This window comes from Acidobacteriota bacterium (genome assembly GCA_004299485.1).
In the GTDB taxonomy this organism is placed as follows: domain Bacteria; phylum Acidobacteriota; class Terriglobia; order Terriglobales; family SCQP01; genus SCQP01.
On the sequence record SCQP01000001.1, the window covers coordinates 402,586 to 458,445 of the forward strand.

The 55,860-nt window shown below is 66.3% G+C and carries 56 protein-coding genes and 1 tRNA gene (3 of these 57 running past the window's edge); 29 read left to right on the plus strand and 28 right to left on the minus strand.

What is annotated here, in order from left to right; genetic code table 11:
• Position 1, minus strand: partial view of an ABC transporter permease gene (locus tag EPN33_01820; GenBank protein ID TAN24524.1) — a 1-nt sliver only. Its footprint begins 2,627 nt before the window's first position; just 1 of its 2,628 coding nucleotides falls inside the window; only part of the start codon is in view: it crosses the left edge, with 1 base visible at position 1; the stop codon falls past the left edge of the window.
• Positions 1–330, minus strand: the 5' portion of a protein-coding gene (locus EPN33_01825) for a PadR family transcriptional regulator (GenBank protein ID TAN24525.1). It extends 3 nt beyond the left edge of the window; only the first 330 of its 333 coding nucleotides appear in the window; it begins with the start codon at positions 328–330; its stop codon lies off the left edge, out of view. Before EPN33_01825 ends, EPN33_01820 begins: the two co-directional genes overlap by 4 nt.
• 46 nt (positions 331–376) lie before the next feature.
• The gene (locus EPN33_01830; protein ID TAN24526.1) at positions 377–1,216 is read right to left on the minus strand and encodes a cobalamin-binding protein; all 840 of its coding nucleotides are present in this window, start codon (positions 1,214–1,216) and stop codon (positions 377–379) included.
• Positions 1,209–2,630, minus strand: coding sequence for an aspartate aminotransferase family protein (locus tag EPN33_01835; protein ID TAN24527.1), 1,422 nt, complete (start codon positions 2,628–2,630; stop codon positions 1,209–1,211). Before EPN33_01835 ends, EPN33_01830 begins: the two co-directional genes overlap by 8 nt.
• A 134-nt stretch (positions 2,631–2,764) precedes the next feature.
• Between EPN33_01835 and EPN33_01840 the strand changes: the two genes are divergently transcribed.
• Positions 2,765–4,843: a PAS domain S-box protein gene (locus EPN33_01840; GenBank protein TAN24528.1), complete on the plus strand. Its 2,079-nt coding sequence runs from the start codon at positions 2,765–2,767 to the stop codon at positions 4,841–4,843.
• Between the two features lie 6 nt (positions 4,844–4,849).
• Complete coding sequence (locus EPN33_01845) at positions 4,850–7,999, plus strand: PAS domain-containing sensor histidine kinase (protein ID TAN24529.1); 3,150 nt, start codon at positions 4,850–4,852, stop codon at positions 7,997–7,999.
• Here the strand turns inward: EPN33_01845 and msrB are convergent.
• From msrB to EPN33_01885, 8 genes are all read right to left on the minus strand, one after another.
• Positions 7,996–8,403 (minus strand): peptide-methionine (R)-S-oxide reductase, encoded by a 408-nt coding sequence (gene msrB, locus EPN33_01850; GenBank protein TAN24530.1) that lies wholly within the window; start codon positions 8,401–8,403, stop codon positions 7,996–7,998. The genes EPN33_01845 and msrB overlap by 4 nt on opposite strands.
• Positions 8,382–9,128: a uracil-DNA glycosylase gene (locus tag EPN33_01855; protein TAN24531.1), complete on the minus strand. Its 747-nt coding sequence runs from the start codon at positions 9,126–9,128 to the stop codon at positions 8,382–8,384. Before EPN33_01855 ends, msrB begins: the two co-directional genes overlap by 22 nt.
• Positions 9,073–10,269, minus strand: a complete 1,197-nt coding sequence (coaBC, locus tag EPN33_01860) for a bifunctional phosphopantothenoylcysteine decarboxylase/phosphopantothenate--cysteine ligase CoaBC (protein ID TAN24532.1) — start codon at positions 10,267–10,269, stop codon at positions 9,073–9,075. The genes EPN33_01855 and coaBC overlap by 56 nt, the downstream gene beginning before the upstream one ends.
• A 10-nt stretch (positions 10,270–10,279) precedes the next feature.
• Positions 10,280–10,513, minus strand: a complete 234-nt coding sequence (rpoZ, locus tag EPN33_01865) for a DNA-directed RNA polymerase subunit omega (GenBank protein TAN24533.1) — start codon at positions 10,511–10,513, stop codon at positions 10,280–10,282.
• Positions 10,514–11,167: a guanylate kinase gene (locus tag EPN33_01870; protein ID TAN24534.1), complete on the minus strand. Its 654-nt coding sequence runs from the start codon at positions 11,165–11,167 to the stop codon at positions 10,514–10,516.
• A 58-nt stretch (positions 11,168–11,225) separates the two neighbouring features.
• The gene (locus EPN33_01875) at positions 11,226–12,125 is read right to left on the minus strand and encodes a YicC family protein (protein ID TAN24535.1); all 900 of its coding nucleotides are present in this window, start codon (positions 12,123–12,125) and stop codon (positions 11,226–11,228) included.
• Positions 12,126–12,129: 4 nt separating this feature from the next.
• Entirely contained in the window at positions 12,130–14,379 is a 2,250-nt protein-coding gene (locus EPN33_01880; protein ID TAN24536.1) for an APC family permease, read from the minus strand.
• Positions 14,380–14,600: 221 nt separating this feature from the next.
• Complete coding sequence (locus EPN33_01885) at positions 14,601–15,350, minus strand: hypothetical protein (GenBank protein TAN24537.1); 750 nt, start codon at positions 15,348–15,350, stop codon at positions 14,601–14,603.
• A gap of 77 nt (positions 15,351–15,427) precedes the next feature.
• Between EPN33_01885 and EPN33_01890 the strand changes: the two genes are divergently transcribed.
• Genes EPN33_01890 through EPN33_01900 form a run of 3 tightly spaced genes read left to right on the plus strand, consistent with a single transcriptional unit; the run spans position 15,428 to position 17,821 of the window.
• On the plus strand, positions 15,428–16,579 hold the full coding sequence (locus EPN33_01890) for a citrate synthase (GenBank protein TAN24538.1): 1,152 nt from the start codon (positions 15,428–15,430) through the stop codon (positions 16,577–16,579).
• 52 nt (positions 16,580–16,631) lie between these two features.
• Entirely contained in the window at positions 16,632–17,120 is a 489-nt protein-coding gene (locus EPN33_01895; protein TAN24539.1) for a Cys-tRNA(Pro) deacylase, read from the plus strand.
• A complete protein-coding gene (locus EPN33_01900) occupies positions 17,117–17,821 on the plus strand; it encodes an SDR family oxidoreductase (GenBank protein ID TAN24540.1) in 705 nt (234 codons plus the stop codon). The genes EPN33_01895 and EPN33_01900 overlap by 4 nt, the downstream gene beginning before the upstream one ends.
• Here EPN33_01900 and EPN33_01905 read toward each other — a convergent pair.
• The 3 genes from EPN33_01905 to EPN33_01915 form a co-directional block, all read right to left on the minus strand.
• A complete protein-coding gene (locus EPN33_01905; GenBank protein TAN24541.1) occupies positions 17,797–18,276 on the minus strand; it encodes a 6-carboxytetrahydropterin synthase in 480 nt (159 codons plus the stop codon). The two genes, EPN33_01900 and EPN33_01905, sit on opposite strands and share 25 nt — an antisense overlap.
• Before the next feature lie 9 nt (positions 18,277–18,285).
• Entirely contained in the window at positions 18,286–18,567 is a 282-nt protein-coding gene (locus EPN33_01910) for a GlsB/YeaQ/YmgE family stress response membrane protein (protein ID TAN24542.1), read from the minus strand.
• Positions 18,568–18,676: 109 nt separating this feature from the next.
• Positions 18,677–19,684, minus strand: a complete 1,008-nt coding sequence (locus EPN33_01915) for a peptidylprolyl isomerase (protein TAN24543.1) — start codon at positions 19,682–19,684, stop codon at positions 18,677–18,679.
• 268 nt (positions 19,685–19,952) lie between these two features.
• Between EPN33_01915 and EPN33_01920 the strand changes: the two genes are divergently transcribed.
• The 3 genes from EPN33_01920 to EPN33_01930 all read left to right on the plus strand — a co-directional run bounded on the left by EPN33_01920 (position 19,953) and on the right by EPN33_01930 (position 21,934).
• The gene (locus tag EPN33_01920) at positions 19,953–20,390 is read left to right on the plus strand and encodes a MarR family transcriptional regulator (GenBank protein TAN24544.1); all 438 of its coding nucleotides are present in this window, start codon (positions 19,953–19,955) and stop codon (positions 20,388–20,390) included.
• A gap of 75 nt (positions 20,391–20,465) precedes the next feature.
• Positions 20,466–21,593, plus strand: a complete 1,128-nt coding sequence (ribB, locus tag EPN33_01925; protein TAN24545.1) for a 3,4-dihydroxy-2-butanone-4-phosphate synthase — start codon at positions 20,466–20,468, stop codon at positions 21,591–21,593.
• Entirely contained in the window at positions 21,590–21,934 is a 345-nt protein-coding gene (locus EPN33_01930) for a DUF971 domain-containing protein (protein TAN24546.1), read from the plus strand. The genes ribB and EPN33_01930 overlap by 4 nt, the downstream gene beginning before the upstream one ends.
• On the opposite strand, the gene EPN33_01935 is transcribed toward EPN33_01930, so the two are convergent.
• From EPN33_01935 to EPN33_01950, 4 genes are read right to left on the minus strand one after another with little or no spacing between them, the layout of a single operon-like run.
• Complete coding sequence (locus EPN33_01935; GenBank protein ID TAN24547.1) at positions 21,891–22,727, minus strand: NAD(+)/NADH kinase; 837 nt, start codon at positions 22,725–22,727, stop codon at positions 21,891–21,893. The two genes, EPN33_01930 and EPN33_01935, sit on opposite strands and share 44 nt — an antisense overlap.
• Before the next feature lie 3 nt (positions 22,728–22,730).
• On the minus strand, positions 22,731–23,465 hold the full coding sequence (locus EPN33_01940; GenBank protein ID TAN24548.1) for a TlyA family RNA methyltransferase: 735 nt from the start codon (positions 23,463–23,465) through the stop codon (positions 22,731–22,733).
• Positions 23,465–25,378: a 1-deoxy-D-xylulose-5-phosphate synthase gene (gene dxs / locus EPN33_01945; protein TAN24549.1), complete on the minus strand. Its 1,914-nt coding sequence runs from the start codon at positions 25,376–25,378 to the stop codon at positions 23,465–23,467. Before dxs ends, EPN33_01940 begins: the two co-directional genes overlap by 1 nt.
• A 46-nt stretch (positions 25,379–25,424) precedes the next feature.
• Positions 25,425–27,875 carry an ABC transporter permease gene (locus tag EPN33_01950; protein ID TAN24550.1) on the minus strand — a complete coding sequence of 817 codons (2,451 nt, stop codon included), beginning with the start codon at positions 27,873–27,875 and terminating at the stop codon, positions 25,425–25,427.
• Positions 27,876–28,057: 182 nt separating this feature from the next.
• On the opposite strand from EPN33_01950, the gene EPN33_01955 reads away from it, so the two are divergent.
• On the plus strand, positions 28,058–28,924 hold the full coding sequence (locus EPN33_01955; GenBank protein TAN24551.1) for a polyprenyl synthetase family protein: 867 nt from the start codon (positions 28,058–28,060) through the stop codon (positions 28,922–28,924).
• Between the two features lie 20 nt (positions 28,925–28,944).
• The gene (locus tag EPN33_01960) at positions 28,945–29,139 is read left to right on the plus strand and encodes a hypothetical protein (protein TAN24552.1); all 195 of its coding nucleotides are present in this window, start codon (positions 28,945–28,947) and stop codon (positions 29,137–29,139) included.
• A gap of 277 nt (positions 29,140–29,416) precedes the next feature.
• On the opposite strand, the gene EPN33_01965 is transcribed toward EPN33_01960, so the two are convergent.
• The 3 genes from EPN33_01965 to EPN33_01975 all read right to left on the minus strand — a co-directional run bounded on the left by EPN33_01965 (position 29,417) and on the right by EPN33_01975 (position 31,058).
• A complete protein-coding gene (locus tag EPN33_01965; GenBank protein TAN24553.1) occupies positions 29,417–29,842 on the minus strand; it encodes a response regulator transcription factor in 426 nt (141 codons plus the stop codon).
• A gap of 273 nt (positions 29,843–30,115) precedes the next feature.
• Complete coding sequence (locus tag EPN33_01970; protein TAN24554.1) at positions 30,116–30,802, minus strand: hypothetical protein; 687 nt, start codon at positions 30,800–30,802, stop codon at positions 30,116–30,118.
• 166 nt (positions 30,803–30,968) lie between these two features.
• A tRNA-Ser gene (locus EPN33_01975) sits at positions 30,969–31,058 on the minus strand.
• Between the two features lie 39 nt (positions 31,059–31,097).
• On the opposite strand from EPN33_01975, the gene rsmD reads away from it, so the two are divergent.
• Positions 31,098–31,679: a 16S rRNA (guanine(966)-N(2))-methyltransferase RsmD gene (gene rsmD / locus EPN33_01980; GenBank protein TAN24555.1), complete on the plus strand. Its 582-nt coding sequence runs from the start codon at positions 31,098–31,100 to the stop codon at positions 31,677–31,679.
• Between the two features lie 105 nt (positions 31,680–31,784).
• The gene (locus tag EPN33_01985; GenBank protein TAN24556.1) at positions 31,785–32,075 is read left to right on the plus strand and encodes a hypothetical protein; all 291 of its coding nucleotides are present in this window, start codon (positions 31,785–31,787) and stop codon (positions 32,073–32,075) included.
• Between the two features lie 19 nt (positions 32,076–32,094).
• On the opposite strand, the gene EPN33_01990 is transcribed toward EPN33_01985, so the two are convergent.
• The 3 genes from EPN33_01990 to EPN33_02000 are packed head-to-tail and all read right to left on the minus strand — an operon-like array spanning position 32,095 to position 33,307.
• Positions 32,095–32,292 (minus strand): hypothetical protein, encoded by a 198-nt coding sequence (locus EPN33_01990; GenBank protein ID TAN24557.1) that lies wholly within the window; start codon positions 32,290–32,292, stop codon positions 32,095–32,097.
• A gap of 29 nt (positions 32,293–32,321) precedes the next feature.
• Positions 32,322–33,047, minus strand: a complete 726-nt coding sequence (locus tag EPN33_01995; protein TAN24558.1) for an HAD family hydrolase — start codon at positions 33,045–33,047, stop codon at positions 32,322–32,324.
• Between the two features lie 59 nt (positions 33,048–33,106).
• Entirely contained in the window at positions 33,107–33,307 is a 201-nt protein-coding gene (locus EPN33_02000) for a twin-arginine translocase TatA/TatE family subunit (protein TAN24559.1), read from the minus strand.
• Positions 33,308–33,521: 214 nt separating this feature from the next.
• Between EPN33_02000 and EPN33_02005 the strand changes: the two genes are divergently transcribed.
• From EPN33_02005 to EPN33_02015, 3 genes are all read left to right on the plus strand, one after another.
• Positions 33,522–33,815: a co-chaperone GroES gene (locus EPN33_02005; protein ID TAN24560.1), complete on the plus strand. Its 294-nt coding sequence runs from the start codon at positions 33,522–33,524 to the stop codon at positions 33,813–33,815.
• Positions 33,816–33,845: 30 nt separating this feature from the next.
• Positions 33,846–35,483, plus strand: a complete 1,638-nt coding sequence (groL, locus tag EPN33_02010; GenBank protein ID TAN24561.1) for a chaperonin GroEL — start codon at positions 33,846–33,848, stop codon at positions 35,481–35,483.
• 105 nt (positions 35,484–35,588) lie between these two features.
• Entirely contained in the window at positions 35,589–35,843 is a 255-nt protein-coding gene (locus EPN33_02015) for a hypothetical protein (GenBank protein ID TAN24562.1), read from the plus strand.
• 137 nt (positions 35,844–35,980) lie between these two features.
• Here the strand turns inward: EPN33_02015 and pgsA are convergent, their stop codons facing one another.
• Complete coding sequence (gene pgsA, locus EPN33_02020) at positions 35,981–36,679, minus strand: CDP-diacylglycerol--glycerol-3-phosphate 3-phosphatidyltransferase (GenBank protein ID TAN24563.1); 699 nt, start codon at positions 36,677–36,679, stop codon at positions 35,981–35,983.
• Between pgsA and EPN33_02025 the strand changes: the two genes are divergently transcribed.
• Positions 36,579–37,871 carry a hypothetical protein gene (locus EPN33_02025; GenBank protein TAN24564.1) on the plus strand — a complete coding sequence of 431 codons (1,293 nt, stop codon included), beginning with the start codon at positions 36,579–36,581 and terminating at the stop codon, positions 37,869–37,871. The genes pgsA and EPN33_02025 overlap by 101 nt on opposite strands.
• On the opposite strand, the gene EPN33_02030 is transcribed toward EPN33_02025, so the two are convergent.
• Positions 37,819–38,487, minus strand: a complete 669-nt coding sequence (locus EPN33_02030; GenBank protein ID TAN24565.1) for a response regulator transcription factor — start codon at positions 38,485–38,487, stop codon at positions 37,819–37,821. The two genes, EPN33_02025 and EPN33_02030, sit on opposite strands and share 53 nt — an antisense overlap.
• 103 nt (positions 38,488–38,590) lie before the next feature.
• On the opposite strand from EPN33_02030, the gene EPN33_02035 reads away from it, so the two are divergent.
• From EPN33_02035 to EPN33_02090, 12 genes are all read left to right on the plus strand, one after another.
• Positions 38,591–39,613: a hypothetical protein gene (locus EPN33_02035; GenBank protein ID TAN24566.1), complete on the plus strand. Its 1,023-nt coding sequence runs from the start codon at positions 38,591–38,593 to the stop codon at positions 39,611–39,613.
• Between the two features lie 22 nt (positions 39,614–39,635).
• Complete coding sequence (locus tag EPN33_02040; GenBank protein TAN24567.1) at positions 39,636–41,801, plus strand: hypothetical protein; 2,166 nt, start codon at positions 39,636–39,638, stop codon at positions 41,799–41,801.
• Between the two features lie 3 nt (positions 41,802–41,804).
• Positions 41,805–42,209 carry a hypothetical protein gene (locus EPN33_02045; protein ID TAN24568.1) on the plus strand — a complete coding sequence of 135 codons (405 nt, stop codon included), beginning with the start codon at positions 41,805–41,807 and terminating at the stop codon, positions 42,207–42,209.
• A 206-nt stretch (positions 42,210–42,415) separates the two neighbouring features.
• A complete protein-coding gene (locus EPN33_02050) occupies positions 42,416–42,991 on the plus strand; it encodes a sugar transferase (GenBank protein TAN24733.1) in 576 nt (191 codons plus the stop codon).
• 4 nt (positions 42,992–42,995) lie between these two features.
• Positions 42,996–44,525, plus strand: coding sequence for a hypothetical protein (locus tag EPN33_02055; protein TAN24569.1), 1,530 nt, complete (start codon positions 42,996–42,998; stop codon positions 44,523–44,525).
• The gene (locus EPN33_02060; GenBank protein ID TAN24570.1) at positions 44,389–45,339 is read left to right on the plus strand and encodes a UDP-glucose/GDP-mannose dehydrogenase family protein; all 951 of its coding nucleotides are present in this window, start codon (positions 44,389–44,391) and stop codon (positions 45,337–45,339) included. Before EPN33_02055 ends, EPN33_02060 begins: the two co-directional genes overlap by 137 nt.
• Before the next feature lie 11 nt (positions 45,340–45,350).
• Complete coding sequence (locus EPN33_02065; GenBank protein ID TAN24571.1) at positions 45,351–46,472, plus strand: glycosyltransferase; 1,122 nt, start codon at positions 45,351–45,353, stop codon at positions 46,470–46,472.
• Entirely contained in the window at positions 46,450–47,787 is a 1,338-nt protein-coding gene (locus EPN33_02070; GenBank protein TAN24572.1) for a glycosyltransferase, read from the plus strand. The genes EPN33_02065 and EPN33_02070 overlap by 23 nt, the downstream gene beginning before the upstream one ends.
• Positions 47,784–49,004 (plus strand): colanic acid biosynthesis glycosyltransferase WcaL, encoded by a 1,221-nt coding sequence (locus EPN33_02075; protein ID TAN24573.1) that lies wholly within the window; start codon positions 47,784–47,786, stop codon positions 49,002–49,004. Before EPN33_02070 ends, EPN33_02075 begins: the two co-directional genes overlap by 4 nt.
• Positions 49,001–51,709: a glycosyltransferase gene (locus tag EPN33_02080; GenBank protein TAN24574.1), complete on the plus strand. Its 2,709-nt coding sequence runs from the start codon at positions 49,001–49,003 to the stop codon at positions 51,707–51,709. The genes EPN33_02075 and EPN33_02080 overlap by 4 nt, the downstream gene beginning before the upstream one ends.
• 56 nt (positions 51,710–51,765) lie before the next feature.
• Positions 51,766–52,785: a GNAT family N-acetyltransferase gene (locus EPN33_02085; protein TAN24734.1), complete on the plus strand. Its 1,020-nt coding sequence runs from the start codon at positions 51,766–51,768 to the stop codon at positions 52,783–52,785.
• Complete coding sequence (locus EPN33_02090; protein ID TAN24575.1) at positions 52,782–53,594, plus strand: polysaccharide deacetylase family protein; 813 nt, start codon at positions 52,782–52,784, stop codon at positions 53,592–53,594. Before EPN33_02085 ends, EPN33_02090 begins: the two co-directional genes overlap by 4 nt.
• 203 nt (positions 53,595–53,797) lie before the next feature.
• Here EPN33_02090 and EPN33_02095 read toward each other — a convergent pair whose 3' ends face one another.
• Entirely contained in the window at positions 53,798–54,646 is an 849-nt protein-coding gene (locus EPN33_02095) for an FkbM family methyltransferase (protein TAN24576.1), read from the minus strand.
• 102 nt (positions 54,647–54,748) lie between these two features.
• On the opposite strand from EPN33_02095, the gene typA reads away from it, so the two are divergent.
• A protein-coding gene (gene typA, locus EPN33_02100; protein ID TAN24577.1) for a translational GTPase TypA crosses the window boundary here: on the plus strand, positions 54,749–55,860 show its 5' portion. The gene runs 712 nt beyond the window's last position; 1,112 of the gene's 1,824 nt are visible here — the first part of the coding sequence; its start codon is at positions 54,749–54,751; the stop codon falls past the right edge of the window.

Here is a 55,860-nt window from a genome sequence, read left to right on the forward strand (position 1 = left end):
TAGCTCTTCCCTGCTCGCGCGCAAAACCGCGCCCATGGCTTCCACCAACTGCTCCCAATCGGCGGTCTCCTCGCGCAGGCGTTTGCGGCCGGTGGCGGTGAGGGCATAGAACTTGGCACGCTGATTATTATCCGAGACGCCCCAGCGGGCGGTGAGCCAGCCGCGGCGGACGAGACGATAGAGCGCGGGATAGAGCGCGCCCTGCTCGATGCGCAGCGCGCCGGCGGAGATTTGGCCGATGCGCACCAGAATGCCGTAGCCATGCTGCGGCTCGAGCGAAACGGCTTTGAGAATGAGCAGGTCGAGGGTGCCGGGCAGGAGTTGCGCCATATGGTCCTAATTTGCTTAGGACTATAGCGCCGCGGCGCAAAAGCTGTCAACCCAAGTCGGGATCGCAGCGCTCTTCGGGGTGCAGCGCGGGCGGCACGTCGGCGCCGGCAACGCGGGCGAGAATGCGATGAAGCTGGCGGACGCCTTCGGTGAGTGAGGCCGGGCCGGGCTGGAGAATATAGGTGGACTTGATCTCGTAGATATGGCCGGCGCGGACGGCAGCGGTCGCGTCCCAACCGGAGCGTGCAGCGATGGCGCGCTTGTTCACCTTCTGGCCGCACCAGGAAGCGATGACGACCTCGGGGTTGCGCCAGGCCGCTTCTTCCGGTGCAACGATGCGCTCGGTAGCGCTGGATCGATGGCGCAGCTCCGGAAATATGGGTTCGCCACCGGCGATTTCGATCAGCTCTTCGACCCAGCGGATGCCGGTAATGAGCGGCGCTTTCCATTCTTCAAACAGGACGCGAGGGCGGTGCGGGAATTTAGCGGCGCAAGCGGCGATCGCTTCGAGATTGGTGCGCAACTCCGTTTCGAGGGCGCGGCCGCGCGCTTCCGCGCCGACCAGGCGAGCGAGCGTGGCCATCATGGCGAAGATTTCTTCGACGCTGCGCTGGTTAAAGTTGAAGACGGTGGCGCCGCGGCGCACCAGCTCGCGCGAAATATCCGCCTGCAGGTCGGAAAAGGTCAGCACCAAGTCGGGCTGCAGAGCGAGGATGGCGTCGAATTTGGCGTTGATGAAGGCAGAAACGCGGGGCTTTTTGCGCGCCTCCGGCGGCCGGACGGTGTAGCCGGAAACGCCTACGATGCGGTCGCCTTCGCCGAGGCGATAGAGCGTCTCCGTCGTTTCTTCCGTCAGGCAAACAATGCGTTGGGGCCAATTAGGCAAGACGGCCACCCTCTTCCTGAATGCGGCGCCAGGCGGCGGTGACGTGTTTCTCTTCGGTCTCCATCTGGCCGATGCACATGCGCAGGACGTAGCGGCCGTTCAGCTTGGTGTGCGTCAGGAAAAGCGCGCCGCTGGCGTTGAGGCGCTGGAGCAGCTTCTCGTTCACTTCGTCGCTGCCGCGCAGGCGGAAACAGACGAGGTTCAGCGGCGCCGGCGCGGCCAGCTCAAAGTGCGGATCGCTGCGCACCCAGCGGGCAAACTCCTGCGCCAGGGTGACGTGGCGGCGCACGGCCTGGCGCAGGCCTTCAACGCCGTAGGCGCGGATGACGAACCATAGCTTCAGGGCGCGGAAGCGGCGGCCGAGCGGAATCTGCCAGTCGCGGTAGTCGATGACGGCGCCACTGGCGCTGGCGGCATTGCGCAGGTACTCGGGCAGGATGCTGAGAGCGGCAATGAGGGCCGCACGCTCGCGTACCCAGAGGCAACTGCAATCGAAGGTGGTGAACATCCACTTGTGCGGGTTGAAGTTGTAGCTATCCGCCAGGTCGAGGCCGGTGAACCAGCGGCGGAACTCGGGACACAAGGCGGCGGTGCCGCTCATAGCGGCGTCGACATGCAGCCATAGGCCGTGTTGACGGGCGATACGGCCGATGGCGGCGAGCGGGTCCATGGCGTTGGAGGAGGTGGTGCCGATGGTCGCGGCCACAAAGCAGGGCTGGAAGCCGGCCTGCTGGTCGGCAGTAATCTGCGCCTCGAGCGCGGCCGGATCGAGAGCAAAGTCCTTGTCGACCGGGATCAGACGCAGGTGCTCGCGGCCGAGGCCGGCGATGGTCACCGCCTTTTCGACGGAGGAGTGGGCCTGCGTCGAGGCATAGGCGGTAAGGCGCGTACCGGCCTCCCCAAGCCCCTTCTGGTTTCCGCTGCCCGCGGTGGCGCGTTCGCGCGCGGCCAGCAGGGCGCAGAGGGCGGAGCTGGAGGCGGTGTCCTGGATGACGCCACCGCCGGCGCTGGTCGAACGGAAGGCCTCGGGCAGGGCCAGCATCTCCACCAGCCAGTCGAGAACGTGGGTTTCCAGTTCGGTGCAGGCGGGCGAAGTAGCCCAGAGCATGCCCTGCACCCCCAGGCCGGCGGATAAGAGCTCACCGAGGATCGAGGCTCCGGAACTGTTGGAGGGGAAATAGGCGAAAAAGTTAGGTGACTGCCAATGGGTAATGCCGGGCAGAATAATCCGGTCGACGTCGGTAAGCACGGCGGAGAAATCCTCGCCGCGCTGGGGCGGATGCGGCGGCAAGGCCGCCCGGATATCGCCCGGCTGGGAGCGGGCCAGAACCGGGCGTTCGGCGATGGATTGACGATAGTTAGCCAGCCAATCCACCAGAGCATGCGCCTCGCGGCGAAAGTTTTCCCAATCCATGCCGATATTATCTACTAGGCTTCCCGGCAGACCGCACGGCGCGGGTTTTGCTTGACGTCGCTAGCCGTTGTGGGCAGACTGACAGCAATTCCCCCCAGGCTCGCGCGGGCCGCCGGACCGAGCGGTGTGCACGCATGGGCTCGTTGTCCCAACACGAAACCGACATGAGCGAGCTCACGCATCGCCTGGCCACGGAGTACGCCGTCAGCCGCATTCTCGCCGAAGCGGGTGATCCGGCGGAGAGTCTCGCGCGGGCGCTGCTGGTGATGGGGCAGGAACTCGACTGGGACTACTGCGTCTGCTGGCGGCTGCAGCCGGGAAGCGAGACGATGCGGCTGCTCGCCAGTTGGCAGCGGGATTCCGGACGGTTGCGCGAGCTCGAGGAAGCGGTGCAGGCGGCGACGCTGCGTCCCGGCCTGGGGCTGGCCGGACGAGTGTGGGCGAAGGCGCAGACCGAATGGGTGGAAGATGCCGGCCAGCCGGGAAACTTTTTTCTGGCCGCCGAGGCCCACCGTGCGGGCATCGATCGCGCGGTCTGCTGCCCGATCTTATTCCAGACCAAGATCGTCGGTCTGCTGGAATTGCTGACCGGCCGGGAGACCCAGCCGCACCCGGTCTCGCTCACGGTTTTGGAGAATCTGGCGGGACAGATCGGGCACTTCCTGAACCACACGACCATGGCGGAGGCACTGCGCGTTTCCGAAGCCCACTTCCGGGCCTTGTTTGACGCCAACATCGCCGGCGTGCACTGCAGCACGCTCGACGGCCGCCCCTTGGCGGTGAACGCCTCGTTTGTCAAAATGTTTGGCTTCCAGTCCGCGGCCGAGGCCATGGCGGTCAACAGCACGGATTTTTACCTCGACCCGCGCGAACGGGACGAGCTGATCGAGCATCTGCGCCGGTACGGCCGGGATGTGAACCGTGAGCTGCGGCTACGCCACCGCGACGGCCACACCCTCTGGGTGCTGTGTAACACCGTGATGATTCCCGGGCTGGAGGGCCAGCCCGACGGCAACGAGAGCACGCTGCTGGACATCACGGAGGCGAAAGACCGCACCCGGAGGCAGTGGCAAGTCTCGAAGCTGGAAAGCATGGGGCGGCTCGCGAGTGGTCTGGCGCACGATTTCAACAATTTTTTGGGCGTCATCAATGGCTATGCCGATCTGGCGCTGAATGCGCTCGAAGCGAACCATCCCGCGCACGAGGCCCTGGAAAAATTGCGGGCGGCGGGGGACAGCGCGGCCGCGCTGACGCGTCAATTGCTCGCCTTTGGGCACCGGCCGGAGAGTGAACCGGAAGCGCTCGATCTGGTGGCCACGGTCCGGACCTCGCTGGGGATGCTGGCGGAAACGCTGGGCCCCGGGGTGCGGGTCCGCATCGAGGCGGCCCCGGAGCTGGCGCCCGTGCGCGCCCAGGCGGCCGGCATCCACCAGATCGTCATGAACCTGGCCATCAATGCACGGGATGCCATGCCCGGCGGCGGCGACCTGCTGGTGCAGATTGATCCGGTCACCATCGATGCCGAGTACACGCGCCACCACGTGCAGGCGCGGCAGGGCGAATACTTGCAATTGGCGGTGAGCGATACGGGCGAGGGGATGGACGCGGACACGCGCCGCCACGTCTTCGAACCGCTGTTCACTACCAAACCTGCCGGCAAAGGCACCGGGCTGGGGCTTTCCAGTGTGTACTCGCTGATGAATCAGCACCGGGGCTGGATCGAACTGTACAGCGAACGCGGCCATGGCACCACGTTCAAGCTCTATTTTCCCGTGGCCGGCGCGACGGCAAGGCTGGCGGCGCCCACGGTGGCCAGCGCTGCCGACCCAGCGGACACGGGGGCTACGGTCGTGCTGGTCGATGATGAGCGCAATCTGCTGCAACTGATGCGCGACATCCTCGAACAGAAAGGCTACCGCGTGATCGCGGCCAGCAGTGGCCAAGAAGCCTTGAGCCGGGTGCGGGCCGCGGGCCGCTCGCCCGAGCTGCTGATTACCGACCTGGTGGTTCCCGGCGGCGGTCCGGTGCTGGCCGCGCAACTGAGTGTTGCCACGCTGTATGTTTCCGGATTTACGCTGGGGGCGGCCACCGCACAAGGCTTGCTGCCCGCCAGTCACGATCCCGGCGCGTTTCTGCAAAAGCCATTTTCTCCCTCCGCCTTGCTCGAACACGTGGCCGTGCGCTTGCAGCAGCACCGGGCCGCAGGAGCTTAGGCGCCCATGGCACGGCCACCGGAGCTGCAGCGCTTCCCGTGGCATTATCCGCCTTCCCCGCGCCTGGAACGGCGCTGGCACATTGTATGCCGGGCGACCGGTGGGCTGGCGGCGCTGACCGCGCTGCTGTCGCTGGCAGGCGCTCTGGGCCACGCCGCGCGAGCCGCGGAAGCGGCCCAGCTCGGGGCCTGGCTGCACCCGGCCGCGGCCATCGCGGTTTTGCTGCTGGCGATCGCCGCCATGCTGGCGCCGCACCAACCGCAGGCCACGAAATGGCTGGCCGCGGCAGCTCTCCTCTGGTCGTTGGTCGCGCTCGGCCACGTGTGGGCCCGCCAGGCGGGCGCCGGAGCGGCGCGTCTGGATCCGGCGCTGGCCTTACTCGCCATCCTGGCGCTGGCGCTGGCGCTGCCGGAGGCCGCGCGGTTCGTGGCGGCCCTGTTGGCGCTGTTCGATCTGTTTTCCGGCTTCGTTACCGTCACGCGAACGCTGACAGGCGGAACGTGGACGCCGCTGGGATCGCATACCTCCGTGCTGGGAACTACCGCGGGCGCGTGCCTGTGCCTGCTCAGTGTCGCCTGGCTGGCGGCCGATCCCCACCTGCGCCCGATTTCGTACTGGCATGAGGCAACGTCGTCGGGTTGGTTGATGCGGCACGTGCTACCGCTGGTATTGGTCTTCCCGTTGCTGTTGACGTGGCTGCAAAGTTACGCGGCCCACCCGCTCGAAGCCAAAATCATTGCGCTGCTGCTGGTGGCCGGCAGCTTTGTATTCTTTTTGACGTTGCTCTGGAAAGCGTCCAGCCTGCTGGACGCGAGCGACCGCAACCGGCTGGAGCGCCAGGCCTACGCCAGCGAGATCAGTGATCTGTACGATCACGCGCCCTGTGGCTACTACTCGCTGGACCCGGGCGGCCGCATTGTGAAAATCAACGAGACAGCGCTGCGCTGGCTGGGCTACCAGCAACGCGATATCGTGGGCCGGGTGCTGTTTGCAGATCTGCTGACCCCGGCCAGCCGGGTGGCGTTTTTGCGCCATTTTCCCATGGTGCAACAATCCAACGCAGTACAAACGCTGGAGCTGGAGCTGCGGCGCGAAGATGGCAGCTTGCTGCCGGTGGCGATCAGCGATGCCGGCGTGTTTGGCGCGGAGGGTGAGTTTCTGCACACCCGTTCGACGCTTTTCGACGTCACCCAGCGCCGCCAGACCGAAAGCGCGCTGCGCATGTCGGAGGCGCGCAACCGCGCCATTCTCGCCTCGGCCGCCGACGCCATCGTCACGCTGGAAGAGAGCGGCGCCATTGCCGACTTCAACCCTGCGGCGGAGCTGATGTTTGGCATGCGCCGCAGCGAAGCCGTACAGCGGCGGGGGGTGGATCTGCTGGTGCGGGATTCGCCGCTGCGGATGCGGCCGCTCGCCACGCTGGCGGTGGAGCTGGAAATTTCCCCGACCCGGCATCTGGAGTTCACCGCCCGGTGCTCGGATGGAACCCTGTTCCCGGCCGAGCTCACGCTCACGCGTGTGGCAGGCCAGTCACCCGGGCTGTTCACGGCCTTTATCCGCGACCTCACCGAGCAAAAGCGAGCGGAGCTGGAACTGCGGGATTCCGAGGAGCGGTTGCGGCTGCTGCTGGATTCTACGGGTGAGGGAATTTTTGCCCTGGATCTGAGTGGCAACTGCATCCTGTGCAACCGTGCCGCGCTGCGGCTGCTCGGCTATGACCACGCGGACGAATTGCTGGGCCGCCCGATTCACAACCTCATCCATCACACCCGCCCCGACGGGCGCCTGTATCCGGGGTTTGAATGCCGCTGCTCCATGGCCGCGCGGCAGGGCAAAGGCGTGGAAGTGGACGACGAGCTGTTTTTCCGCAAAGACGGCAGCAGCTTCCCAGTGGAGTACCGCAGCGCGCCGGTGGAGCGCAATGGGCAGCCGGTCGGCGCTGTGGTCACATTTACGGATATCACCACACGCCGCAATCTGGAAGGCCAGATACGCCAGGCCCAGAAGATGGAAGCGATCGGGCGGCTGGCCGCCGGGGTGGCGCATGACTTCAACAACCTGCTGACGGTGATCAACGGTTACACGGACCTGCTGCTCGAGACCAACGCCGATGCCGGCACGCAGGACAAACTGCGCAGCGTACGCTCCGCGGGCGAGCGCGCGGCGAAGCTCACGCATCAGTTGCTCGCCTTCAGCCGGCAACAGATTCTGCAGCCGCGCGTGCTGGATTTAAACGCCGTGGTGCGTGATCTGGAGCCGCTGCTGCAGCGCACCATTGGCGAAGACGTTGAGCTGAGCTGTCAGCTTGCCGCTGGCCTGCCGCCGGTCAAGGCCGACCCCAGCCAACTGGATCAGGTGCTGATGAATCTGGTGGTGAATGCGCGCGACGCCATGCCCAACGGCGGCCGCGTACGGGTTACAACGGCCGCCAGCGTGTTCAGCGGCGCCACCGGCCAGGCGCCCGCCGGCCTGCAGCCGGGGGGTTACGTGACCTTGGCGGTCAGCGACAACGGTGTGGGCATGGCGCCCGAGACCCAGACCCATATCTTCGAACCGTTTTTTACCACCAAACCCCAGGGCAAGGGCACGGGGCTGGGCTTGCCGACGGTGTTCGGCATCGCCCGGCAAAGCGGCGGTACGGTCACGGTGGAATCGGCACCCGGCCGAGGCACCACCATGCGCGTGTATCTGCCGGTCTACGCCGTGAAGCCGAACGAACTTCCCGCCGCGCATGACCGCACCGATGCCGTCGCCGGCCGCGGTAAAGAAACCATTCTGGTGGCGGAAGGCGAGCCCGAATTACGGCGGCTGATGCTGGAAGTACTGCGCGCCCAGGGCTATCAGGCAATGGAGGCGAACCATCCGGAAGCCGCGATTGAAATCAGCCTGCTGCACTCCGAACCGCTGCACTTGCTCATTACCGACGTCGTGATGCCCGATGTCAACGGCGTGGCGCTGGCAGCGGAGATCGCACGCCATCGCCCCGATCTACGGGTGCTCTACATTGCCGGCTACGCTGACGCCAACGCTGCGCCCCATCCGAGCCTGAAAAAACCGTTTACGCCGGAAGCTCTGCTGCGCATGGTGCGGACGGTGCTGGACCGGCCCGCATCCGAAGCCGCGCGCCTTGCCAGCGGCGGATCGCTCCAGGCCTAGGCGGCCGCGCGCGGCTCGAGCTTGAGCGAGACCGAATTGAGGCAGTAACGGGTGCCCGTGGGGGGCGGGCCGTCGGGAAACTGGTGGCCCAGGTGGCTGCCGCAGCGGCCACACACCACCTCAATGCGCCGCATGCCGTGGGTGGTGTCTTCGTGCAATTCCACGCGGGCGGGGTCGATGGGCGCCCAGAAGCTCGGCCAGCCGGTGCCGGACTCGAACTTGGTAGTCGAATCGAACAGGGCGGCGCCGCAAGCGACGCAATGGTAAACGCCGGCGGCGTGCTCGTTCCAGTAACGGCCGGTAAACGCGGGTTCGGTGCCCTTTTCGCGGGCGGCGTGGTACTCCTCCGGGCTGAGCGCGGCACGCCATTCGGATTCGGATTTCACGATTTTTTCTTGAGGCATAGGTACTCCATGATCAGTTGCAGATCTTTCCAGGCCTCGCGCTTCTGTGCGGGATCGCGCAGCAGATAGGCGGGGTGATAGGTCACCACCAGGCGGGTTTCGAAGTCACCCAGGCGGAGCGTGTGCATGCGGCCGCGCACCGAAGCCAGCGAACCCCGATACGGCCGCAGCGTCTGGGCGGCGGTCGCCCCCAGCGCACAGACCATGCGCGGCGCAATGGCGCGCAATTGGCGCAGCAGGAAGGGCGAACAGGCGGCGATTTCATCGGCCTCGGGCGTGCGATTGCCGGGCGGACGGCACTTGACGACGTTGCAGATGTAGACGTCTTCGCGCCGCAGACCCATGCCTTTCTGGATCATGTCGGTCAGCAGTTGACCGCCGCGACCCACGAAGGGCAGGCCTTGCGCGTCCTCATCCGCGCCCGGGCCCTCGCCCACGAACACCAGTTCGGCGTGCGGATTGCCGCTGCCGAACACGATGGAGTGGCGGCCGAGACCGGCGAGCTTGCAACGGCGGCAGTCGGGGCCGATCTCGGCCTGGATTGCGGCCAGAGATTCGCCTGCTGTAGCCGCGGCATCCGGGACAGAAGCAAAGCTTTTCGTCATGCGCACGCGCTCGATGCCCAGCTCTTGCTGGAACTGCAAATAGGCGGCCAGGCGCTGCTTCCCTTCAGTGCTGAGCGACGGCATGGCGGGAAAGTGCAAGGACGGCGTCCAAAACGGCATCGGCAATCGAGCGTTTGGATGCCTGAGCAAGAGGACGTTCGCCGTCCTGCGCAATCAGGGTTACGGCGTTATCGTCACTATCGAAGCCGATGCCGCTGCGGCTGACATCATTGAGCACCATGAGATCGGCATTCTTGGCGGAGCGCTTGGCGCGCGCCAGATCGAGCGCACGGGCGCTCTCGGTCTCTGCGGCAAACCCAACCAGGATTTGACCGCGCTTGCGCGCGCCGAGACTGGCCAGAATGTCGGGCGTGGGGACCAGCGCCAGCGACGCCGGGACCGCTGCCTTTTTGATTTTTTGTGACTGCGGCGCGGCAGGGCGGTAATCGGCGACAGCGGCGGCCAGCACGGCGATCGTGCAGACATCAAAGGCAGCCTCGGCGGCGGCGGCCATTTCCGCCGCGCTGGTTACCGGAACCAGAGTGACACCTGCGGGCGCGGACAACGCGGTGGGGCCGCTGACGAGGGTGACGCGCGCGCCGCGCTGCCGGGCGGCCTCGGCCAGTGCGTAACCCATGCGGCCGCTGGAGCGGTTGCTGAGATAACGGACGGGATCGATGGCCTCGCGGGTGGGGCCGGCGGTGATCAGGACGTGCTCGCCGGCAAGATCGTGGCGTGCCGGCAAATCGAAGCTGACGGCAAAGATGGCTTCGGGCTCGGCCATGCGGCCTTCGCCCACCATACCGCAGGCCAGTTCGCCTTCTCCCGGCGGCATCACCCTGATACCGCGCGCGCGCAGGGTCGTGACATTGGCCTGCGTGGCGGCGTTATGCCACATCTGCACGTTCATGGCGGGGGCGAGCAGCACCGGCGCCGGAGTTGCGAGCAGCAAGGTGGTGAGGTAATCGTCGGCCAGACCATGCGCCAGGCGCGCCAGGGTATGGGCGGTAGCCGGAGCGACCACAACCGCGTCGGCTGCCTGGGCGGCGGCGACGTGCTCGATGGCGGCGGGATTGCGGCCAAACAGGTCGGTCAGCACCGGCTCGCCGCTCAGCGCCGCCAGCGTCACGGGGGTCACAAAACGCCGCGCCGCGCGCGTCATCACCACTTGCACGCTGTCGCCGTGCTTACGGTACAGGCGCACCAGCTCGGCGGCTTTGTAGGCCGCGATGCCGCCGGAAATGCCGAGCAGCACGCGCATGGCGCTCGCCTCAGGCCTCCGCGCCGGGCTGGGTGCCGTCGGCCGCAGGCGCGGCATTCAGAAAGGTGAACTCCAGCAGGCCGGACATGGCCTCCTGCTGGGCAATGCGCGTGAACTTGCGCGAGTTCGGCGTCACCAGCGGCTTGGCGCCGCCCTGCAATTTACGCGCGCGGCGCGCCACCACATGCACAAACTGGTAGCGGCTGGGCACGTCTTCTACGCTGGCAAATGGTCCCCACGACATCTAGCAACTCCTCACTCCAAACGATTCCAGAACCGGCTGCATCCGGGCGGCCATACGGCTCTGCTGGCACTGGCTTGCGATAGCGCAATCACCGGCACACAAGCTTCGGCGGCAGCGCACGATGGCACACAACTGCTCGACCGACTCGGGGAGACGGTCGTTGATCACTACGTAGTCATAACTATTATAGGCCGCGATTTCATGCGCGGCATCATGAAGACGCTGGGCGACCACCTCGGGCGTGTCCAGGCCGCGGCTTTTCAGGCGCCATTCGAGTTGTCCGCGATCGGGCGGTGCAATAAAGATACTGACGGCTTCCGGCAGGCGCTGCTTCACCTGCGCGGCGCCCTGCACATCAATGTCGAGCACCAAATCATCGCCGGCGCGCCCGGCCTCGGCCAGGCTGGCGCGGGCGGTGCCGTAGTAGTTGCCGAAGACTTGGGCATGTTCCAGGAAGGCGTCTGCGGCCATCATGGCTTCGAACTGGCCACGCCCAACAAAGTGGTATTCGATCCCGTCGCGTTCGCTGCCGCGCGGGGTGCGGGTGGTGTAGGAAACGGAAAAACGCAGTCCGTCCACGCGCGCAAACAGCTCCTTCACCAAGGTGGACTTGCCGGAGCCGGAAGGCGCAGAAATGATGAAAAGCGAGTTCACAGTTTCCAGTTCACAGTTTACAGTTCGCCCCGGGATCTCTGATGCGGACAGGCAGGCTCTACTCCAGGTTTTGCACCTGCTCGCGGAATTTTTCGAGATCGGCTTTGAGGCCGATGCCAATCTCAGAAACCTGCAAGCCGGCAGGGCTGGCGGAGGTGGTTTTGGAAAGCAGCGTGTTGACTTCGCGGTTGAGTTCCTGGGAAAGGAAGTCGAGCTTTTTACCGGCTTCGCCGCCGGAGGCGAGCAGCGCGCGCGCCTGGGCGATGTGGGCGCCGAGGCGCGTCAGTTCTTCACTGATGTCGCTGCGGTCGGCCTGCAGCGCCGCCTCCTGCAGCAGCCGGTCCGGGCTGGGGAGGGCCGCGCCCAGGATGTCGCGCATCCGCAGCTCGAGGCGCTCGCGCAGACCGGCCTCGAGTTCGAGGCGCAGATCGGCGAGGGCGGCGCGGGCGGCGTCCATCGCGTCCAGGCGCGCGGTAAGGTCGGCGGCGAGCGCGGCGCCTTCGGCGGCGCGCATGCGGCGTAAATCGGCCAGCGCCGCCTCCAGGGTTGCGCGCGCCAGCGCGGGCCAAATTTCAGGGGCGACCGGCGTGGCGCTGCCCGCCGCCAGCACGCCCGGCGCGCGCAGGACTTCGGCGATTGCAGGCGGTTCGCTGCGGCCGAGGCGCTGTTGCAGTTCGTTCCAGGCGGCCAGGTACGCCTCCACCGCGGCCGTGTCGAGGCGCGGGCCGGCGCCGGCGGCGGGCGCGTCACAGCGCCCGCGGATATCCACATGGCCGCGTACCAGCGCGGCGCGCACCTGCTTTTCCAAATCCGCCAAGGCTGGTTCCAGCTCGGGCGGGAGCTGCCAGCGCAAATCCAGAAAGCGATGGTTCACCGTGCGCAGCGCCATGGTTACGGCGCAGCCCTGCTGCGTACGCTGCGCCTGGGCAAATCCGGTCATGGAGTAGAGCTCGGCCATGCAATTATTCCTGCGGCGGTCCGGGCGGGTAGCGGGGGATGTGCGCCAGCTCGCGCAAGGATTCCATCAGCTCCTCGCGGCGCTGGCTGTGCAGCTCGCCTTGCAGCTCCTTCAGCGCCAGCGCCACCACGTCGTAATGGTGCAGGCCGCGATATTCGGGATTGGCCGTAATCTCCAGCCAGAGATTGTGCAGCAGATCGAGATCTTCGGGCCGCAGACGAGGGGTGTGCGGCCCCAGGCTCTTGATGGTGAGCTGGTTGTCGCGCGAGAGCACGCGCAGCTCCAGGCGCGGGCGCGGCTCGGGCAGATCCTCCCAGGCATCGCCAGTCAGCTTGGCCTGATCCTCGACCGAGCGCAGCGCCGAGGCGCCTTCAAGGATGACGCTCGACTCCAGCCTCTGCGCCGTGGCGACGATGGTGTGATAGGCGTTGGAGCCGGGCACAACCAGCAGCGAGACCGGTTTGCCGGCCTTTTCGGCAATGGCCACAACCTGGGTGAATAGCTCCTGCTCGTACTGATCGAAGGCCCGCTTTTCATCGACCACCGCCGGTCCAGCAAAGGAACGGAACAGCCGCACGGTCATCACCACGATGTCCTGCTTGACGGTATCGGTTTGCGCCAGCGCATACTCCAGGTGATGCAGACTGCGGGGATCGCGCACCGTCACCAGCAGGTTGCCGGGGCGCACGTTTAACGGCTCGGTGCCGAGATCGGCGCTGACCGCGATACGGAATTTTTCCAGATGCGCATCCCGCGCGCGCTGCCGCTTGGTGATCTGCTCGCTGACGACGAAGATAACAAAAAAGCCGGCCGTGAAAGCCGAACCGGCGATGGTGGCGATTTCCTTGGTGAACAGGTTGATGACCGCGGTCGAGGTCAGCACAATCGCGATGAAAATTACCCCCAGCGGAATTTCGGTTTTTCCGAACTTGAAGTTGGCGGGAATGCGCCACTCGCGCCCTGCGGGCTGGGTAAATCGCAATACCAGGACCGAGACCGCCAGGAAGGTAAAACTCCAGACCAGACCAAACGCATAGCCCTCGCCCAACTCGTAGACATTGCCCCAGGTGATGACAATGACGATCAACTGCATCATCACGATGGCGTTGATAATGCGATAGACGGTGCCATAGTGACGGTGCGGGCGCCGGAACCAGTCGGTCAGCACGCCGTCCTCACTGACGCGGCTGAGCACGCCGGTCGAACCGATGATGGCGGTGTTGACCGCACCCGACAGAATCAGCGCGCCCACGAAGACGACGAACGCCTGGAAGATCAGCCGGAGTGTGTAGGGCCCGGTGAGGTACATGGCCATGCCGCCGATGAGATTGTCGTAATACTTCGGCAGCAGATTGCCGGGGATGATCATGGCGCTGAAAAAGACCGCCAGCGGGGTGAAGATCACCGTGTAGATGAAGATCACCATGCCGGCCTTTTCCAGGTTTTTCGCCTTCGGGCTCTTGATGTCGCGATAGACCTGGGCCAGCGTTTCCTCGCCGCTCATGGCCAGGATCGAATGGCCGAACCCGATCAGCAGCACGATACCGGCGACGCCGGTGAGGCTACTCCCCTTTAGCCATCCCAGCGCATCCGGACCGAACACGGTGTTGTGCACTGTGGGCAGCGGGGGCAGCGGGGCATGGATGTGAATGACCGTGTACAGACCCCACACGATCATGATGACCACCATGATGGTGGTGATCTGCATGACGCGCATGGCCTTCTGGCTGGTCTCGTGGATGCCCTGAATGTTTTTCCACCAGAAATAGACCGTCACCAGAATGGCGAACACCGCGGAAAAACTATTGACCGCGACGTGAACGCTGTAACCCAGGCGGGTGAATAAATCCTGCAAAAAGCCGGCCAGGTACTGACCGGCGGAAACCGCGCTGATGGGTCCGGTGAGCAGGAAGTCAAACATCAGCGCCGAAACGGCGACTTTGGCAAGGCGGCTACCCAGCGCCTCTTTGACCACGCGGTAGACGCCACCGCGCACGAACATGGTGCTGGACTCGATGTAGAGGGCCCGCACCGCGTAGCTGAACACCATGACCGCCAGCACCAGCCAGGGCGCACTGGTGCCGATGGCCTGCTCGGCGATGCCGCCCACATAGAAAGCTGAGGACGCCAAGTCCGCGAGGACAATGGCCGCCGCCTGCCAATAAGTGATGAAGGTCAACATCACCGTAGTGGCGACGAAGACCTTAGTGGCGGGGCGGCGCAAGAGCCCCTCTGCGGGCGGTTTTGAGGACATGCCGCGAACGCTAGCTACAGTTTTTCGGCGTATTCACAGGCGGAGCAGGAAATGTACATGCCCCCTGCGACATGCAAGGCGCGATTGCGGATGCGTTTGACCACCCGCAGCGGCTTGCCACATTTGGGGCAGGCCTGCTCGGCGGCTTCGCCTTTGGAGCGGTCTGCAGTTTTGGCTACCTTACCCATTCGGATCCTCCCGTTTCGGACTGAGCAACGATTTTAGCGCAACAGGCGCACTGGGGTCCCGCGACGGGCATCGAGGCGGGTGGCGGCAGAATCGCCCGCGGCGGCGATTTCCATCCAACCCTCGGCACCGACCATCAGCAGGAGTTCGCCAATCGGCGCCGCACCGTAATGGCCGCGCCAGCGGCGAATGTGCTGATTCCCAATTTGTGCCACCTGCCAGCCGCCCACGGCCTGGGCGCGGACGTTCAGCACCAGATTTCCGAACGAATCTACGAATAACACCTGGGCGAGGACGCCATCGACGGCGACGGTGGGTTTGGGCAATTCCAGGCGGCGCCAGTCAGTGACCAGTTCGCCCGGCGGCGCTCCGGCGCGGCGAACGAGCTGGGCGGCAATGTCGGCCATGGCATCTCGTGCGACAAAGGTGGTGCGCTCGCGCAAGGGCACGGCCCAGACGCGCGCCTCGGGCTCGTGTTCGAGCACCAGCCCCAGGCCGCCGTGATCCAGCGCGATGAAAAATTGCCCCGCGGCTGACGCCACCAGAACCCGATCGGGACCGGTTCCGCGATCAAGAGCGAGCAAATGGATGGTTCCGGCAGGATAATAAGAATAGACCCGCAGCAGGAACAGGGCAGCGGCGAAAACATCGCCACCCGCCAGTTCGTGGCTGAGATCGAGTAAACGCGCCTCGGGGCAGCGGCGCAGCAGCGCGCCACGCAGTATGGCGGCAAACGCACTGGCACCGCCAAAGTCGGAGCTGAGCGTGATCAGCGGGTCAGGCATAGAGTTTACGCAAGCGTGGAAGTAGGTTATACCTCTTAATAGAACACTTTAACGGCGAACAACGGAGAACCACGGCAATGTCAACGGCAAACGTAACGACCCATCCAGCCACCCGCGGCCTGCAGGACGTGGTGGCGTCCCCCTCGGCCATCTGCTTCATCAATGGCGATGAAGGCATCCTCGCCTATCGCGGGTACAACATTCACGACCTGGCCGAGCGTTCGACCTTTGAAGAGACAGCATACCTGCTCTGGTTTGGCCACTTGCCGACGGCAGGGGAGCTGTCCAGCCTGAAGCGCGACCTGAACGCCGCCTTGACGCTGCCCCAACCCATCCAGCAATTGTTGTCCAATTTTCAGACCAGCGCGCCCAAGGCGACACCTATGGACGTGCTCCGCACTACAGTTTCGGCGCTGGCGCTGTATGATCCGGACGCCGCCGATATGAGCCGCGAAGCCAATGTGCGCAAATCGATCCGGCTGATCGCACAAACCGCGGCCATCGTCGCCGGCCTGGACCGGCTGCGCAAGGGCAAGCCCATGGTTGCGCCGGCAGCGGAGGGCCCGCTGGCGACCAATTTTCTCTACATGCTGAACGGCACAAAGCCCACCGCAACGGCCGAGCGGGCGATGGATATCGCCCTGATTCTGCATGCCGATCATGAGTTTAACGCCTCGACATTTGCTGCCCGCGTGACCGCGGCGACCCTGAGCGACATTCACTCGGCGGTGACCAGCGCGATTGGCGCCCTGAAGGGGCCTCTGCACGGCGGCGCCAACCAGGCGGTGATCAAGATTCTGCTGGAAATCGGCAAGGGAGATCCCATCGCCAAAATTCAGGAGTTGATCGCCAACAAAGTCAAGATTCCCGGCTTCGGGCATCGCGTGTATCACACCATGGACCCGCGCGCGGTGCATTTGCGCGAGCTCTCGAAGGAGCTGTGCCAGGCCTCCGGCAATGGTTTCCTCTACGAGCACTCGAAGCAGATTGAGGAGTACATGAAGCGGGAAAAGAATCTGAACCCGAACGTGGATTTCTACTCGGCTTCGGCCTACTACGCCATGGGCATCAGCCCCGATCTGTACACGCCGATTTTCGCCATTTCGCGCATGGCGGGTTGGACGGCGCACGTACTGGAGCAGTACAGCGACAACCGGCTCATCCGGCCGCGCGCGGAATACATCGGGCCCAAGGTGCCGCAGACGTACGTGCCGATCGAAAAGAGGTAGCCATCAGCTATCAGCCACCAGCCATCAGCGGTGCCCGGCACCGGCTGAAACCATGGGCATGAAAGCGCCAGTCACGGCGGCGGTGCGCTGGCTGCGTGAGCATAATGCGGCGTACGACGAACGGCTGTACCGCTACGAGGAGCATGGCGGTACAGCCGTTTCCGCGCGTGAGATGGGCGTCGAGGAGCACACGGTGATCAAGACGCTGGTGATGGAAGACGACCAGAGGGCGCCGCTGATCATGCTCATGCACGGCGACCGTGAGGTCTCGACGCGAGCGCTGGCGCGGCAGCTCGAGCGGCGCAGCATTGTCCCCTGCCGGCCGGAAGTGGCGCAGAAACATAGCGGCTATCTGGTGGGCGGGACCTCGCCGTTCGGCACGCACAAGCCGCTGCCGGTCTATGCGGAAGCCACCATTGCGGCGCTGCCGCGCCTGTTCATCAACGGCGGCAAGCGCGGGTTTCTGGTGGAAATGACAGGCGCAGAGCTGTGGCGGCTGCTGGCGCCGACGCCGGTTTCGGTTGCGGTGAGCGCGCCATGAGCCAGGCGGCAGTAATCACGGGCGCCTCCAGCGGCATTGGCGCGGCCTGTGCGCGTCGGCTGTTGCAAGAGGGCTGGCGCGTGGCGGCGATGGCACGGCGCGAGCAGCCGCTCGCAGCGCTGGGGGAGGCGTTTCCCGGCCAGGTGCTACCCGTGCCGGCCGATCTCGCCGATGCCGCCGCGATCGACCGTACCGTGGCGGCTATTGCCGCCTGGCAGCCTTCGATTCAGGCGGTGGTCTGTGCCGCCGGGGATTTTCTGGTGCGGCCCATGGAGGCAACCAGCAGCGCGGAGTTCGAGCGCCTCTGGCGGCTGACAGTGTGGTCGAAGTTTTATCTGGTGCGGGCGCTGCTGCCGCTGCTCGCGGCACCGGCGCAACCGGCGCGGGCCGTCATTCACCTTGCCTCGCTCGCCGCTCATCACGATTTTGCCGATGAAACCGCCTACACCTCCGCCATGCATGGTGTCATCGGCCTGGCGCGGGCGCAGGATGTCGAATTGAAGGGCCGCGGTATCCGCGTGGCCGTGGTTTCGCCAGGACTGGTGCGCACGCCGCTCACTGAGCGGTCCTTCCCTGCGGAAGTGCTGACCGGGGCGCTGGCGCCGGAAGCCATCGCGGGTTCGGTCGAGACGCTGATTGCGACCATCGCCGCCGGCGGCTACATCCCCGAAATTTTTCATGTTCCCCAGAATTCGACGTAGAGCGAGCGCGTTTCCCAGAGCGTGAGACCCAGGCGCAGATGCGCCGGAACGGCGGGCCGCAACTGCTCCCAAATCCAGGATGCCAGCGCCTCCAACGAAGGGTGCTCCAGAATGGCATCCAGATTGCGGTGGTCGAGCGGCGCGATCACCGCATATTCAACCAGCGTCTTCAGACCGCGGAGATCGTAGAGCATGCCTTCGCCGTCCAGCTCGCCCTCCAGCATGACGGTGAACTCGTAGTCGTGACCGTGGGGCAGGCGATCGTAGCCATGGTCGTTGGGAAACGAATGTACCGCGTTGAAGCGGAAACCGGTCTTGGCAACACGAAAGGTCGGCACCCAGCTAGTGTACCTGTGGCCCGGCAGCGGAGCCGGGGCACCCAGGGCCCCCGGCGGAGCGGCCTCGCGGCCTTGGAGAGCGGGCCCCGCGGCGTAGCCGCGCTGGGCGCCCGCGATTAAGCAAAGTCAGTGTGACGGCGAAGGCGCCTGCGCTGCGAATCCCGCGATGCGGCCGCGCACGCGCAACAGCACCGTAAGCACGAAGCCGCCGAGCAAGGCCATCCAGGTGGACGAAACGATGCCGGCGCCAGGCGCGGTGCCCAGCGAGCGCATGATCAGGCCGCCCAGCAAGCCGCCAATAATGCCGCTGACGATCTCCATGCCCGGACGCTGGCCGCCGGCGCGCATGACGCGGGCGGTGACCCAGCCGGCAATGGCTCCTGCGAGGATCCAGGCAATGACCACCATGCCTCTAAGTTATCAGTTTTCAGTTGTCAGCTTTCAGTTTTTGGCGCCGCGATCCTCGAAGTTCGCTCGTACGACTGAGAACTGACGACTGATTACCGACGACCTCAGTTCAGTTCGCGCCCGCAAGCAGCCGTTCCGCGAAATAATTCACCACCTTGGCGCGGTCGCGGACGGTTGTCAAAAATGCGGTCTGCAGTACCTGCTGCCGGGCGTTGGTAAGCAAATCGCGGATGCTCTGCTGCACCTGCTTATCCGATAGCGGCCGCAGACCCGCGGGTTCGATGCCGGCCAGCTTCAGCAGGTAATCACCGGAGGGGGTGGCAATGACGGGCGAGACTTCGCCGGGATGCAGGCGCAGAATGGCGGCGCGCAGCAGCGGTGGGGTTTGCGACTGCAGCACCGACTGTGGGATCAGGCCCATGTCGCCGCCGCTGGAGGCAGTGGCCGGATCTTCGGAATATTGCTCCGCGAGAGTAGCAAAGTCGGCGTGTGCGGCAAGCCGCTGCTGGAGCATCCGGATTTTCTTTTTGGCGGCTGCGGGCGTGGTGGCCTTGTCTTCCGCAAGATTGGTCACCGGACCCGCATGGGGCGTGACGACAATTTCGAGGACATGATACTGGCGCTCGGGCAGATGAAAGCTGGCCTGGTTTTGCTGATAGTAGGCGGCGATGTCGGCAGCGCTGATCTGGATTTTGTCGCCCACCTCACGCTGCAGGAGCTGATTCAAAATGAGCGAATCGGCAATTTGCTGCCGCTCGGCGGTCTGCGCGGCGGGACTTTGATGGACCGAAGCCACGCTCAGGGAGCGCTCGACTTGGGCAGGATCGGCCTGGATGCCGAGACGCTGAGCGTATTGCAGCAGAATATGGCGGTCAATGAGTTGATTGAGCAGTGAGAGGCGCAATTGCAGGCTTTGCTGGGGGGGCAAAGGCGCCGAGGCGCCGGCCGTCTGCTGCGCATAGAGGCGGTTGAGCGCGGCGGCGGTGACCGGCTGGCCATTGACGGTGGCCACCACATCGGGGCCGGCCGGCGCCGGCCGGAACCAGGAGCACCCGGTCAGGGCGAGAGCAGCCAGCAGGGCGGCGGCAGCGGGCAAGCGGGGCGCGGCTGAGGGCACGCTTCAGTGTAGACTGCCCGGAGCCGATTTCCAATGCCGTCACTACCCAGTCGGGCGCGGCCCAGCCGAACGCAGGACCGGGCTGGGGCCTCGGGAATCCGGCCCCGTGCAAGCATAAGCGGGCAGCGCGGCGCTGCCGCGCCGGGGTCAGCGCCCATCGAAGATACCTAAGCACACGGGATATAAATTTGCGCCACAATTTGAGGTATCACAGGGATGCGTTTGCGGGTATGATGAGGAGACGCGCCCAATACGGGGTGTACCCAACATGCGAATCAGCAAAGCCGATATCGAGTCCTTGGCGCAGTTCCGTTATGCACTGCGTCAGTTCCTGCGTTTCAGCGAGCGCGCCGCCCGCCAGGCGGGCGTTTCCCCCCAGCAGCACCAGTTGCTGATGACCATCAAGGGCATGCACGGCCGCCCCTGGGCCAACGTGGCGGAAATCGCCGAGCGGCTGCAGGTAAGCCATCACGCCGCCGTGGCGCTGGTCACGCGCGCGCAGAACCTGAAGCTGGTGAAGCGCACGCAGGGCAAGGAAGACCGGCGCACAGTGCAGGTGTCGCTCACGCAAAAGGGCGAAGACCTGATCGCCCAGCTGGCCGAACTCCATCACCACGAGCTGGGCCGGCTGTCGCAGATCCTGCTGCGGCAGTTGCAGTCCATCGGCGGCCAGGCGCGCAAACGCGCCATGACCGGCAGCCACTAGCGCGGCTAGAGTTCTTCGGCGCTGCCGCCCAGGGAGGGTCACGGCCGGGCGATGGCGATCATTTACACTAATGGCATGACGCCATCGCTGGTTGCAGCCGTGTTTGCTACCGTTCCGGAAGCGATCGAGGAGATTCGCGCCGGGCGGATGGTGGTGGTGGTCGACGATGCCGACCGCGAAAATGAAGGCGATCTGACGCTGGCGGCGGAGTGCGTCACGCCCGAGCTGGTGAATTTCATGGCCCGCCACGGCCGGGGACTGATCTGCGTGGCGCTGACGCCGGAGCGGCTGCATGCGCTCGACATTCCGCTGATGACGGAGAACAACACCAGCAACTTTGGCACGGCGTTTTGCGAGTCGGTTGATGCCCGCGCCGGCGTCAGCACCGGTATCTCGGCTGCCGACCGCGCGCGTTCAATTCAGGCGCTGGTAGCGACGGAGACGCGGCCCGGGGACCTGGCGCGGCCGGGGCACATTTTTCCGCTGCGCGCGCGGCCCGGAGGTGTGCTGAGCCGCGCCGGACAGACCGAAGCCGCGGTGGATCTGGCACGCCTGGCGGGACTGCGGCCGGCCGGGGTGATCTGCGAAATCATGAACGAAGACGGCACCATGGCGCGGGTCGCTGAACTCGATGCGTTCTGCCGCCAGCACGGCCTGAAGATGATTTCCGTCGCTGACCTGATCCGCTACCGGCTGCAGCACGAACATCAGGTGGCGCGGGTGGGGGAGACAAGGCAGCAGACGGCGATTGGGCCGTGCCGGCTGGTGGCCTATCGCAGCCAGCTCGACCAGGAGCTGCACACGGCGCTGGTGTTCGGTGAGCCGAAGGCGGGCGCGCCGGTGCTGGTGCGCGTGCAAAGCCATTGCCTGCTGGCCACGCTGGGCTCGCGCGAATGTCAATGCGCGGCCAATCTGGAAGCGGCGTTGCGGGCGATTCAGGCGGCGGGCACGGGCGTGCTGGTCTATTTGCACCAGAGTGGCGCCGGCTATGCCCTTGCCGACGGCGCAATTCAGCACAGCGGCTCGGCGGCGGAGACTGACCAGTCGCACTCGCTGGTGCAGCGCCAGATTGGACTGGGCGCGCAGATTCTAGCCGATCTTGGCCTGACGCGCATCCGGCTGCTCACCGATCACCCGCGGCGGCTGGCGTCGCTCGAAGCCTACGGCCTGACCGTGGTCGAGCACGTGGCCTTGACACAATGACCGGGCCGCAGCCAAAGTCGGTCGATGTCTCGCTGAGTGAAGGCGTCACCATCGTCTGGAGTGATGGCGTGACCAGCCATTACACGATCCCGTCGCTGCGCGCTGCCTGTCCCTGCGCCACCTGCACCGATGCGCACCATACCGGTGACTACTCGACGCGGGTGGAGGCTCCCAAGCTGCCGGGCGCGGATGTACTGCCGATCTTCAAGCCCACCGGCGCCACGCTGCGCAGCGTCAAGCCGGTCGGCCGCTACGCCCTGCAGTTCGACTTCAGCGACGGCCACAAGACGGGTATCTTCACCTGGGAGTATCTGCGCGAGCTGGCCGAGCATACGGGCTGAAGCGAAGCCGCGGCTCGACGGAAACACAGAAAAAGGGATGCACGCTCTGAGTGCAGACCACCCGGTCCCCGGCAGCGAGCGGAGCGCCGTGCTGGCCGTCCACGGTTAGAAAAGCCGGCTCACCCGCTGCCAGAGTCACGGTGATGGCCGCGCTGGCAGGCACGAGCAACGGGCGTTCGCTGAGCGCATTCGGGCAGATGGGTGTAATCAGCAGCGCATCCACATCCGGGTGCACGATGGAGCCGCCGGCGCTGAGGTTATAGCCCGTCGAACCGGTGGGCGTAGCCACCAGCACGCCGTCAGCGCGATAGCGGCTGAGGGCCGATCCATTGACCTCCAGATCGAGCCACAGTAAGCGCGCCAGACCGGACTTGCTCACCACCGCCTCGTTCAAAGCTTCAAATTCTCCGGCGGTCGTGCCCTGGCGTTCCAGACGCACATGCAGGCGGGCGCGCCGCTGGATTCGGCCTTGGCCGGCAAGAATGCGTTCCAGACTGGGGTAGAGATCTTCGACCCGGGTTTCATTGAGAAAGCCAAAGGATCCCAGATGCACCGCCAGTACCGGCGTCGGCGCGGCGGCCAACTGCCGGGCAACGTGCAAAACGGTGCCGTCCCCGCCCAGAGCGATGGCCAGCGCGGGCGGCGGGCTGGCGGGCGCATCAAGCCGGGGGCGGTAGCCGCGCGCCCGCAGCCACTGCTGCAATTCGTCGACCAGCGCGGGCACACGCGGATGGCCGGGCTTGGCGTAAATGGCAATCAGTGCTCCGGGAGTGATCAGTTCAGGCACGCTCATTTATTATTGCAGCCTCGCATGCAGCAGATACTCCTGATTGCCGCTGGCGCCCAGCACGGGACTGGCCAGCGTGCCCTGCGGGACGAGACCGGCCGCGGCAGCCGCGTCCTGGATGCGGGCTATCACCTGCTGCCGCACGGCGTCGTCGCGCACCAGGCCGCCCTTACCCACCTGACCGCGGCCAGCCTCAAATTGCGGCTTGATCAGAATGACGGCATCGGCGCCCGGCGCCAGGAGTGGGACGAGCACCGGCAGCAGTAACGTGACGGAGATAAAACTTACATCCACGGTCAGCAGTTCCGCCCGCTCCGGAAGATCTTCCGGGCACAGGTAGCGGGCGTTCGTGTTTTCCCGGAGGGTGACGCGCGGATCGGTGCGCAGGCGCCAGATCATCTGGTTGGTGCCGCTGTCAAAGGCATACACGTGGCGCGCACCGGCCTGGAGGAGGCAATCGGTAAAGCCGCCGGTGGAGCTGCCAATGTCAAGGGCGATGCGGTCGGTGACGGGAAGGGCAAAGTGATCGAGCGCGGCGGCCAACTTTTCACCGGCGCGGCTGGCGAAACGCGGGGGCTGCCCCAGCAGGCGCAGCTCCGCGTCGGGCGCAACCCACTGACCGCTCTTGTCGGCTCGCTGGCCATTGACCAGCACCTCACCGGCCAGAATCAGCGCCTGTGCCTGCTGCCGGCTGGGCGCCAAGCCACGCGCCAGCAGCAGCACGTCAAGGCGGGTTTTCGGCATTAGAGCAAGCGGGCAGCCTGATAGCGCGGGGCAGATGCGCGTCCGGAGGCAAACGTACGGATGCGCTGCACCAGGCCATCCGCATCGAGACCGTACTTGGCGTGCAGCAGCGCCGGTGAGCCGTGGGGAATGATAGCGTCCGGCACGCCAATGCGCAGCAAAGAAACCGGAATGCGGCGGTCGGCGGCTAGCGCCGCGACCAGCGCACCGAAGCCGCCCTCGAGCGTGCCCTCTTCCGCGGTCACCAGGAAGGGCTTTTCCGCCGCCAGGCAGGCGATGAGGTCCTCGTCCAGCGGCTTGACGAAACGGGCGTTGATCACGGTCAGCGACAGACCCTCTGCCGCCAGGCGCGTGGCCGCCTCCAGACAGGGGTAGACCATGCTGCCGAGGGCCAGAATGGCGCCATCGCCGCCTTCGCGCAGGATTTCGGCCTTGCCGATTTCCAGCGCATGCGGCTCCTCGCGCGGCGCCCCGATACCATTGCCGCGCGGATAGCGGAAGGCAATGGGCGCGCCATGTTCGAGCGAGGTGAGGAGCATATGCCGCAGCTCATTTTCATCCTTGGGCGCCATGACCGTCATATTCGGCGCGGCGGCGAGATAGGCCAGATCGTAGAGACCGTGGTGGGTCGGTCCGTCGGCGCCGACGATGCCGCCCCGGTCAAGCGCAAACGTCACCGGCAAATTCATCAGGCAGACATCGTGAATGACCTGATCGTAGGCCCGCTGCAGAAACGTCGAGTAGATGGCGGCGACCGGCCGCAAGCCCTCGCAGGCGAGGCCCGCTGCAAACGTCACCGCATGCTGCTCGGCAATGCCTACGTCGAAAAAGCGGCGGGGAAAGCGGCGGGCGAACTCGCCCAGACCGGTGCCTTCGGTCATGGCGGCGGTAATGGCGACCACGCGGGCATCGTGTTCGGCGGCTTCGCACATCACCTGGCCGAAGATGCTGGTAAAGCTGGGCGCGCTGGCGGGCGCCTTGATAAACGCCCCGGTGGCAATATCGAAAGCCGTCACGCCATGATATTTCACCGGCAACTGCTCCGCCTGCGGATAGCCTTTGCCCTTGCGCGTCACGACGTGGAGCAGCACCGGGCGGTCTTCGTCCTTGTTGGCTGCCAGTGCCTCCAGCAACGCCTCGATACTGTGGCCGTTCACCGGCCCGACGTACTTGAAGCCCAGTTCTTCAAAGACCAGGCCCGGCAGGATGAGGCCCTTGACGGCATCCACCCATTGCCGCGTCAGGCGGAACAGGCGCGGGCCGATGCGCGGCACCGCGGTGATAAGCTGCTCGACTTCGTCGCGCACGCGCTGGTAGGCCTGCCCGTGGACGATGCGGTTCAGGTAGCCGGAAAGCGCGCCCACGTTGGGCGAAATCGACATTTCGTTGTCATTGAGAATCACCAGCAGCCGGGGCTTGAGATGGCCTGCCTGATTCAGGCCCTCGAGACCCACGCCACCGGTCAGACCGGCATCGCCAATCACGGCAACGACGTAGTTGTGCTTGCCCGCCAGGTCGCGCGCGGTACACATGCCCAAGGCCGCGGAGATCGAGGTGCAGGCATGCGCCACATTGAAAGCGTCATACGGGCTTTCGGCGCGCACCGGAAAACCGCTGATGCCGCCGTATTGGCGCAGGGTGGGGAAACGGTCGCGCCGGCCGGTGAGGATCTTGTGGCCGTAGGCCTGGTGACCGACATCCCAGACGATTTTGTCCTCGGGGGCGTGGAAGGTGTAGTGCAGCGCCAGCGTGAGTTCCACCGCCCCAAGGCTGGAGGCCAAGTGGCCGCCCACCTTGCTGACCGTAGTAATCATGTAGTCGCGCAGCTCGACCGCCACCAGCGGCAAGTCGCCGCGCGCTACTTTCTTCAAATCCGCCGGTGAATCAATGCGATTGAGGAATTGGTACTCCATGCCGCTCCCTGCTCCAGCATACAAGAACAGGGCCCTGGCCGGCAGCTTATTCACCGCGCAACGTGATCATGGGATCCACGCGCGTGGCCCGCAGCGCCGGCACGTAGCAGGCGGCCGCAGCGACCAGCAGCAGCACCAGGGGGACCAGCACCAGCGTGAGCGGATCATGACTGCTCACGCCGTAGAGAAACGAGGCCGCAAACCGGCCCACGACCAGCGCCACGACCAGACCGGCCACCGCACCCGCCACCGCCAGACGCAGGCCCTGGCGCAGAATCAGCCGCAGCACGCGCGGCCGGTCGGCGCCGAGCGCCATGCGCAGGCCGATTTCGTGCGAGCGCTGCGCCACCGCGTAGCTGAGCACGCCGTAAATGCCGATGGCCGCCAGAATCAGCGCCAGCAGCGCGAAGCCACCCATCAGCCACAGCGTCAGGCGGCGCTGGGCCAGCGAGAGCGCGATGCGCTCACGCATGGTCATCATGTCGTAGAGCGGTTCGTCGGGGTCGATCGATTGAATCGCGGCCGTGGCCGCCCCGCGCATCTGCAGGGGATCGGCCAGGCGGGTGCGGACCACCAGGTAGCCGTCATTGGCGTCGCCGGCCTGGACGGTGGGCACGAACGCTTCCGGCAGCCGGTCCATTTCGGTCGAGGCGTCCAGGCCGTAATCGAGAACACGCTGTACGATACCGACAATCGTCCATGTCTTGCCGTTCATGCGGAACTGCTTGCCCAGCGCTGTATCGAGCGGGCGCGGGCCGGGCCAATAGCGGCGGGCGAACAGGGTATCCACGATCGCGACCGGCGTGGATTGGGCGGTGTCGTTTTCATGGAAGCTGCGGCCGCGCAGCAGATGCATACCCATGGCTTGCAGGTAGTCGCCCGAAATCATGGCGTAGTTGGCCGAGGGCGTCTGCCCGGGCGGCGGCGTGGGGCGGCCAACAATCGTGAAGCTGTTCTCCCAGTCGTTGCCGCTGAACGGAAGCGGATAGACCTTGCCGGCGGCAAGCACGCCCGGCAGGCGCTCCAGATGCAGCCGCGCCTGGTGAAAGAACTGGATGCCCTGATCGGGCCTGGGATATTTCGCGCTGGGCAAGCTGATGCCGAAACTCAGCACATGATCAGGATTGAAGCCGGGATTAACGCGCTGCAACTGCAGCAGGCTGCGGATCAGCAGCCCGGCGCCCACCAGCAGCACCAGCGCCAAAGCCATTTCTACGGACACCAGCACGGCGCGCAAGCGGCCGCCGCTACCGGCAGCGGAGGTTTCGCGGCCGCCTTGTTTCAGCACCGCGGCGAGTTCGGTGTTGCTGGCATGCCAGGCCGGTGCGAGGCCAAACAGCACGGTGGTGAGCAACGCCAAGGCAATCGTAAAACCAAGCACGCGCCAGTCCAGGCTCATCTGATCGGCGCGCATCATGCCCAATTGCGGCGCAATGAGGGCTGGGGCGGCGCGCATGGCCAACCAGGCCAACAGCAAGCCGAGGGCGCTGCCGCCAATGCCGAGACAGAGACTTTCGATCAGATGCTCGTGGATCAGCCGGCCGCGCGAGGCGCCGAGCGCCGAACGGATGGCGTTGGCTTTTTGCCGCGTGGCGGCGCGCGCCAGCAGCAAATTGGCCACATTGGCGCAGGCGATCAGCAACACCAGACCTACGGCGGCGAGGAGCGCCCATAGCGCCTGCGGCCCGTCGTTGCGCACAACCCGCTGCAAGTAGGTGGTGACGACGGCGGTTTCGCCGGTATTGGACTTGGGGAATTGCTGCGAGAGATTGCGGGCGATGCGCGCCATATCGGTGCGCGCGGCCACCAGCGTCACGCCGGGCTTGAGGCGCCCCAGGGCGGTCAGTCCGGGATGACTGCCGCGGTTCAGCAGGCCGGATTGCGCGGTGGCTTCCGCGCCCAGCGGCACCCAGAATTGTGCGGCCTCTTTTTCTGGCGCCAGGCCGGGAAAGCCCGGCGGCATCACGCCCACAATGGTGTGCGCGACTGAATCCAGCTCGATCGCTTTGCCGACGATCTGTGGGTCGGCGTGAAAGCGCGTGCGCCAGAGGTGATCGGAAATGACGGCCACCGGCGTGGCCCCGGAGTGGTCCTCGGCGGCGGTAAAAGTTCTGCCGCGTTGCGGTTTGATGCCCAGCACCGGAAAGTACTGCCAGGTACAGTCCTGCCCGTTCAGCACCGCGGGCGGGCCGGCATGGGTGATGACGGCACCGGCGCCGCGGTAGGCCGCCAGGGCCGAAAAGCTGCGGTTGTCTTTCTCCCAATCGAGATAGTCGGGGTAGGAGATCGACATCGAGGGAAAATTATGGTCAGCCTCGCGCACCGCGAGCAGGCGGTCGGACTGAGGATAGGGCAGCGGACGGAGCAAAACGGCGTCCACCACGCTAAAAATGGCGGTGTTGGCGCCGATGCCCAAACCCAGGGTCAGAATCGCAATGATGGCAAAAGCTGGCGCCTGAGCCAGGCTGCGCAGTGCGTAGCGGAAGTCTTTCAGCATCGGTTCTCTTTCTATCTATACGCATCAATCGCCAAACGGATCGCTGGTTACACAAAAATCCGTGGCTCGCCACTATATGCCCTGGACGCTCCCGTTGGTCGCTTGGACTGCAGGCTTCGAAGGTTTGATTGGCGCGGGGTCCCGCTCGGCTACGCCGGGCGACTTGGTAAACTTGGGCAGCCATGAGCAGCACGTGGATCGAACCAGAGCGGAGCGAATGCGAGCGGCGCTTGCAGGCGGCAGTTCCGGCAGCCAGCGAGGCGCCGCAACGGCTGCACCAGGCCATGCGCCATAGTCTGCTCGGCGGTGGCAAACGGCTGCGGCCGCTGCTCTGCCGGGCGGCCGCCCGCGCGATTGTGGGCAGCGATTGCGAGCTCGCCTGGACGCCGGCGGTTGCCGTCGAGTTGGTGCATACCTACTCGCTCATTCACGACGATTTACCGGCGCTGGACAACGACGAGCTGCGGCGCGGGCAGCCGACCTGCCACGTTGTGTTTGGCGAAGCCCTGGCGATTCTGGCCGGGGACGCATTACTGACGCGCGCCTTTGCCGTGCTGGCGGCGGCGCCGGAGGCTGCGGCGATGGTGGCCGTGCTGGCCGCAGCGGCGGGCACGCCCGGCGGCATGGTGGCGGGACAGGTAGCGGATATGGAAGCGCGCCGCGACGCGCCGCTCGCGGCCGTGCGCGCCATCCACGAACGCAAGACTGCGGCGCTGCTGCGCGCCAGCCTGGTGTTGGGCGCTAGGGCGGCGGGCGCCGGCGCGGCCCAACAGGAGGCGCTGGGACGCTGCGGCGCCGCGCTGGGGCTGGCGTTTCAGATTGCCGATGACGTGCTGGATGCCAGCGCCTCCTCGGCCGAGCTTGGCAAGACCGCCGGCAAGGATGCCGCGCAAAACAAGGCGACCTGGGTTGCGGCGGTGGGTCTTGAAGCCGCCTGTCGCACCGCGGCGGACCTGACGGCGGAGGCAGAAGCGGCGCTCGGGCATTTTGGGCCGGCGGCGGACCATTTGCGCGACCTGGCCCGCCTCATCACCGCACGGCGGGGATGAGGTAGACTTTTTCTATTCCCATGCGCAACAAGAAAACCGTCCTGCCTCCCCGCTCACCGCGCTTCAATCGCTTTCAGACGGCGGTCGGCGGCCTGGGCTTTGTGCCCTCGGCCAACGGCGCCCGCTTTGATCCCTACAGCGAGCCGCCGCGCGAGCTGCAGCGGAGCAAGGCCGACATGGAGCAGATCGAGCGCATCGCCATTCCCGAGCGCTGATTACGCCGAAGCGTGGTGGCTCGCCACTTTTTGCCCTGGTCGCTCCCGATGGTCGCTTGGAGTGCGGGCTTCGATTCCCGGCCGGGTCCGCCCGCTGGCGCTCCGGGCTCCTCCAAGCTGCCGCCACAGGTCGTAGAAGCCCCGATCATCGCCGCGGCTGCGGGTCAGCCGGACGAGCAACTGCATCACGCGGCATCGAGCGGCCAGAAGTGGCCCCCATCGGGATCTCCCGCCAGCATGGCCTGCACACGGCGCGTGGGCGCGCATTGCAGCCCGATCACCTCACCCCCCAAGTCCTGGTGGGCGAGCTCGCGGCCTTCGCCGCTGCTCGTCTCCCGTGGCTCCAGGCGCGCACCGCCCGCCGCAACTGCGCCAACACCTCCGCCGGCGTGGCGGCTTCGTTGAGTTGCTGCACCTGCTGCAAAAGCTGACCCAGGCCGGCATCCGTCAGCCCGGCCCGCTGGGCTTGACAGCGGCGCATCAGCTCGCGCGCCGAATGAACGTCAGCCTTGCGATAGATGGTCTTGATGTAGTCCTTTACGGTGTTCTCGCTGAGCGCAAGCTCGTGGGCAATGGTCTTGACCCGCTTGGCTGCGATCAGGGCCTGCACAACCTGTTGTTCACGCGCGGAAAACGGCCGCTGCAGGGCGGGCTGGGCCGCCGGCGGCAGCGGCAGCACACAAGAGATCGAAGGGGCACTCATTGGTCTTTCATCCTCCTGCTCAGTCTGACGGTTACCCCGCTCAGAGGCACTTAGAGTGACAAAGACCCGAACCACGCTACAATCCGGAGATCCCCGACTCCCAGTAAGGGAAATCCCGGACCCTTGGGCGGCATCCCCTGGCGGCAGCTTGGAGGAGCCCTGAGCGCCAGCGGGCGGACCCTGCCGGGAATCGAAGCCTGCACTCCAAGCGACCAACGGGAGCGACCAGGGCAATAAGTGGCGAGCCACCCCCCGTGCGGGAGATTCCGGCTCTCAAGCGATGGCGCCGAGGGCGTGCAAACTGGGCTCACTGTGGATGAGGCGCGCCAGCAGCCGCATCACCGCCGCGTCGAGCGGTCCAAAATGACCGTCGGCCGGATCGCCCGCGAGCATGACCTGCACGCGCGGCGCGGGCGCACACTCCAGGCCGATCACCTCGCCCCCAAAGCCCTGCCGGCTCAGCTCACGGCCATCACTGCTGCCCATTTCCTGTACTTCCAGGCGCGCCCATCCGCGCTCGCGCAGCCGCTGGCCAAAGCCGTCGACCCGCAGCACCGAACCCGGCCTGGTGCTGGATACATCTCCCACCAAGTAGAGATCGGAGCCGCTGCGTACCCAGCGCCAGAAGGTGACCCGGCGGGCGCGCGTGCAGGCGCGCACTGCGCCGTGCAGTTGCGCCAGCGCCTCGGCTGGGCTGGCTTCCTCGCGCAACTGCTGCACCTGGTGCAGAAGCTGGGCCAGACCGGCGTCGGCGGGAACCACCCGCTCGGCCTGACATTGACGCATCAGTTCGCGAGCGGAATGAACTTCGGCCTTGCGATAGATCGTCTTGAGATAGTCTTTCACCGTGTTCACGCTCAAATCAAGCTCGTGGGCGATGTCTTTGACGGCCTTGGCCTGCGTCACGGCATAGACGATTTGCCGCTCCCGCTGCGAAAATTCCCGCTTCCCTGGGTTCATGGATGCCGCTCTCCTCGTCTGCTTATATAAGCAAATATCCTCATGTTGCTGAGGTAAAGCGATTCTGCCTCATGTTCATCGCAACCAGATATAGATTTGTAGCGAAGATTTGCGGCACAGTCCCGCGACATTGTCTTCGCGTTTTCTTTGGCACGCAGGGGGGGGGTGGCGGAGAGATGGGGATTCGAACCCCAGATACCCTTTCGGATATACACGCTTTCCAAGCGTGCGCCTTCAACCGCTCGGCCATCTCTCCGCACTGGGGTAAAGCGCTCTCTCAGTATAAACTTCAGCCATGCGTGTGGTGGGAGGGGAATGGGGCAGCCGGCGGCTGCAAGCCCCGGCGGGCCGGAACCTGCGGCCGACCTCGGACCGGCTCCGGGAAACGCTGTTTGACGTGCTTGGCCCGGCAGTGGCGGGGGCGGCCTTCGTCGACGGCTTCGCGGGGACGGGCGCGGTCGGGATTGAGGCCTTCAGCCGCGGCGCGCGGCCGGTAATCTGGATTGAAGGGGCGGCCGCGGCGGCGCGGCTGCTGCGTTCCAATTTGGGCGCGTTAGGGGCGGCTGCGGATCCCGCCGCCGTGGTGCTGGAGCGGCGGCTGCCGGCTGCGGTCGCCGCGCTGGCGCGGCTGCCGGCGCTGCTCGAGGCGGGCGGCGCGCAGTTCGTTTTTCTCGATCCACCCTATGCCGACACCCGCGTGGCCGAGCAGACGCTGCTGGGGCTGCAACAGTACCCGGAAGTGCTGGCACCCGGAGGCCGCGTGGTTTGGGAGACGGCAGCGCGCACCCGCCTCCCGGAAATCCCGGGCCGCTGGCGCGTGCAGCGGCGGCACCGGCAGGGCGACAGTCAGCTCGTGTTTTTTGAAATGGCATATTGAACCCGACTTTGCCGGCGGCGTCAAGCGGCTCCGGCGGGCAGCCCCGCTGCGCCCGAGCCGGCGCCTTGTTTTCGCGGCGGCGCGGGTGTAACAAAGAGCTTGGCCATGGAACCGTATCCGCAAACAAGCTCAACCGCAGCGCCGGCGCCACGTCCGGGGAACCAGGAAGCGCCTGAACAGGAGGCGGCGTTTTTCTTCGGCCTTTTCCTGCGCGGCTACAGCTATCAGGAGTTGCGGCAAGACATCGAAGTGCCGGCGGAAGTGCAGAATGAATGGCGCCGCACCTCGGCCCGCGATCCCAGCTTCGCCTCCGTGGCCGGGCAAATGCTCGCCTATCGGCGCCGCGTGCTCGCCATCTTTCAGTCTTTAATCGCCGCCGAGAGCCCGATTCAGTAGCGGCGCTGGGCCGCGGGCCCTATTCCGTAGGAGCGGCGGCCTTGCCCGACCCCTGGCCCCCGGCCTCTGTCCCCTGAATAAAATCCCAGCCGCCGCGGCCGCACTTGTTGCGGCACTCCGGCAGCACCTGCCCGGCGGAAAACTGTCCCGGCAGCTTGCATACGCTGCACCAGTAAATGCCCGTCTGCGGGGCCACGACTCCAGGTTTCAAGGCCATAGCGGTTTCTCCTGCGCTCCTCGACGCTTCTATTTTTTCATGGCTGCGAGCAGACCGGCGGTGAGTTCGGCAAAGGTATCCGCTTGCCAATCGGGCGGTTGCAGCCGTAAACTTTCGGGCGCGAAGCCATAGCTGACGCCGGCCGTCCAGGTGCCGGCGTTGCGGCCGGCGAGTACGTCCACCGCGGAATCACCGATCATCACCGTTTGCCGGGGTTCGGCGCGGCATTCCTGGAGCAGGGTGTGAATGCCGACGGGATCGGGCTTTTTCTGTTCGAAACTGTTGCCGCCATAGACGGCAGCCAGCAGGCCGGCGATGCCGAGGTGGGCTACGATTTCCTGGCTCGGCCGCACGGGTTTGTTGGTCAGCACGGCCAGGCGCGCGCCGGCGGCGGCGAGCGCCCGCAAGCCTGGCTCTACTCCCGGGTACAATACGGTGAAATCGAGCTTGTGCGCCGCGTAGTAAACCAGAAAGAGCTCAACCGCGCGAGCACTCAAGGCGGCATCGGCCTCGCTCAGGGCCGGCGCCGGCTGGGGCGGGCGGCTGCGATCCGGAGGCGGCGCCAGCCCGAGAGAGCGTTGCATCAGCAACGCCGCGCCATCGCCGACGTTGGCGCCCACGATGGCTTCCGGCAGCGGCGCCCGGCCGAGTTCCTGCAGCGCGCCATTCACGCTCTGCACGAGATCGGCGCGCGAGTCGATCAGGGTGCCGTCGAGATCAAAAATCAACAGGGCTTGGCCCGCTTGCAGGCGCAGAGTCGCTGGAACTTGCGGCGGGCCGCTGAAACCGGCAGGGGAAGATGGCGCGCGGATAGCTATTTCTTTTCTTCCGCGGTGGCAGGCGCTTTTGCCGGCTCCTGGCCCTGCGCTTTCGCCTCAGACATGGACTTCTTAAACTCCCGAATGCTTTCGCCAATGCCGCGGCCCAGTTCCGGAAGCTTCTTGGGGCCAAAAATCAGCAAGCAGATCACCAGGATGATGATCAGGTGTTCGGGTCGGAAAATGCCGTCAAACATGGGTACACCTCTCACCACCCAGAGCCGGCGCGAGTGGCTGCATTGAGTATAGCTCATGCCGTCAGCCACGGCGGCACCCATCTGCGGGGATTGACCGCCAAGCTACTTACCGGATATCATTAGCACTCGTGAGGGGAGAGTGCTAATCGCACCCTGCCCGGTGAACTTCGAACCAGGCAGGGTCCTTTCCCGCAAATTCTAAGGAGAACTACTCATGGCCAAAGTACGACCACTACACGACCGCTTGCTGGTCAAGCGGATCGAGGACAAAGAGACGATGCGTGGCGGAATTATTATTCCCGACACGGCCAAGGAAAAGCCGCAGGAGGGCGAGGTCATTGCCGTCGGCAAGGGCAAGGTCACCGAAGACGGCAAGGTGCTGCCGCTGGACGTGAAGGAAGGCGACCGCATTCTGTTTGGCAAGTACTCGGGCAGTGAAATCAAGCTGGACGGCGAAGAACTGCTCATTCTGCGCGAGGAAGAAGTGCTGGGCGTGCTCAGCAAGTAAGAAACCCGGAATCGAAGGAGACAGACAACAATGGCAAAACGAATTGTGCATGGCGAGAGCTCACGGCAGGCGATCCTGCGCGGTGTGAACATCCTGGCGGATGCGGTCAAGATCACCCTCGGCCCCAAGGGCCGCAACGTGGTGATCGAAAAAAAATTTGGTTCCCCCAACATCACCAAGGATGGCGTGACGGTGGCAAAGGAAATTGATCTGCCCGACCTGTTGGAGAACATGGGGGCGCAGATGGTGCGCGAAGTGGCGTCGAAGACTTCCGATGTCGCCGGCGACGGCACCACGACGGCCACGGTGCTGGCGCAGGCGATTTACCGGGAGGGCGTGAAGAACGTCGCTGCCGGCTCGAATCCGATGGCCCTGAAGCGCGGCATCGATCTGGCGGTCGCGGCGGCGGTGGAGTCGGTGAAGAAGATGTCCAAGCCGGTGCAGGGCGACATGATCGCCCAGGTCGGGACAATTTCGGCCAACAATGACGCCACCATCGGCGGCATCATTGCCGAGGCGATGAAGAAGGTCGGCAAGGACGGCGTGATCACGGTCGAAGAGTCGCGCACGATGGAGACGCTGCTGGAAGTCGTCGAGGGTATGCAGTTCGACCGCGGCTATCTCTCGCCCTACTTCGTCACCGATCCGGACCGCATGGAAGTGGTGCTGGAAGAGCCTTACATCCTGATTCACGAAAAGAAGATCAGCTCGATGAAGGACCTGCTGCCGCTGCTCGAACAGATCGCGCGCGCCGGCAAGCCGCTGCTGATCATCGCCGAGGATGTCGAAGGCGAGGCGCTGGCGACGCTGGTGGTCAACAAGCTGCGCGGCACGCTGCACGCCGCGGCGGTGAAGGCGCCGGGCTTCGGCGACCGCCGCAAGGCCATGCTGCAGGACATCGCGGTGCTGACCGGCGGCGAGTTCATCAGCGAAGAGCTGGGCGTAAAGCTGGAATCGATCCAGCTCAGCCAGCTCGGCCGGGTGAAGAAAGCCGTGATTGACAAGGACAACACCACCCTGGTGGAAGGCGCGGGCAAAACCGCCGAGATCGAGGGCCGCGTGAAGCAGTTGCGTACCCAGATCGACGACACCACCAGTGACTACGACCGTGAGAAGCTGCAAGAGCGGCTGGCGAAGCTGGTCGGCGGCGTCGCGGTGGTCAAGGTAGGCGCCGCTACGGAGAGCGAGATGAAGGAAAAGAAGGCTCGCGTCGAAGATGCCATGCATGCCACGCGCGCGGCGGTCGAGGAAGGCATTGTTCCCGGCGGCGGCGTGGCGCTGGTGCGCGCCGAAAAGGCGGTGGCCGCTCTCAAGGCGACCGGCGACGAGCAGATCGGCGTCGACGTCGTGCGCCGCGCGCTCGAAGAGCCGCTGCGCCAGATCGCGCAGAACGCGGGTCTGGAAGGCGCGATTGTGGTCGGCAAGGTGCGCGAAAGCAACGACGCCCACTATGGCTTCAACGCGCAGAGCGAAACCTACGAAGACCTGGTCAAAGCCGGCGTCATTGACCCGGCCAAGGTCACCCGTTTTGCCCTGCAGAACGCCGGTTCCATTGCCGGCCTGATGCTCACCACCGAGGCCCTGGTCGCGGAGATTCCTGAGGAAAAGAAGGAATCCGCGGCGCCGGGCGGCCCCGGGGGCATGGGCGGCATGGGGGGCATGTACTAGCCAGCTAGTAGCTAGTAGCTAGTAAGGCGGCGGCGCTTCGGCGCCGCCGCCTTTTTTATTCTGCGGCCCCAGATCGAGTTGGCAGCGCCGATACTATTAACCTACGTGAAGACCAACCGCGCCGCCGAAATCGAACGTGCCCGCAAAGAGCAGATCCGCTCTGCAAGCGGCAAGCCACCACGTGATGCCGCGGCCATAGAGCGGCACCGCATGCTGGAACAGACGAGAGTAGACTGGCTCGAAACCGCAACCGAACCCGAGGTCGTCCGGGAACTCACTCGCCACGGTTGGCCGCCCGGGACCGAGCGGCACGAGCGTATTTTGGAGCTTTTCCGTGAGCTACGAGCATCGCGTCGGTAGCTTCCAAAAACCGGCGATGGTCTTCTGCCTTCTGCTCCTCGGTCCAGTTCGCCTGCGCCTCTTCGATCAGGCGGGCCCACTCCGCCGCCACTGCCTCTAGCTTCGGATTGCTACGCCTCATACCGTCATAATACTGCCTATTCGGTGCGGGCGGGCTGGCGGCGCGCGACCGCGGCAGTACTCTCGCGGCGGCGCCGCTTGACACTGTCGTCGATCTGCCGCCAGAAGCGCCAGAAGTAGATGGAACCGGAAAGCAGCGCCACAATCACTACTGCCCAGAGGGCAATTTTGCCGAGCAGGCGCACATCGACGCCCCAGCCGAACAGGTACAGCGTGCCGTATTTGACCGCGACGATGATGATGCAGACCGCCACCACCTGGCTGACCATCTTCAGCTTGCCCCATTCGTTGGCCGCGATCGTAAAGCCTTGCGTGGCCGCCACGCTGCGCAGGCCGCTGACGGCAAACTCCCGGCCGATGATAATGACTACCATCCAGGCAGGCACCAGTGCCGAGTCGATCTGCACCAGGGAGATGAAGGCGGCGGCAATCAGGAGCTTGTCGGCAATAGGATCAAGCAGCATACCCAGGGTGGTCACCTGGCCACGGCGGCGGGCAAGATAGCCATCCAACAGATCGGTAATGGCGGCGGCCAGAAAAATGGCCGTGGCATAAATTTCGCGGTTGGGCAGGCGGGTACTGAACAGGGCCGCGATCAGCAGCGGGATCAAGAAGATGCGCAGCACCGTCAGAGCGTTGGGAAGATTCACGTCACCACCTTTCTCATTTGAACCCAGCCGGGGCCGCAGGTCAAACCTCCGTTCGGGCAGTGTCATGGCCGCCGTTGCGGCCGCGCTGGTGCTGGTCAGTCTGGCCGGGGCGACACCGCCCCGGCTGGGCTTCGCCTATTTCTATAAACCTCCGCTCGATCACACGCCGGCTGCGTTCGTCGCGCAGCACTTTCAGCTTATTCTGCTGACCCACGGCGATGAGGCCTACGCGGCCAGGCTGCGGCGCGACGGCTATGCCGGCCCGATTCTGCAAACCGTAGCCGCCAATGAAGCCGAAGGCCCCGGCCCCTATGCCAACGCCAAGGCCCACTGCGACGCGCACTACCAGCCCTACCGGCGCACGGTCGCCGACCGCCGGGACGTGTTTTGCCGTCAGATTCATCCTCACGAAAGCTGGTTCCTGCACAACCGCAGAGGTCAGCGGCTGTATACGCGCTGGCGGTCTGGCGATGGCGTCTGGCGCACGGTGTATGCAATGAATCCGGCGAGCCGCGGCTGGCGCCAGTTCCTGATCGCACGCCTGCGCCAGTACCGCCAGCAGCTCGATTTTGACGGTTTTTTCTTCGACAACGTGGATCTGAGCCGCACCCGGCTGTTGCGGCAGGTCGATGATCCGGATGGGCTCGAGGAGTTCTCCAGTGATGCGGCATTTCGCGCGGCCGTCGCCGGCTATCTGCAGGCCGTCCGCGCCGCACTGCCGGGCGTCCGGCTGTGGGCCAACCTGACCGAGGATCCCGAACAGCGCGGCGGGTGGGAGGGCTACTTGCCCGCGCTCGATGGCATTATGGTCGAGGATTTTGCGCTGGGCTGGAAACGTACGGCGCTCTCGCCGCCTGCCCGCATGGCGCAGTTGGCCAACATCCAGGCAGCCCTGCAACTGGGCAAGCGCGTGCTGCTGGTCGTGCAAGGCGCACCCCAGGATGAGCAGCGCCGCCGCTTCACCCTGGCGCTGGCCTGGGCGTTGCTGCCGCCGCAAGGCGGCCTCTACTACCGCTACAATGACGGCGCCACCAATGCGTACCGCCAGGTCTGGTGGTCGCCGCTGTATGCGTTCACGCCCCCGGCCGCCATCGGCCCGCTGCGGTGTCAGGATACGCACTGCCGGCGGCCGTATCCCGGCGGCGTGCTGGAGCTGGATTTGGCGCAGGCCCGGCTGCACCTGCCGCCCCAGTGGTTTGCCGCGGTCACTCCAGCCCGTAACGGGCGACATACAGCGCGGCCTCCAGCCGGTCGCTGACATGCAGCTTCTGGAATGCCCGGTTGAGGTGGGATTTCACTGTGGTCTCGCTGATCGCCAGTTGCGCGGCTATTTCCTTATTCCGCTTGCCCTGGGTGAGCGCCTCGAGCACGCTCAGCTCGCGCGGCGTCAGCTTGTTGGCCGTGCCCCCGCCCGCCGGGTGCATGACGGTCAGAGCCACTTTACGGTCAGCCCATAACTCTCCCGCATGCACGCTTCGGATGGCCTTGACCAGCAGCGGCAGCGGACTCTCCCAATCCAGATAGCCGCAGGCGCCGGCGCGCAAGGCCCGCGCCGCCAGCGCAGGGCGGTTTTCCCCGAGCACGAGCACGCGCGCCCCGGCGCGCTGGCACCACTGGCCCAGCCGTGTCCAGCCGCTGTAGTCCTGGGGAACGGCGGTCAATAGGACCTCGGCCGACGCCGGCACCCCGCCGGTGCCCGGCACCACCTGCAGTCCCGGCGTGGCGCTGAGGGCGGCGGCCAGCAGTTGATTCCACAGTTCCGAAGGCAGGCACAGACGGATGCGGATGGGAGCATGCAGTTGCGTGGTGGGGGACATTGCCGATTCGATGCACCTTGGTGCGATCCGGCTCTCCTTCCAAGGTTGCAATTCCATCCCCACCTATTTTGTTGTGCGGTTGCAACCTCCGGGGAATTGTTCTCTGACCAGCAGCTTTCTACGCTGGAGTTGTTGGTAAACCGGCTTTCTGGGAGGGCGCGTGCGACAGACGATTACAGCGGCAGTTTTCATCATCCTCGGAATGGCGGCGGCGAGTTTTGCCGGCGCGCAAGTGCTCACGGAACGGACGCTGGCCACGCCGTCGCCAAGCGAGGCTGCGCCTGAAGCCACTCCCACCACGTTGTGGGGCAGCGCGGCGACGGCGGATCCGGTCGGTGCGGGCGATCTGCTGGATGTGCGCGTTTTCGGGCAGCCGCAGTTGAGCGGCAGCCTGCGGGTGGCGGCGGATGGGGTGATCGCACCACCGTTTCTGAACAGCCTTCCGGTGGCGGGCAAAACCCCGTTGGCGATTCAAGCCGAGCTGGCGAACGCCTACAGCACGCTGCTGAAGCATCCACTGGTCAGCGTGCGGCTGCTGCAGAACAACAGCCGCAAAGTAAGCATCAACGGCGTAGTGCCGCGGCCGGGGGTATACGCCTTCAGCGGCGAACTCAGCCTGTTGCAGGCGCTGGCGATGGCGGGCGGGGTGGATCCCTCCAAGGCGAGCACCAGGATTCTGCTCTTTCACCAGCCGCCGGTGACGATGCGCAAGGGGGAGGGCGGCAAGCTGATCTACACCGCCAACAGCGTGCTGCAGACGATTGACATCGCCCGCATTGGCACCGACCCGGCGCTGGACCAGCTCCTTGAGCCCGGCGACGTGATTGATGTGCAGCCGGTGCGGCAGGTGTACCTGTCGGGGGATGTGCTGCATCCGGGGGCGGCGCCGCTGGTGCCCGACATGACGCTCGCCCAGCTCATCAGCTCCGCCGGCGGCTTTCTGCCGCAGGCAGATCACACCGTGCGGGTATTGCGGCTGCAGCCCAACGGCCAGCGGCGCACGCTCGTCGTCAATGTCGACGGGGCGCAACGGACGCAACAGCCGGAGTTGAAAATGGCGGCGGATGACATCGTGCTGGTGTCGGGCTCGGTGGTCCGCATGGCCGGACTGGAACTGCTTGACTTTTTCACCGCTTCCGGACGCTGGCGCGTGCAGCAAACGGTAGCCAATCACGTCTGGTAACCCCCTGTGCTGCGAGGCCCCCATGGCATACATCTATCCGTCGCGTGATCCCCAAAACTCTTCTTCCCCGCTCTATGAGCTGGAGCCGGCCCCGGGCGCCGAGCCGCGCCGCGGCCGCTTCCCCGACGCCCTCTATCGCCAGCGCTGGCTGGTGGTCGCGGTGGTGCTCGCCTGTGTGGCCATCGCCGCCGTGCTCAGCTTCACCATCCGGCCCTACTACCAGGCCACGGCGGCGATCATCATCCGCCATCCCAATCTGCATCCGGCGCAGATCACGCCGCAGGACTACCCGCCCCCGGCGGACCCGGACCGGGAGATGCAGACCGAGCTGACCGTGCTCGGCAGCCGCGCCGTTGCCCTGCCGGTGATCCGGCAACTGGAGCTGGAGCAGCGGGACGTGACCATCGCCACCGCCCTGGCCAAAACGCGCCAGCATCTGGCGCAGAAGGGCAAGACGCTCGCCCCAGCCGATGCGGACGCCATCGCCTACGATATCTTTCAGAGCAAGCTCAAGGCGGTGCCCGACAAGCTGAGCGCCACCGTGCACGTCAGCTTCGGAGGCCACAATCCCGCCCTGGTGGCGGACGTGGTCAACGTCACGGATCAGTCCTTCCTGGCCGAAACCCTGGCGGCGCGCGGCATCCAGGGGCAGACCGCAGGCCACTGGATGCAGGCGCAGGTCGCGCAGGCGGAAGCGCAACTGCACGCCGACGATGAGGCGGTGGCGGCGTTCCAGCAGCAGCACGCCTACGTGCCGCTGCTGGGCGCGGTCGCCGGCGCCAGCGGAGCCCAGAGCGCGCTGCTGGCGCGCCTCGCCGACGCCAACCACGCCTTCGGCGCCGCCCAGGCGGAGCGGATTGCCGATGCCGCGGCCCTGGCCAGCTATTCCGGCGCCGATGTCACCACACTGCCGGCCGGGCTCAGCAATCCGGAAATTGCGCGGGCGGTGGAAAATCTGGGGGCGGCGCAGCAGCAGTTGGCGACGCTGGAAACCACCTACCAGCCCGCATTTCCGCTGGTGGTCGAAGCCCAGCAGCAGTTGAACGCCGCGCAGGAGAAATTGACCGGCCTGAAGACGCAGGTGATGGCGGGGCTGCGGCAGAAGCTGGCCGACAGCCAGCAGCAAGCAGACCATCTGCAGGCGCTGGTGGCGGAGTTGAACCATCAGGCGGCGGCGACGAGCGGGCTGGAAATGCGCTTCGCCGTGCTGCAGTCGCGCGCCAACGCCCAGCGCGAGCTGGTGGCCACGCTCCAGCAGAAGCTGGACGAGGTCAAGCTGGAGGCCAGCCTGCCGCCGAGCAACATCCAGGTGCTCGATCCCGCGCTGCCGCCCTCCGCGCCTCTTTACCCCAACCTGAGGCTGGATTTGGCGCTCGGCCTGGGCCTGGGGGTGGTGTTCGGTATCGGCGCCGCGCTGGCGCGCGAGCATTGGACGGGCGCGCTCACCGCAGGCGCGGAAGTGCAGCGCTCGCTGGGGCCGGCGCTGGCGCCGCTGGGCATGGTGGCGGAAACCAGCAAGCGGCGGCTGCCGGGCGGGGCGCGCGCCCTGCTGGAGAGCGGCAGCAGCGGCAGCGATCCCCAGGGCTATCGCAAGATTGCCGCCAATCTGGTGGCACGCTGCGGCGTGCCGCCACGCGCCATCCTGATCACCAGCGCCCAGGCCGGCGACGGCAAGACCACCAGCGTGTGCCAGCTCGGCCACGCGCTGGCGCAAGCCGGCTGGCGCACGCTGCTGGTCGACGCGGATCTGTTCCGTCCTGGCTGCCACACCTTCTTTGGGGTAACCAATCTGACCGGCCTGGCGGCGGCGCAGACCGGCCGCAAGACCGCGCCCCTCAATCTGGCGCCGCACCTGGATCTGATGCCGGTCGAAGATGATGCCCCGCCGCTGCAGGTGCGGGCCATGGCCACCCTGCTGGAGCAATGGCGTGAGCACTATGACTATGTGCTGGTGGACTCGCCGCCGGGCCAGGTGAGCGGCGAAGCGGTGTTGCTGTCATCGCTGGTGGATGGAGTGCTCGTGGTGTTGCGCTGGGGACGGACGAAACGCAGCGAGGCCCAGCAGTTGTGCGAGGAGTTGGCCCGCGCACATGCCCCGCTGCTGGGCACCATTTTCAATCGTGCCGATCCTTCGGCCCCTTCCTATAAACCCTACCGGCGGCAGCCGCGCCCGGTCACAACCAACTAAATTATGGCGCTCCTCCACCGTCCGATCGCGGCACTGGGGCTGCCGCGCGGCATCCTCCCCAATCGGCGCGCGGCCAACGCCGCCCTGCTGCGGGTCTTCAGCCGCGCCCGGCGCCACGGCCACGCGCTGCTGCTACTGCGCGTAGCCGGCGAAGGCGGCATGCCGCTGCCGGCGGCGTTTCTTGAAGCCGTAGCGGCGGAAATCCGCATCGGCGATCTGGCCTGGTGCGAGCCCGGCGCTGAACTGCTGCTCTTGCTGGAGGACACCGAAGAGGGCGCGGCGGTAGCGGTACGGCTGCGCGAGCGCGCCGCCGTACACGGCCTGGCACTGCGGCTGCATCAGGCGCAGTTTCCACGCCAGAGTCTGACGCTGGAGGCGCTGCTGACGGAGGCGGGATGGCGAGCCTAGAGCGGAATCAGACCCGCTATAGCCCAGCCAGCCGTAGCGCCTGCGGCTTTGACACGCTCAGCGCACCGGCGGCGGGACGGCCACGGCTGCCCGCCCGGCCGGCGGCGATTTCCTTTCCCCGCTGGTGCCGGTGCGAACGCCTGCGCCGGCGGGCGCTGGGGCGGCGCTGCTGTGGCCTCAGCCGGGGAGAACGGCACGCCAAGCGCATGCTGGACCTGCTGCTCTGCCTGCTGCTGGGCCTGCCGGCGGCGATCCTCGTCGGCCTGGCGGCGTGCGCAGTGCGCTGGGACTCGCCCGGAGCGGCACTGTTTGCGCAGTGGCGGGTCGGCGCGCACGGGCGGCGCTTCCGCCTTTGGAAGCTGCGCACCATGGTGGCGAACGCTGGCGCGCTGAAAGGGCAACTGACTCATCTCAACGAGTTGCCCTGGCCGGACTTTAAGATCACCAACGATCCGCGCATCACCGGCGTAGGCCGCTGGCTGCGCCGCAGCAGCCTCGACGAGTTGCCACAGTTGTGGAATGTCTGGCGCGGGGAGATGAGCTTCGTGGGGCCACGGCCGTCGAGTTTTGGCCTGGAACATTACCGGCTGTGGCACACCGAGCGGCTGGCGTTGCCGCCCGGCATCACCGGCCTGTGGCAGATCACCGCCCGCGCGCGCTGTGATTTCGACCAGCGCCTGCGGCTGGATCTCGCTTACCTGCGGTCGTGGCGGCTGCGACTGGATCTGGCGATTCTGGCGGCCACGCTGGCGGTGGTGTGCCGCGGCAAAGGAGCGCGATAAAGCGATGAGTACCTGGACCGACAATTGGACGGGGCTGCCGGCGGCGCCCCGGAGCGCCCGGCCCTTCTGGGGCGGATTGGGCTGGTGGCTGCTGGCGCTGGGGGCCCTGGTGCCGGTGCTGGCCGCCATGCAGCGCTATCCGCAGTACATGGTCTGGATGGCGTTGGCGGTGCCGGCGTTCGGGTTGGCGATGCTGGCGGTGCTGTACCGGCCGGCCTGGGGCGCGTGCGCGCTGATCCTTTTGGCGTACTGGAACGCCAGCGACGTAGTGACCACGACCTTCGGCTTCAGTTGGCTGCTGCGGCTGGCCATCGCCGGTGTGCTGGCGGCGGGGCTGCTCACGTGGCTGCTGGAGTCGCCGCCGCGGCGGCTGCGCTGGCCCCTGCTGGGTCCGCTTTTGCTCTGGGGCGGCGCGCAGGTGGTCTGCACCGCGACCGCGATCAGTCCGGGCATCGCAGCGGCGCAATTGCTGGAGTACGTCAAGGTGCTGCTGGTGTTTTATCTGGTGGTGAATCTGCTGCCTTCGCCGCGCTGGTGGCGCTGGGGCGTGGATGCGCTCCTGTCCGCCGTGGGCCTGCTGGCGCTGCCGGCCGTCTACCAGGGGCTGACGGGCAGCCGCTTCGTCTTCTGGGGCTTTGGCTCGATGGAGTTCTCAGCGACGGCGCCCGGGCAGTTTGGCTGGCGTCTGGGCGGGGCGATGGGAGATCCCAACTTCCTGGCAATGGTGCTGGTGGCGGCGCTGCCGCTGGCGGCGTACCAGGCGTTGGAGCCGCGCGCCCACTGGTTCCGCAGGCTTTGGGCGCTGGGAGTGGGCGGGCTGGCGCTGGCGGCGATGCTGTTTACCTACTCGCGCGGCGCCTTCCTGGGCCTGGGGCTGCTGGTGGTGGTGCTGCTGGTGGCACACCCCCAGCGCAAATGGGTGCTCACGGCCACGGTGGTGGGCGTGCTGCTGGCAAGCGCATTAGCGCCGCAGCAGCTTTGGGGCCGGCTGGCGACGCTGGTGAAAAACTCTCTCGGCGCCCAGGAGCAGCAGATGACCGACTCCAGCTTCCGCAGCCGGCGGCACGAGATGCTGACCGGCCTGGATATGTTTATTCACCATCCCCTGGTCGGCGTCGGGCCGGGGAACTTCGAAACCGCGTATTTGAAGTACTCGGCCATGGTCGGCCTGAGCGGGGACAACGCGGTCCGCGACCCCCATAGCCTCTACACCCAGTTACTGGCCGAAACCGGTCTGGTGGGCTTGGCGGCCTTTGTCTTTCTTCTCGTCTCCGCCTTCCGGCTGCTGGAGCGCGGCCGGCGGCGCGCGCGCCGCCTGGGGGCGGCAGCCTTTGCCCGCTTGCTGGCCGCCTGCGAGCTGGCGCTGGCGGTGTATCTGACGTGCAGTGTCTTTCTTCATGACGCCTACTTCCGCCACTTCTTCCTGTTGCTCGCGCTCGGCGTGCTTGGCGCCGCGCTCGCGCTCGACAGGCAGCCGCGGCGGCAGCCGGCGCCCGCAGCGAGCAACCCGGAACCGGTACAAGGAGGCATATAAATCCATGAAACACAGCATTGCCATCGTGGGCTTAGGGTGGGTAGGCCGCGCCATGCACCAGGAATTTCCTGACGCGGCCATCTACGACGAACCGCTGCAGTTAGGCACGCGCGAGGCCGTCAACGCCTGCGATGTGGCCTTCGTCTGCGTGCCCACCCCCAACCCCGGGCGCGGGGCCCTCGACACCAGTATTGTTGAGCGCGTCATCGCCTGGCTGGAGACGCCCCTGATCGTGCTGCGCTCGACGGTCAACCCCGGCTTCACCGACCTGATGCGGCAGCGCTATGGGCGGCGGATTGTGTTTCAGCCCGAGTATCTGGGCGAGAGCGTGGCGCATCCGCTGATGCATCTGCGGGAACGCACCTTTCTGATCCTCGGGGGCGAGCCCGCCGACCGGCGCGAAGCCATCGAAGTGTATCAGCAGGTCTTCAACGCCAGTGTCCGCATCCGGCAGACCGACGCCCTCACGGCCGAGCTAATCAAGCTGGCGGAAAACCGCGCCATTGCGCACCGTGTGGCCGAAGCGCAGGAGCTGTACGATCTGTGCGAAGCCGCCGGGGTGGACTACTACACCGTGCGCGAGGGGGTCTATCAGGACGATCCCCGCATGTCCCCCTACTGGACCTTCGTGTACCCGCAGGAGCGCGGCTTCGACTCCAAGTGCATTCCCAAAGACGTCTACGCCCTCACCGCCTATGCGCGGCAGCTGCACGCACCACTGGAAGTGACCGAGGCGCTGCTGGAGCGCAATGAGCGCTACCTGCGGCGGTTGACGGTAGCGGCTGCGCCGGCGCAGTCGGAGCTCGCAAGCTGAGCGGTGCGGCCATGGCACCGCCGCGCATCGTCTGGATTCTGGACCAGTTAGGCCTGGGCGGCGCGGAACGTCTGGCGTTGCGCTTTGCCGCAGCGCCGCTGCCCTGGCGCATTGAGCTGGTGGCGTTGCAGGCGGCCGCGCCGGGCGCGCTGGAGCGGCTCTGGGGCGGGCAGATGGCGCCGCTCGCCGGACGAGTGCATCACGTGGCGATGCAGGGCCTGGGCGACGTAGGTGGCTGGTGGCGGCTGCGGCAGTTGCTGGCAGCCTGGCAGCCGCTGCTGGTGCACACCCACTTGCGCTATGCCACGGTGTGGGGCGGCGCGGCGGCGCGCTGGCTGGGGCGTCCCTACGTGGCCACGGTGCATCTGGGTCCGCGGCCGGACCGGAGCCGGCGGCAGCGGCTGGTGGCGGCCTGCGAGCGCTTCAGCCGGCGGCATGCGGCGCGGGTGATCTATGTCAGCGAGGCGCAAAGGCGGTCCTGGGGCGCGGTGGCCGCGCGCGAGCGGGCGGTGATTGTGGGCAACGGCGTTGGTCTGCCGCCGGCGGCGCCGCAGGCGCACCCCGGGCAGCGGCGCCGTCTGGGCCTGCCGCAGGCGGCGACGGTGTTTACCACCGTCGCCATGGTGCATGCCGCTAAGGGCTGGCGCACCTGGCTGGCGGCGGTCGAGCAGATCGCACCCGCCCGGCCGGGCGCGCGCTTTGTGTGGGTGGGAGGCGGCGAGGAATGGGAGCTGCTGCGCGCCGCGGCGGCGGCATCCCCGGCCGCAAGCCAAATCCGGTTGCCGGGCGTGTCGAGTGAGGTCGCCGCCTGGCTCAGCGTCAGCGACGTGTTTCTGTTTCCCTCGCAGGAGGAAGCCCAGCCGACGGCCGTGATGGAAGCGATGGCAGCCGGTCTGCCTATCATCGCCACCCGTCTGCCGGCAATCGAGGAGGTCCTGGACGGCTGCGGCCTGCTGGTTCCGGTCGATGATGCAGACGCCCTGGCGCAGGCAGCGCTGGCCTGGAGCGACTCCGGCAACCGCGTGGCCGCAGCAGCAGCCGCGGCGGCGCGGCAGCGGGCCGCCGGGCCGCTGAGCGAAACCCGTTGGTGTGAGCGCATGGTGCAGCTTTATGAAGAAGTCCTTGCCGCCTGAAGCCGGGCGGCGCACCGTGCTCCTGGTCGAGTTCTTCTCCCGCGGCGGGGTGATGCACTACAGCCTGCAGTTGGCGCGCGCGCTGGCAGGAGAAGCCGCGCCGGATGTCAGCATCACGCTGCTGACGGCCCGGCATGCGGAGGCGGCGGCGCCCGTGGGCGTGCGGCTGCTGCCGTGGCTGGCGACCTGGAACCCGCACCGCGCGCCGCGCTATTTGCCTCGCCGGCTGGTGCGGGCTGCGCGCGGCCTGCGCTACGTCTGGGTCTGGATGCAAGTGCTGGCCGCGGTACGGCGCGAGCAGCCAGCGTTCATCCTGATGACCGACCTGGAGCATCGCTGCGACGGCTGGTTTGCCCGGAAGCTGCGGCGCTGGTGCCGGCGGCAGCAGCCGCCGGTCCCGCTCGCCGACATCTGGCACAACGTCGAAGCATTCGAGCGCCACCAAAAGGGAAAACTGCAGCGGCAGCTGCACTGGCGGATTCGGCTGGCGCAGGTGTTCGACACGGTCTTTGTTCATGGGACGACGCTGCAGGCGCAGTTTACCGAGCTGACCGGACGGGGAGCCTGTGCCATTCCGCACGGCAATCTGGCCTGGATGGCGGAGCAAGCTGGCCCGGACCCCGGCTTGAACCAGCGGCTTCGGCTCGCGCCACAGCAGCCGCTGGCGCTACTCTTCGGCTCACTCAGCGCCTATAAAGGCGTTGAGGTCCTGCTGGCGGCCATGGCCGCGCTGACTGCCGCCAGCCGTCCTTTGCTGCTGATCGCCGGCATGCCCACGGCGGTCTCGCAGCTCCAGCGTTGGCACGACTATGTACGGCAGCAGGGGCTGGAGCCTTGGGTGCGCTGGGACACGCGCTACATTCCTTTGCCCGAGGTCGCCTGGTACTTTCGCCGCGCCGATTGGGTGGTGCTTCCCTACCGCGCCATCGCGCAAAGTGGCGTGGCCCATGCGGCGCTGACGTTTGGCCGCCCTCTACTGGTCACGGCGGTGGGCGGGCTGCCGGAGCTCATCGACGGCAATGGAATCCTCGTGCCGGCGAATGATCCTGCGGCTTTGGCGCAGGCGATGGAGCGCATGGCCGCCGCACCGCAATTGCGCGAACAGTGGGGACGGCGATCGTTGGAACTGGCGTACTCGCGCCATGCCTGGGGTCCGATTGCCCACACCGTGCTGGCGGCCGCAGCGCCGCAGTTGCTGCCGCATCCGCCAACGATCCCGGTCGAGACCAGGAATGATCCGGCGGGTGCGGCGGTTCACAGTTGCGCCTCAACTCCGGAGCGCGTGCGCGGGGATGCCCACGGACTATACCTATGAAGGTCGGCTACATTTTTTCGCGCTATCTCCATCTCAGCGAAACCTTCATCCTGCGCGAGATGTGGGAGTTGGAACAGCAGGGGCACGAAGTTGCCATTTATCCACTGCTGCGCCATGGCGGCAAGCGCCATCCGCGCGTGGCGCAGTTGCGCGCGCCTGTGCGCTGGACGCCCTGGGCGCCTCTCGCCAGTCACGCCTACTGGCTCCGGCGGCGGCCGCGCACCTACCTGCGCACGCTGGCCGAAGTGTTGTGGCGCAACCGCAGCGACGGCAATCTCTGGCGGGGTGCGGTGGCCTTTTGGGGCAAGGCGGTGGGGATCGCGGAAGCCATGCAAAAAGCGGGCATCGAGCAAGTGCATGCGCACTATGCCACCCATCCGGCGTTGGTCGCCTACATTGTGCACCGGCTGACGGGCCTGCCGTACAGCTTCACCGTGCATGCGCACGATATTTTCTGCCATCGCGCCATGCTGCCGGAAAAGATGCGCGCCGCCGAGTTCGTGATCGCCATCAGCGGCTATAACCGCAACCTGCTGGAGCAGGCGGTAGCCCCGCCGCGCCCGCCCATCCACGTCGTCCATTGCGGCATCGAGTGGAGTGCGTATGCGGCGCTCGGAGCCGCACGGCCGGCAGCCGAGCCGGGCGGGTTGCGGCTGCTGAGCGTGGGCACACTGGAAGTCAGCAAAGGCCACCGCTATCTGGTCGAGGCCTGCGCGCAACTGCGGCAACAGGAGATTCCCTTCCAGTGCCGGATTGCCGGCGGCGGAAAAGAATACACCCGCCTCCGCCGCCAGATTCAGGCGCTCGGCTTGGCGCCGCAGGTGGAGTTGAGCGGGGCGGCGACGGAAGAGGACGTGATGCAGGCGTTGAGCTGGGCGAACGTGTTCGTGCTGCCGAGCGTGCGGCTGCGGAACGGCAAGATGGAGGGTATTCCAGTGGCGCTGATGGAAGCGATGGCGTCGGCGCTGCCGGTGGTGGCCAGCCGCTTATCCGGCATCCCCGAGCTGGTGCTGCATGGCCGTACCGGCTTTCTGGTCGGCGAGCGCGACGTGGCGGCGCTGGCGGGAGCGCTGACTCGCCTGCAGGATGCGCGGTTGCGCAAGCGCATGGGCGCAGCGGCGAGCCGCAGCGTGCGTGCCGGCTTCGAACTGTCGGCTAACGTGGCGCGCCTGGCCGGGTTGTGGGCGGCGGCGCACACGCGGGAGGTGGCGGCATGACGGGCATGGGGTTGCTTGGAGCCACCCTACTGCTACTGGGACTGGCGGCGCTGGCCATGATCTGGCTCGGCTATCCGCTGCTGATTGCGGCAGGGGCGCGCTGGCGGCCGTGGCGCTGGCGCCTGACGCCGCTCGAGGCTCCGGCCGAGGCCTGGCCGCGGCTGAGCGTGATCATCGCCGCGCACAACGAAGCGGCGCAGATTCAGACCCGCATCCGGAACCTGATCGAACAGGACTACCCGGCGGCGAAGCTGGAAATCATTGTGAGCGAGGATGGCTCCAGCGATGACACCGCCGCGCAGGCCCGGGCGGCAGCCGATGGCTCTCCGGTGCCGGTGCGGGTACTGAGCGAACCGCAACGGGGAGGCAAGGCGGCGGCGCTGAACCGTGCCGCTGCCGTGGCCCACGGCGAGGTGCTGGTCTTCACCGACGCGAACAATATGTTTGCCCCGCAGGCGCTGCGGCACCTGGCAGCACCGTTTGCCGACAGCCGCGTCGGGGCGGTGACGGGCCCCAAAACGGTAGCTGAAAACTGCGGCGTGGGCGGCGGCGAGGGAGTGTACTGGCGCTACGAAGGCTGGCTCGTCCGCCAGGAATCGGCCAGCGGCGGGGCGGCGGCAGCCTATGGGGAAGGGCTGGCGCTGCGCCGGGAGCTGTTCCGGCCGGTTCCGACGAACCACTTGACCAATGACGATCTGTTCCTGGCGATGGCGGTGTTGGCGCAGAAGTGGCGCCTGGTGGCGGCGCCGGACGCGCGCTCCTGGGAATTGGGCGCGGCCGATGCCGGTTCGGAATGGGAACGGCGGCGGCGCATGGCGGGTGGTCACTGGGAGGCGCTGGTGGCGGCAAGGCGTGAAGTGGGACACATGCGGGCGGCCGACGCCTTCCGGGTCTGCTTTCACGAGGTGCTGCGGCAGGCGTCCGCGGTCTGGCTGGTGCTGGCGCTGGCCGGGGCCGTGCTGGTGTGGCTGGCGCCGCCGGCGGCTGGGAGCGTGCGGGCACTGGCCGGGTTGGTGCTGGCGGGCTGGGGCTGGGTAGCGGCGGTGGGGCTGCTGCGCCGCTGGGGCGTGCGGCTGGGGCGCGGCGAGGCGCCCTACTTTTTTTGCCTGGCGCTGGCGGCGGCCGCCGTAGGCGCCTGGCGCAACTGGCGGCATAGCGAGTCGAAATACTGGCGCAAAGCGGGGCGGGCGCAGGCTGGGGCGTCAGCCGCCGGGCGGCGGGCGCTGCCTGCCCAGGGTGGTATCCTCAACGGCCTGTTCTGGGCCTCGAGTTCATTCCTGCTGGGCAAGTTGTTTTCCTTTGGCTCCATCGTCGTGCTGGCACGACTGCTCGTGCCCAAGGCGTTCGGCGAAGTCGCGATTGCGATCTCGATTATCGGGGTACTAGAAGTTCTGGGCACACTCGGCCTGACCAGTGCGCTGGTGTTTGAAGAGCAGGCTGTCGATGCCGCGGCCAATCTCTGCTTTTGGATCACGATTGGCACCTCATGCCTCACCATGGCCGCCGCCTGGTGGCTGGCCCCGCTGCTGGCGGCATTTTTCCATGAGCCGGTGCTGCGGCTGATGCTGCGTGCCCTGACGATCTATTTGCCCATCACGGCGCTGGGCAGTACGCACGATTTTCTGTTACGCCGCCGGCTTTCGTTTCGCACCAAGCTGCTGCCGGATTTGGGGCAGTCTTCCGTCAAGGGCATAGCAGCGATTTCCATGGCGCTCGTGGGCTTCGGCGCCTGGAGCCTGATCTGGGGACAAGTGCTGGGCGCGGTTGCGGCCACGGCGATTCTGTGGATGGTGGTGCGCTGGCGGCCTCACCGCGGCCTGGACCGCGTGGTGTTTTGGCGCATGGTGCACTTCGCCAAGCACATCTATTTCCTCGATGGTTCCAGCCTGCTGCTGCTCAATCTGGATACCTTCACCATTGGGCGCATGCTCACCGATACCCTGGTGGGCTATTACACGCTGGCCTTCCGGCTGCCGGACGTGGTATTGGTCAGCGTTCTGAACGTGATCGCGCGGGTGACGTTTCCCGGCTTCAGCCGCCTGCAGAACGATCTGCCGCGCCTGCGGCGCACGCTGCTCGACACGGCACGCTACACCGCGCTGCTCACCTTGCCGATGGCGGCAGGGATGGGGATGCTGGCGCCGGCGGTGGTGCTGGTCCTGTACGGCAGGCATTGGGGTCCCGCAGTGGCGGTGGTCGAAGTGCTGGCGTTATGGGGCGGGATCCGCTGCCTGATGCACCCGTTCGGCGACGGCTATAAGGCCATCGGGCGGCCGGATGTGCTTACCCGCACTACCGTCCTCTGGTGGATCGTGCTGCCGCCGTCGCTCATCCTGGGCGCGCACTGGGGCGGCATCGTCGGGGTGGCGTGGGGACACGTGGTAACACGGACCGCCATGTCGCTGCTGCACGTCTATCTGGTAGCCAAGTATCTGAAGATTTCGCCGGCGGCGCTGCTGCGCTGTTTTGCGCCGGCCTTTGAGAGCAGCGCCATCATGGCGGCGGCGCTGTGGGTCGCACGGCCGCTGGTGGGCGGCTGGGGACCGCGCCTGGAATTGGCCGCCATGGTGCCCTTCGGCGCCGTCGTCTATGGCGCCGCAGTGCTGCTGTTGCATCCGCAGATCGCGCGGGCCGCACTCGCGCGGGTCCGGCGCCGGAGTATCCCGGCCACGGCGGCAGCTTCGGCAACGGAGCTGACGGCGTGAGCGCCCCCTCGCAGACGGGCCTCGCCTCCGCCATCATCAGCGGTACGCTGCCGGCAATGGAGCGCGGTTGGAAACAGTTGCAGCGCAGCACCGGCCCGGCGAATCCGTTTTTGAGCTGGGAATGGCAAAGTGCCTGGGCAGCCGCCATGGGGTATCCGGCCGTTGTCGTGGCGGCGCCGTTTGTCGATGGCCGCTTCGCCGGGTTGCTGGCCTTGCAGCGCCGGCAGCGCCGGGGGTTGGGGCAACTGGAGTTTCTGGGCCAGGACAGCGGCGCCGACGAGCTGGATTGCCTGCTACACCCAGAGGCGCCGCCGGAAACCGCAGCGCGTCTGTTACAGGCGGCGCTCAATCAGCGGCACTGGCGCCTATTGCGGCTGGAATCGGCCGATGCGGCCGGCGCGCTGGCCGGGCTCTTTCCCGGCGAGCGCCGGGAGCGTGCGGCGCTGCTGCCCACGCTGACCCTGCCCGGCAGTCTGGACGTGCTGCTCGCCGGACATAGCGCCAACTTCCGTTCGGAGGTGCGGCGGCGGCGGCGGCGCTTCGCCGCCCACTGGCCTCAGGCGCTGGTCGAGTGCGCGGACACACCCAGAGCCATTCAGCGGGCTCTGGAGCACCTGTTTCGCCTCCACAACCTGCGCCGGGCCCAGAAGGACGGCACCGGCATTTTCGAATCCTCGCGCATTCGTACCTTCCATTTGCGCGCGGCGGGGGCGCTCGCGGCGGAGGGCGTGGCCCGAGTGTACCTGCTGCGCAGCGGCGACGCCGTTCTGGCAGCCCTCTACGGGTTCGAAGCCGGCACAGCCCCGGCACGGCGCTTCCTGTATTTCCAAAGCGGATTTGATCCTGCCGTTACCCCCCTCAGTCCGGGCACCGTGCTGCTCAGCGCGGTCATCGAAGACTGCATGGCGCGAGGCTTGCAGCGCTTTGATTTTCTGCGCGGCGAAGAGCCGTATAAGTTCCGCTGGACCTGCGAGGGGCATGCGAGTGTTCGCCTCCTGGGCAGCCGGGGCGCAGCCGGAGCCGTCTGGATGCGCCTGCGCCGGGAAAAACAGCGGCTGCAAAGGCTGGCGGCATGATCGCCCAACTCAGTCATGCGGTTCCCGAACCGGTATGGCGCACCGCCGGCGCCTGGCGCCGCGCCCGCTGGCCCTACTGCATCGTCGCCTTTCACCGCATCAGCGACGACGGTAAGGACCTTGCCTATCCGCCGGCTGCGTTCGCTGCGCTCTGCGGCTACTGGCGTGATCACTATGAGGTTCTGCCACTCGAGCGCCTGTTGGCACGGTTGACGCATGGGGACGCGCTGCGGCATCCGTCGGTGTGCATCACCTTTGATGATGGCTACGCCGATAACGCCGAAGTCGCCGCCGAAATCCTCGACCGCCTCGATCTGAGCGCCACCTTTTTCATCACCAGCGGCGCCATCGGCGAACCCAACCGCTTCCCCTGGGATCAGCACCTGGCGCCGCCGCCGCGACTGATGCGCTGGGAGCAGGTACACGCCCTGCGTGCCGCCGGCTTTGGCATCGGTTCGCACACCGTCACCCATCCGCGTTTGAGCGAACTGCGCCAGACCGAGTTGGTGGAACAGTTAACCGCCTCGCGCGCGCATCTGGAGAAGGAACTGGGCGAACCGGTGCTGGATTTTGCTTATCCCTTCGGCCGGCTCGGCGACTGCGATGCGGCGGCCCGGGCCGCGGTGCATGCGGCAGGCTACCGCTGCTGCCTGGCCTGCCACGGCGGACTGGTGAGCGCCCACGATTCGCCTTATCAGCTCAATCGCATCCCAGTGAGTCCGCGCTGGCACGCGACCCCCCGCGCCTGGGCACGCGCCTACGCCAAACAGCTTTTCGCGTCTAAACGCGGCAGCGTGGAGACGCTCTGAGCGCCAGCGGGCGTCCGTTGCCGGGGAGCGACGCTCGGCCACAGCCCGACCACCGGGAGGGCGGTTCCAACAAGAGGTGGCCGTGCCACTTAAAGCAAAATCAGCGTTAGTGTATCCCGCATCGCGCTGGTGCGTGCGGCTTTTCCTGGTGTCAAAGCCGCAGGCGGTTCGGTCTGTCGGGCTACAGCGATGCTGATTTTGCTTTAGGCGGCGGTGCGCTGGGCGGGCGCGAGCTGCGAGGCAAGCGCGGGCTGCCAGCAGATCAGGTGCTCGCCCCGCACCACAACATCGCCCCCGCGCGCCGTCAGCGCTGCCAGCAGCCCGTGCGAGAGCGACTGGTGCGGCAGCAGCCAATCGTGAGGCTCGACGATGAGCAGCGGCGTCCGCTCGAGCCAGGGGCAACCGGGGAAGAACAGATCGCGCTCGGCGCCTTCTACGTCCATTTTGACCAGCAGGGGTGTGCCGTAATCCGGGCGCAGCCCGGCGCGGCGCCAGAGCGTCTCGATGGAAGAGGCTGGGATGGCGGCGCCGGGCTGGCTGGAGGCGGGAACCGTCCGGAAGTCCGAGCTCTTGCGGCCGGCATTGACAAGCTGCACCCAGCCATCGGCAGCGGCGACGGCTGCCTGCACAGGTACGATGGCCTCGATTCCGGCGACGTTCCGGCAGAGCTGCGCAAAATTATGCGGCTCCGGTTCCACCGCAAGAATGCGCGCACGCGGAAATTGCCAGTGCAGCGCCAGCGCTGCAAAACCCACATTGGCGCCCAGATCGAGCAGCAGCGGTTGCGGAGCGGCGCGCGCGAGGGTTTCGATCTCGGGCCAGCGCGCTAGCGGGGTGAGATCGTAGGCGGCGTCAAAGAATACTTGCGCGAAAATCAGCGAATCGCCGGAGTTGGGACGGAGTTCGACCGTCGCCGCACCCTGGCGATCGCGTGGAGTTATGCGCACGCGCAGGCAGCCGCGGCGGTCCGGCAGCAGGCAGAAGCGATAGGGCCGGGGCCACGGCCGGCGGATCGCCATCTTGATCAGGAAGCGGAGCCGTTCGTAGCGCATGGGCTGACCGCGCAGATGTGCACTCTTCAGAGATGCGGTTTAGTCGCCGGGAGAGGGCGGCGAAAGTGATAAACTAACAGTTCCCGCCGGTTCTCATTCAGTTTGGCTTCGCTGCGCAATATCGCCATCATCGCCCACGTAGACCACGGCAAGACCACGCTGGTCGACGCCATGCTGCGTCAGAGCGGCATTTTCCGCGCCAATCAGGAAGTGGCGGAGCGCGTCATGGACTCCAACGAACTGGAGCGCGAGCGCGGCATCACCATTTTGGCCAAGACCACCGCCCTCGACTACCGCAGCACGCGCATTAATATCGTCGACACGCCCGGTCATAGTGATTTCGGCGGCGAAGTCGAGCGGGCGCTGAATCTGGTTGACGGTGTGGTGCTGCTGGTGGACGCCAGCGAAGGCCCTCTGCCGCAGACCCGCTATGTGCTGCAAAAGGCCCTGCGGAAGCAGTTGGCCACCGTCGTCGTGCTCAATAAGATTGACCGGCAGGATGCGCGGCCCGAGGAGGTGTTGAACGAGATCTACGACCTCTTCATTGACCTCGACGCCACCGAAGAGCAACTGGAATTTCCCGTGCTCTACACCAACGCCAAAGCAGGGACAGCGCAGCGCAAGGGTGGACCGGAATCGGAGAATCTCGAGCCGCTGTTCGACGCCATTCTGGAAGCGATTCCCGTGCCCAGCGGCGATCCGGCGGCGACGCTGCAATTGCAGGTGCTGAACCTCGACTACAGCGACTATCTGGGCCGCATCGCCATCGGGCGGGTGTTTCAGGGCACGCTGCGCACAGGCGACGAGGTGGGCATCGCCAAACTCGACGGGACGCTGGCGCGGACGAAGATCACGCGGCTGTTCACCTTCCGCGGGCTGAAGCGCGACGAAGCCGCAGTGGTTGCGGCCGGCGATATTGTGGCGCTGGCGGGGGTCGAAGGCATTCAGATTGGCGAGACCGTGACCGATGCCGAGCATCCGGCGCCGCTGCCGCCGGTGCTGATCGATGAACCCACGCTGGCGATGCTGTTCACCATCAACAACTCGCCGCTGGCCGGACGCGAGGGCCAGTTTGTGACCTCGCGGCATCTGCGCGAGCGGCTGCAAAAGGAATTGCTCACCAACGTCTCGATCCGGGTCGAAGAAGAGGCCAAGACAGATTCATTCCGGGTGCTGGGGCGGGGCGAGCTGCAGTTGGCGATTCTGATCGAAAC

Bases quoted from the DNA above. Each gene is read 5' to 3' on its own strand.
- rpoZ (TAN24533.1), bottom strand. From the start codon at position 10,513: ATGTCGTGGGGACCATTTGCCAGCGTAGAAGACGTGCCCAGCCGCTAC.
- EPN33_01990 (TAN24557.1), bottom strand. From the start codon at position 32,292: ATGGCCTTGAAACCTGGAGTCGTGGCCCCGCAGACGGGCATTTACTGG.
- EPN33_02080 (TAN24574.1), top strand. From the start codon at position 49,001: ATGACGGGCATGGGGTTGCTTGGAGCCACCCTACTGCTACTGGGACTG.
- EPN33_01920 (TAN24544.1), top strand. From the start codon at position 19,953: ATGCGAATCAGCAAAGCCGATATCGAGTCCTTGGCGCAGTTCCGTTAT.
- EPN33_02070 (TAN24572.1), top strand. From the start codon at position 46,450: ATGAAGAAGTCCTTGCCGCCTGAAGCCGGGCGGCGCACCGTGCTCCTG.
- EPN33_02025 (TAN24564.1), top strand. From the start codon at position 36,579: ATGCGCAGCACCGTCAGAGCGTTGGGAAGATTCACGTCACCACCTTTC.
- ribB (TAN24545.1), top strand. From the start codon at position 20,466: ATGACGCCATCGCTGGTTGCAGCCGTGTTTGCTACCGTTCCGGAAGCG.
- EPN33_02055 (TAN24569.1), top strand. From the start codon at position 42,996: ATGAGTACCTGGACCGACAATTGGACGGGGCTGCCGGCGGCGCCCCGG.
- EPN33_01955 (TAN24551.1), top strand. From the start codon at position 28,058: ATGAGCAGCACGTGGATCGAACCAGAGCGGAGCGAATGCGAGCGGCGC.
- EPN33_02065 (TAN24571.1), top strand. From the start codon at position 45,351: ATGGCACCGCCGCGCATCGTCTGGATTCTGGACCAGTTAGGCCTGGGC.
- EPN33_02060 (TAN24570.1), top strand. From the start codon at position 44,389: ATGACGCCTACTTCCGCCACTTCTTCCTGTTGCTCGCGCTCGGCGTGC.
- EPN33_01890 (TAN24538.1), top strand. From the start codon at position 15,428: ATGTCAACGGCAAACGTAACGACCCATCCAGCCACCCGCGGCCTGCAG.
- EPN33_01875 (TAN24535.1), bottom strand. From the start codon at position 12,125: ATGGCCGAGCTCTACTCCATGACCGGATTTGCCCAGGCGCAGCGTACG.
- EPN33_01910 (TAN24542.1), bottom strand. From the start codon at position 18,567: ATGGTGGTCATTGCCTGGATCCTCGCAGGAGCCATTGCCGGCTGGGTC.
- groL (TAN24561.1), top strand. From the start codon at position 33,846: ATGGCAAAACGAATTGTGCATGGCGAGAGCTCACGGCAGGCGATCCTG.
- EPN33_01845 (TAN24529.1), top strand. From the start codon at position 4,850: ATGGCACGGCCACCGGAGCTGCAGCGCTTCCCGTGGCATTATCCGCCT.
- pgsA (TAN24563.1), bottom strand. From the start codon at position 36,679: ATGACACTGCCCGAACGGAGGTTTGACCTGCGGCCCCGGCTGGGTTCA.
- EPN33_02085 (TAN24734.1), top strand. From the start codon at position 51,766: ATGGAGCGCGGTTGGAAACAGTTGCAGCGCAGCACCGGCCCGGCGAAT.
- EPN33_01940 (TAN24548.1), bottom strand. From the start codon at position 23,465: ATGCCGAAAACCCGCCTTGACGTGCTGCTGCTGGCGCGTGGCTTGGCG.
- EPN33_01950 (TAN24550.1), bottom strand. From the start codon at position 27,875: ATGCTGAAAGACTTCCGCTACGCACTGCGCAGCCTGGCTCAGGCGCCA.
- dxs (TAN24549.1), bottom strand. From the start codon at position 25,378: ATGGAGTACCAATTCCTCAATCGCATTGATTCACCGGCGGATTTGAAG.
- EPN33_01935 (TAN24547.1), bottom strand. From the start codon at position 22,727: ATGAGCGTGCCTGAACTGATCACTCCCGGAGCACTGATTGCCATTTAC.
- EPN33_02045 (TAN24568.1), top strand. From the start codon at position 41,805: ATGGCGCTCCTCCACCGTCCGATCGCGGCACTGGGGCTGCCGCGCGGC.
- EPN33_01840 (TAN24528.1), top strand. From the start codon at position 2,765: ATGGGCTCGTTGTCCCAACACGAAACCGACATGAGCGAGCTCACGCAT.
- EPN33_01985 (TAN24556.1), top strand. From the start codon at position 31,785: ATGGAACCGTATCCGCAAACAAGCTCAACCGCAGCGCCGGCGCCACGT.
- EPN33_01895 (TAN24539.1), top strand. From the start codon at position 16,632: ATGGGCATGAAAGCGCCAGTCACGGCGGCGGTGCGCTGGCTGCGTGAG.
- EPN33_01930 (TAN24546.1), top strand. From the start codon at position 21,590: ATGACCGGGCCGCAGCCAAAGTCGGTCGATGTCTCGCTGAGTGAAGGC.
- EPN33_02050 (TAN24733.1), top strand. From the start codon at position 42,416: ATGCTGGACCTGCTGCTCTGCCTGCTGCTGGGCCTGCCGGCGGCGATC.
- coaBC (TAN24532.1), bottom strand. From the start codon at position 10,269: ATGCGCGTGCTGCTCGGCATTTCCGGCGGCATCGCGGCCTACAAAGCC.
- EPN33_02075 (TAN24573.1), top strand. From the start codon at position 47,784: ATGAAGGTCGGCTACATTTTTTCGCGCTATCTCCATCTCAGCGAAACC.
- EPN33_01900 (TAN24540.1), top strand. From the start codon at position 17,117: ATGAGCCAGGCGGCAGTAATCACGGGCGCCTCCAGCGGCATTGGCGCG.
- EPN33_01835 (TAN24527.1), bottom strand. From the start codon at position 2,630: ATGGATTGGGAAAACTTTCGCCGCGAGGCGCATGCTCTGGTGGATTGG.
- EPN33_01855 (TAN24531.1), bottom strand. From the start codon at position 9,128: ATGCCGTTTTGGACGCCGTCCTTGCACTTTCCCGCCATGCCGTCGCTC.
- msrB (TAN24530.1), bottom strand. From the start codon at position 8,403: ATGCCTCAAGAAAAAATCGTGAAATCCGAATCCGAATGGCGTGCCGCG.
- EPN33_02090 (TAN24575.1), top strand. From the start codon at position 52,782: ATGATCGCCCAACTCAGTCATGCGGTTCCCGAACCGGTATGGCGCACC.
- EPN33_02095 (TAN24576.1), bottom strand. From the start codon at position 54,646: ATGCGCTACGAACGGCTCCGCTTCCTGATCAAGATGGCGATCCGCCGG.
- EPN33_02000 (TAN24559.1), bottom strand. From the start codon at position 33,307: ATGTTTGACGGCATTTTCCGACCCGAACACCTGATCATCATCCTGGTG.
- EPN33_01885 (TAN24537.1), bottom strand. From the start codon at position 15,350: ATGCCTGACCCGCTGATCACGCTCAGCTCCGACTTTGGCGGTGCCAGT.
- EPN33_01960 (TAN24552.1), top strand. From the start codon at position 28,945: ATGCGCAACAAGAAAACCGTCCTGCCTCCCCGCTCACCGCGCTTCAAT.
- EPN33_01970 (TAN24554.1), bottom strand. From the start codon at position 30,802: ATGAACCCAGGGAAGCGGGAATTTTCGCAGCGGGAGCGGCAAATCGTC.
- EPN33_01965 (TAN24553.1), bottom strand. From the start codon at position 29,842: ATGAGTGCCCCTTCGATCTCTTGTGTGCTGCCGCTGCCGCCGGCGGCC.
- EPN33_02040 (TAN24567.1), top strand. From the start codon at position 39,636: ATGGCATACATCTATCCGTCGCGTGATCCCCAAAACTCTTCTTCCCCG.
- rsmD (TAN24555.1), top strand. From the start codon at position 31,098: ATGCGTGTGGTGGGAGGGGAATGGGGCAGCCGGCGGCTGCAAGCCCCG.
- EPN33_01880 (TAN24536.1), bottom strand. From the start codon at position 14,379: ATGTCCTCAAAACCGCCCGCAGAGGGGCTCTTGCGCCGCCCCGCCACT.
- EPN33_02030 (TAN24565.1), bottom strand. From the start codon at position 38,487: ATGGAATTGCAACCTTGGAAGGAGAGCCGGATCGCACCAAGGTGCATC.
- EPN33_02005 (TAN24560.1), top strand. From the start codon at position 33,522: ATGGCCAAAGTACGACCACTACACGACCGCTTGCTGGTCAAGCGGATC.